Genomic DNA, 57,671 nt, shown 5'->3' on the forward strand with positions numbered 1-57,671 from the left:
TTACAAGCCGCATCGTTGGGACCTTTGCTTACGACACTCGGCAGCCAGCAGCAAACGGTATCGATACGGTCGGCGGAAGACAACTGTCGCTCTCGTTCGGTTTTGCAGGCCTTGGCGGAGACGTACGGACCTACCAGCCGAATGTTCAATATTCGCAGTTCATTCCGGTAAGGAACAAGAAGTCGAAAACTCCGGACGTGTTAGCTTTTCGCGTTCTGGCGGGAACGATCGGCACATGGTCAGTCAAGGACAAGATCCGTAACGCTAACTCGCTCTCGTTCGTGGGCGGTGTCCCGATCTATGAACGCTATTTCCTGGGCAGCGAGAATGATATTCGCGGATATGATTCCCGGTCGATCGGTCCGATCTCACCGTTCGACACCTATGTGACGAGCCGTAACGTGGTCGTAAGCGCGAACGCAGCCGGAACCGCAAACACTCAGACCGGCCTCGACGACCGCACGCGAGACGAGATCATAGCGATAGGTATGCTGACCGGTGCAGGCGGCACCAATCCCGCTCTCTACACACGCAACTTCCGATTCATCGGCGGTGACACCGAGTTCCTTGCGAATGTCGAATACCGTCGGCCGCTGTTCGGGCCCGCAACGATGGCGATCTTCGCGGACGTCGGCTCTGTATTCAACCTACGAAAGTCGGGAACGCAGATGATCAACAGCGAGTTCCTACCTGACGAGCAGTTGATCGGTGCCGGCCGCTTGACCGCGTTGGCATTGATCAATACGCCGGTTCTCGAGAGCAGCTTTGGCAGTCTTTTGTATTACCGCGACCGCGTGATGACAAAGACGGATTTCATCAATGAGTTTTGTCGAGGAAACCGCTTCGGCTGTCCGACAGCCCTTTCGCCGCAGGTTCAGCAACTGTTTCTTCGCGGCGAAGTTCAGCAGAACTCATTGTTGAGGGTAGACGACGCAAAGTTTGGCAAGCTCAATGATTTCAAGTCTAGTGTCGGTGTAGAGCTCCGCGTGCAAGTCCCAATTGTCAATGTGCCGTTTCGCCTGATCTACTATTTCAACCCTAATGGCAAGTTCGGCCTTACAGAAGAATTGCCCGGAATTTATCTCCCCGGAAAACGCAATGGATTCCGTTTCACGGTGGGAAGGACATTTTAGTATGAAGATTGACAATGAATACCCATTTAATTACCATTGCGTTTCTTTTTTCGAGACCGAAAGCAACATTAGCCAGTAAATAGGTTTCAAAGATTCAGACAGCACTGATTAAAGTGTTTCGTTTACGGAGTAAGGAGTTTTAAGAGAAGAATGAACAGGATAAAATATTTTGCTGCCGGCGGTGTCTTTACGGCCCTCTTCGCTGTTTCGGCGTTCGCTCAGGGTGGAAATACTACGACGACCAAGATCGGCTGGATAATCACGGCTGCGTTTGGCGATGATAAAGAAGGGATAACTAAGTATGTGAATGCGGAAAAGGCCCTTGACGCCGAGATGAAGCCTCGTTTGACGGAACTGCAGACCCTGCAGACGAGGATGCAGTCGCTGTCGGAGGAGATCAAGAAGATGAGCGGCAATCCTGCCGTTCCCGTTGACCAGAAGACGATCGCTGCTAAACAGGACGAGGGACAGCGGCTCCAGCGTGAGTATGAGTTCAAGCAAAAGGAAGCCCAAGCCGCCTACGGAAAGCGCAGGGAAGAGGTAATGGCCCCGATATCGACTAACATCTTTCAGGCACTCCAGGAGTATGCCAAAAAGAATGGCTACACGGCCGTTATCGATATCAGTACGCTTGGGGCGGCGGACCAGCCGAGCCCCTTATTGTTTCTTGAACCGGCGGCGGATATTACCAAGGCATTCATAGCCTATTACAACACGCGTCCCGCCACTACGGCATCGACGACGCCGGCCAGACAGCCATAAGGCACGATCAAGCTAGCTACGAACGAGCCGGTGAAATTGCCTTTTGCCGGCTTTTCGCATATATGTGGTTATTTATTCTGCCATGATCATTCTTGATTCGATCGCCATTCAGGAAATAATCCCGCATCGATACCCGTTTCTGCTGGTCGATCGCATCGTCGAGCTTGAAGCGCGCAAGCGCATAGTGGGAGTCAAGCAGGTCACGACGAACGAATATTTTTTCCAAGGCCACTTTCCGGGTGCTCCGGTCATGCCGGGGGTCCTGCAGATCGAGGCCCTTGCGCAGGTCGGAGCGATCCTGGTCCTGCGCGAGTTTGATGACCGTAACCAGAAGATACCGTTCTTCAGCGGCATTGAAAATGCCCGCTTTCGCCGTCCAGTAGTTCCCGGCGACACGCTGACGCTGACGGTAGAGGCCCTGAGAGTCGGAAGCAAGGTCCAGAAGATGCGAGGTGTAGCAAGCGTTGACGGCCAAGTGACCGCCGAGGCTGAGATAATGTGCATTGTGGCGAATCGAGGAGGCTAGGCCATGGATCCTGTACAAGCAAGAGAGTTCTTCGACAACTACTTCTATTACATCATTGCCGGGAGCCTAATCTTTGGGGCTTTGATTGGCTTGGTTCCGCTCCTGATCGGCCGTAGGCGAGGCCGTCGGAATCTGGGCATCCTCGGCTTTGTCGTAACGATTGTTGATTCCGGCATTTCACCGATACTCGGGTTCATAACCGCGGTTGTATTCACGTTGGTGCTAATTTTTGGCTCGAATACGAAAGGCGCCGACAATAAGGCCGGCCAGGAGTGATCTAACGGCCCCAATGGCTACTTTTATCCACGAGACCGCGATAGTTAGTGACACCGCGCAGGTCGGCCCGGACTGCGTTGTCGGTCCGTTTTGTACGGTTGGGCCTGAGGTGTCGCTCGGCAGAGGCGTACGGTTGGATTCGCACGTTGCGATTGACGGACAGACGGTCATTGGCGACGACACGCACATATATCCTTTTGTGTCGATAGGCTACGCTCCGCAGGACCTCAAATACTCGGGTGAACCGACCTCTACCAAGATCGGCAAGAGAAATCAGATACGCGAATTTGTGACTATCCATCGTGGGACCGCCGCGGGCGGTGGCGTTACCCGCATCGGCGACGACAACTTGCTAATGGCGCAGGCCCACGTCGCACACGATTGCCGGCTTGGCAACGAGATAATCATGGCGAACGCAGCTACGCTCGCCGGCCATGTCGACATCGCGGATCGGGCAAGCATCGGTGCCTATTCAGGCGTACATCAATTCTGCAGGATCGGGCTTGAAGCCTTTGTAGGAGGCTATTCCGTAGTTGTTAAAGACGCCATGCCGTATGCGATCATTCAAGGAAACCACGCCAAATGCTACGGCCTCAACCGACTGGGGATGAAGAGACGTTCCTATCCGCGTGAGACGATCGAGCATCTGAATCACGCTTTCCATCTCCTTCTTTCGTCAAAACTCAACACATCGCAGGCGCTCGAACAAATCCGCCGCGAGATCTCGAAATGCAACGAGGTCGACGTACTAACGAACTTTATTGAGACATCGAAGCGCGGGGTCGTTAAATAGTATGATTAGCGATCAATCGGTGATCATGCGTTTTGGTTCTCGTGTGCAGCGCTGCTACGGCTGCTTCGTTGCCTACCACCTTAAGGATATGTACTTGGGTGAGGACGTTACCTTCTTCTGCGAGCACTGTAGGGACGATTCAATGTTCCATTTTGACGATTTCTCTAAGCTAATTGATGTATCAAAGCTCGATGCTGCCGAGGATGAGCACCATCACTAGGCTTGCATTTTTCCATCCGACGGCTTTCTCGTAAAATTATCGCGTGGCCAAGAGACGAACTGGACCCAAACCGACGCTGACCGGCTTGGCTCGCAAGCTCGGCGAATTGACCGCAGAAAAAAAGCGGGTAGCGTTGGAGCAAAGTGCCTCCCTGGCGGCAGTGTCTTTAAAGGCGAGCCGTGCTTTTGTCGGGTCAGTACCAGAGGCCGCCGAGGTGATGTCGTCCGAGGATCTGCGCGGTTGGAGTGAATTCGGCCGCCGTGTGGCAATGGCTGATACGGGTTCGGCTATCCGTTTCTTCACGGAAAGCTATCAGAAGCTGCCGGAGATTCCTGACGAGTGCCGAAGCAAGGTATTCGCGATCTGTACTCGGCAGTTGGTGCTTTCGAGTTCGGCCGCGTTGGCATCGTACGACCGCATGCCCGAGATAGCAGGCTCATTTGCCGCTCCCGTCCTACTCGGCGATGTCCTTGACGTAGCCCTGGAAATTGCCGGTCGTTCAGCGCGGCACAGCGCCGAATTTCTCGAAAATGCACCGGCTGTTGGCCGTTCGCTCAGTGCGTTCAGAGATGAGAACGTGACCCAAGCGGTCCTGTCTCTTGCTGCTGACTTTGCCAAGCGAACCGGCGGCCTTACAGCCGAACTCTGGAAAGGCCTACCTGAGGCCCTGGACGGCCTTTCGGCGAACAATGCGGTTAGGCTGCTGCGAGCAACAAGAGCGTTCTTAGACCACGGCGGCAGCGTCACGCTTCACTTTCTGGCGTCAGGAAGTGTTGTGTTGAGGAGGTCTGAGCAGGCTTTTGATGAATGGGATGCTGCCGCCAAGGTGATGGCCCGAAATGGTAATGCGGTTGTGATTTCATTTCTTAGGGCAGCACCGCGATTTTTTTCGCATTTTACGTCCCCTGGCAGTAAGCTCACGATCCGGCGCGTGATGCATCTGACGTCCACAATTGCCGAAATTGACGCTGAGGGTGCTCTTGCCGCATTTAGGTCAAGTGGGTCGGCATTGCAGCGAGTGTCAATAGCGCAATTCGAAGACTGGGTCGCGAACGGCCTTTCCGCCCATGCAAAGGATTCAACAAAAGTACGCCGGAGCTACTTCGCCCTTGAAACGCGTGAGTCAAATGACCGGCTTCAGCGATCCCGTTCGGGCCTGCCTCTCGATAGGATCCAGCAGGTACTACGCCTGTATGTGGAAGGCCTTACGGGCAAGGAGATCGATATCCGGCCATCGAACGCAATGTCTCAGGAGGCACGTATCGGCGATGGTAAGACTATCTACCTGCCTTCGTCAGTTGCGGAATTCTCCGATGACGAGCAGGACTTTCGGCTTTACAAAGTGCTTGCAGCCCATGCCGCCGGACAGATCGAATTTGGCACGTTTGAGGTGGACACGAGAGAGCTACGGGCCGCCTATACGGACCTTTCAATACTCTATTCGATGACCGATGAAGATCGGGATGCTTTCTCTCTGGGTGGGTACCTGAATACGAGGAGATCTGAGATCGGGGATCTGAAGGAGGAAATTGGAGATCTGCCGACAGGTTCCGGTTATCGCGAAGTTCTGAAGGCATTTCCCGATCCGCACCTTGCTCGCAAGATCTTCACGACCATGGAGAATGCCCGTATCGACTACTGTCTGCGACGGACCTATCGCGGCCTCGTCAAAGATCTCGACTTGATGCGATCCCTACTTCGCTCCAACCGGCCATACATATTCGACCTTCCCATGTATCAGGTGCCATTCGAGTTGTTGTTCCAAATCACCCTATGTGGCGGGGCGACAGACGATGCGCGGAAGTTCTATGGCCAGATCGTGTCCGAGATCGAAGCGGTAATTGAGACATATTTAGCACCGCCGTCGGGAGCCCCAGCGTCAGCCCATAACCGTCTTGCCCGTAAGAACAGCACAACAGCAAGACGCGGAACGGCAGCTACCGACTTAGCCCCAACCTGTGCGGACGCTTCGGCCCTGCCTACCGTCGGCGATGCATTAATAGCGACGTCGCGTGTCTATACTCTGTTTCAAAACATCGCCCCCGAAAAGCAGCAGGAAGCTGAGTCGGACAACACGGAGGAAGAGGACCAGTTTGCCTATGAAGATAAACACTCTGTCGAATCTGTGGCCGAGGACCATGTGAAACGCGAATCGCAGGATCGGATGCAGGACGTTAGCGATCTGTTCAATGCCTGGAACAGCCTCGATAATGATGGGGAACCTGACGATCTGAGCGGCTCCGAGTCTTGGGGTCAAACCGAGTTGCCTGAACAACAGCTCGAGCCCGAGGAAATTGCCTTTGCCTATGATGAGTGGGACCGTGAACTCAACGACTACCGTGTTGGCTGGAGCCGCGTAATCGAGAAACGGGTAAAGCAAGGCGACCGCTCATTCGTCGAGATGACGCGAGCTCGATATCGCGGCGTGATCTCATCGATACGGCACCAGTTCCAGTTGATGAAGCCCGAGAACCTCACACGAGTCAACCGTGAGATCGATGGCGAGGATTATGATCTGAACGCGCTTGTGGATCTTGTGATAGATCGCAAGGCTGACGGCAGGCAGTCCGAGAATATCTACACCAAGCGACTGCGAAAGCAGCGCGATGTGGCCGTCTCGCTCCTGCTTGACCAATCGTCGTCAACGGCTCGCACCATTACGCGAAATCCGCTCCAGCCCTATACGCATCCCGGCCGGCGCATCATCGAGATAGAAAAAGAAGGCCTCGTCCTGATGAGTGAGGCTCTTGAGGCCGTTGGCGATGCATATTCGATCAGTGGGTTTACAAGCGAGGGGCGCAGGAATGTTAAGTTCTATGTTGTAAAAGATTTCGATGAGCAATATTCCGACGAGACAGAAAGACGCATTGGCGGGATAACATTCCAGAACAATACTCGCTTGGGCGCCGCCATCCGCCATGCGTCACACACGCTGCTCCGTCAGGACACCCGCACAAAGCTCCTCATCATCCTGACCGACGGCCGTCCATACGATCACGATTACGGCGACGCACGCTACGCCCGTGAAGATGTCCGCGAAGCTCTTATCGAAGCTAAAACTAATGGCGTCACGCCATTCTGTATCACCATCGACCGCGAATCCGAGGCCGAACTGAAAGATCTATACGGGGATGTCGGCTACACGATCATCGACGATGTTCTCTCGCTCCCGGAGCGGATGCCGAATATCTACCGACGGCTAACCAGTTGATCCCAGATCAACCGCTCTATTCCCATTACGGTCAAGAAAAAAAACCGCCTCGCACATTGGCGAGGCGGCATGTTCGATCTAACTGAACTATTCTCCTGTCTTACTGCGCTGAAAATACTTGCACCGTTCGGCGGCCGAATTTCCGGGCCTCACCACAGCCGGGCACCCAGATGTCGATCTTCTTGCCTTTGATCGCAGTGCCGGTGTCGGAGACGAGATACGTCCCGCTCCACTGCCCGGCGTTCACATAAACGCGGGAGCCGAGTCTGAGAACACGTGGGTCGGCCGCGATCAATCCACGGCGAACACCATGTCCCATAGCGGTCCGGCCCTTAAGGCAGTAGGCAGTGGCGGAAAATGAGCCACGGCTGCCACCGGCACCGGCGGCCTTTGTCGAGGCCGTCGTCTTAACCAGTTTCTTATCGTCAGTCGCGGGAGCGGTTTCGATCACGGAAGCACTATCACTAACTAAATTATTATTAAGTATATTATCTTCTGCGATTGTCGGTTGCGATTCCTTCGCTATAATGAGGTCGCCGACCGGCTTGCTCGTCTGCGCGTAGATAAAAGCCACGAGCAGGCTCGCAAGGACGGCTATTGAGCCTCCTCTAACGAGTTTCTTCATTATAAATTCTCCTGTCATAATTAATCGGAGTCCAAACGCAAAAATAGTGTCTGAGATTTGATTCTTCAGCCACTATTTGCCGGTAAAGGCGTCGCCTGGACTGTTTTCGGACGGCCATTCGCCGCCGAGTTTCAACCCATAGATGTTGAAACTGTGAACAACTTTACCACTTGCGACCAGATGTGTCCACCCGTCGACAGCCGCAAGTCCTTGTAATATATGCAATTGCTGTGTTTTCAGTGGTTTACAAGTGGCATTTTTTTTTGGATTTGTTAGACTTTTGGGGCGAGATTCTTCTTGGATTCTCGCCAGAAGCAGCCCATTTCTTGTGAGGAAACCTATGCGTGAGAGACGCGGCGGCGAACGCTTTGCCATCTCATTTCCGATCCGTGTCAGGTGGAAAGGCGAGGACGGAAAAGAAGTCGTTCAGGAAGGATTGACCGAGAACGTCGGCCCGCACGGCACTCTGATCTATCTGCCGCGAAATCTGCCGAGCGTCGGCGGCAGGGTTCGCATCACCGTCACCGAGAACCCGGACGACGAGGTAACCGCCGCAGCCGAGGTCATCCGCCTTGAACGCAATGCCGCCCACCCTCAGGCGGCGCTCATGCTGACCGACAACCTGCGCGAGTGGAAAAAGAAGGTATGGCAACTTGCCGCAACCACGATCGCCGAACAGGAACCGGAAGAGTTTGACGATTGGTAGAGCGAAATGAAAGTTCTGGTTCTCGGCGCCGGGCGTATGGGCCATGGTGCTGTTTTTGACCTCATCCACAACTCACCCGATGTCGAGACGGTCACCGTCGCTGACAACGATCTCAAGAAGGCCGAGGCCGTCGCCGACTCGGTCGGGACGTCACGTGTAGATCCGCATCACATCGACGTCTCGAATTATTCTGATGTCGTCTCGCTCCTGCGCGGGCACGATTCAGTGATCTCGTGCGTAAACTACTGGTACAACGTCGCTCTTTCAAAGGCCGCGATCGAAACGCGTGCCAACTTCTGCGACCTCGGTGGTAACAATTACGTAGTTGACGAGCAACTCAATCTCGATGACGAAGCAAAAGCCGCGGGCATTAATATCATTCCCGACTGCGGCCTTGCACCGGGAATGGTCTCGATCCTGGCGATGCACGGCACGACGCGGTTTGATCGCGTCGATGAGATACACATCCGCGTCGGCGGTCTCCCTCAAGACCCGCAGCCGCCCCTCGATTATCAGCTTGTGTTCTCGGTCGAAGGACTGATAAATGAATATATCGAGACCGCCCGCGTGATCCGCGACGGCAAGATCACCGAGGTCGCATCAATGACCGAGCTCGAGAACTTGTGGTTCGATGGTTTTCCTCGACTCGAGGCGTTTCAAACGAGCGGCGGCACGTCGACGTTGCCGGACACTTTTGCAGGCAAGGTCAAAGAGCTCGATTACAAAACGATCCGCTACGCAGGCCATTGTGACAAATTCAAGGCAATGATCGATCTCGGTCTCTGTTCGAGCGAGAAAACCGTGGTTGATTTTCAGGACGTCATACCGCGAAAAGTGTTTGGGAAACTCCTGCAGGAGAACCTCCCCGCTGTTGGCCCCGATTACGTTCTCATCCGATTGGACTTTATCGGAACCAATAATGGTGAGAACCGCAAGCTCCGCTACGACATTGTGGACCGCTTCGACACTACGACAGGAATGTCCGCGATGATGCGAACGACCGCCTTTCCGGCATCTATCATTGCCCAGATGATGGCCCGCGGTGATGTCAACCTACGCGGAGCTACACCACAAGAACTTGCCATCGATCCGGATACATTTGTCGTCGAGCTTAACCAACGCGGAATCACCATCAACTCTATTGACAGTCTCGTTTCACTAAGCTAGAATTCGTCCGTTCTAACGAAAGCTAACCGGCTCATTGCCGAGAGTTAAGTGAACCGTACGAGGGGAAGGTATGTGTCACGATGTTGGCGAATTCTGCCACCACGCGCTCCTTTCACATCAAAATCCAAAACAACCAAAGGAGATCTGTCATGTTAAATTGCTGGAGTATTGCCTGTGTCCACCGTTCCACTGCCTCGCGTTTCTTTCACATCGCCCTCTTTCTAACGATCCTCTCAATGTCCACACTGGCCGGCCTCGCCGGTACAAGGGGTAAGAGCGGAGATCAACTCTGGTCTCAAGTCGATGAAGCGACCGCATCGATCCGCGGACAGCGGTCGATAACACCAGACAGATATCTTGTTTATCGTGTAAACATCTCAGAGCTAAAACGGATCCTCGCTTCGGCACCGCTTGAATTCACGGTCGCTGCACGGGCCAGGCAGATAATCCTTGAAGTTCCGACACCCGATGGCCGGATGGAACGATTCAGGCTTGAGGAATCGCCTGTCCTCGCTGCAAATGTCGCCAGCCAGTTTCCGACCTGGAAGACATTTAGCGGTCAAGGTATCGACGATCCGACGGCAACGGCTCGGTTTGACATCAACATCAACGGCTTTCACGGATACGTATCGGGCATCAACGGCACCTACCTGGTCGATCCTTATTCCACTGATGACCGTGCCCACTACATCGTATATTACAAAGGAAGTGTGCGATCCGATGACCCGTTCTCCTGCGGTGTGGACGACAGCAGCATCGATGGATCGGATATTGGCTCAGGGAGCACTCCCGAGTACAGCAACGGCGAAAACTTGCGAACGCTGCGGATCGCTTTTTCGGCGACAAAGGAATACACCACCTTTCACGGGAATAATACGACCACCGCCTTCGCAGCGATCACAACCACGACCAACCGCATGATCCTGATCTATCGACGCGAGCTTGCGGTAACATTTACGATCGTTTCGAACTTAAGCACGGTATTCAGCGTCGGCAATGACGGCGGGTTTCCTGATGCATCGAACCCGAACGTCGCGGACCTATCTGTTACTCGCAATCAAGTCGTGCTCGACACCGCCTACGGTGATGCGAATTACGATATCGGCCACGCCCTGTCACGAACTGGCAATCCTAACGGCTTGGCCGCCAGCCCGAGCATCTGCTCTACGGGCAATAAGGCCCAGGGGTTCACGGGCGCGCCCGTTCCACAGGGCGATGGATATGATGTGGATTATGTGGCACACGAGATCGGACATCAGTTCGGTATGAGCCATACCTTCAACAACAGCGTCGACGGCAGTTGCACTACTCGCTCGACAAACTCTGCTTACGAGCCGGCAAGCGGCGTAACGATCATGGGCTACGCTGGCATCTGCGCCCCACGGAATCTGTCTTCGAACTCGATAGATGTATTCCATGCCCGGAGCCTCGAGCAAAGTCTGGCCGAGATGGGGACGAATCCGCCTAGCCCTGGCGGCACGTGCGGCACAACGGCGGCTACGGCCAACGTAGCACCCGTCCCAAATGCGGGGGCGAATTTTACGATTCCCAAGCTTACGCCGTTCATGCTAACCGGCAGTGCCACCGACGCTACCAATAATGGACTTACATACTCGTGGGAGGAGTATGACCTGGGTAATCCGACCGGCTCAACCGGTGACCCTGACACGGATGCAAATGGGCCACGTCCGATCTTCCGGTCATTCAACCCGTCAGCGTCGCCTTCGCGAACATTCCCGAGCCTGACCTATATTCTCAATAACGCAAACAATCCGCCGGCAACATACACAACAATGCTCCCAAACGCCCCGACCTCAGGTTCGACCAATGGCTACAATTGCGCCGCGGGCGAGAACTGCATTACGGGTGAATCGCTGCCATCAATAGCCAGAACAATGAACTTTCGACTGACCGTGCGTGATAATTTTGCGGCAGGCGGCGGTGTAGCGGATGCGACGATGCAGGTAACTGTAGCTGGGACGGGTCCGTTTGCGGTCACGTCGCCGAACACGAATGTGACTTATGCGGGAAACTCGACGCAGACGGTGACGTGGGATGTCGGCGGATCGTCAGGTGCTCCTGTCAACACCGCAAACGTGAAGATATCGTTCTCGTCCGACGGCGGAAATACGTTTCCAAATGTGCTGCTGGCAAACACGGCAAACGACGGCTCCGAGAGCGTGACTATTCCGAATGTCGCGACGACCACGGCGAGGATCAAGGTCGAGGCAGTCGGCAATATCTTTTTCGATATTTCGGACGTGAATTTTACGACGACTGGGGCCGCGGTTCCGGTCCGCTCAAGAGCTGATTTTGACGGGGACGGCAGGACCGATCTTTCGGTATTTCGGCCGGCTGAGGGAAATTGGTATCTGAACCGTTCGACTGCCGGCCTGTCAACTCAAGCTTTTGGCTCAAACGGCGACATACCGGTTCCCGGGGATTTTGATAACGACGGCAAAACGGACCTTGCTGTTTTTCGTCCGGCAAACGACCCGCTCGAAGTGGACTTCTATGTCCTGCAGAGCGCGACCAGCACCTTCACTTCTGCCTCGTGGGGCCTCCCCGCTGACATACCGCAACCGGGTGATTACGACGGGGATGGAAAGGCGGACTATGCAGTTTATCGCCCGGCAAACAATTTCTGGTACGTGCTAAAGAGCACCGGCGGGTTCTCGGCCGACCAATTTGGAACCGCAGGCGATGTCCCGATCGCGATGGACTTTGAAGGTGATGCTAAGACAAACTTTTCCGTCTTCAGGCCATCCGAAGGCCAATGGTATATCGCGAAACCGACGGGCGTTCCGGCGCAAAACTTTGACGCTATACCGTTCGGGACGGCCGGCGACTTGCCCGTCGCGGCGGATTATGACAACGATAATAAGGACGATGTTGCTGTATTTCGACCCGGCACCGGGATCTGGTATGTGCTCCGCAGTACTAACGGATCGGTAACGACAACATCGTTTGGAGTAACCGGAGATATTCCTGTCCCGGGTGACTATGATGGCGACGGAGCCGACGACATCGCGGTATACCGCGACGGAACTTGGCATCTGAACCGTTCGACTGCCGGCCTCGTTCAGTCGCAGTTTGGCATCGCGACCGACATACCGATCCCTGCGAAATATCTCCCCTAAAGCAAGGGTCGGATCAACACTGTAAGGCAAGAAATAGCCGGTTGTCTCTCGACAACCGGCTATTCTGTTGCTTGCGTTCTCTCGACTGCGGCTAGCCGATGAACATTTCCTCTTCCTCGTAAACGCGGTCGATCTGTTTGGGTGCGGGGGCAAACAGGACCTCGAGGCCTTTTTTAACGCCGGCCATGATGGCGGCGATCTCGCGGGCGGGCACGACGATCTTTTGTTGGACAAATTGCGTTGTATCGAGCACCTCGGCGTGCGTGCGGTCGATCGAGCGGCTGACCATAGCGACCTTGTCCTTGGCGGTGACGGCGGTGTCGCTGACGAGCATTTTTAATTCGGCGACCTCTTCTTTAATAAGCTGGGTCGACTCGGCGAGGTGTTTGGTCGCCGTAGAGAGGTTGGCCGAGACCTCGGTAAAGTGCACCGACATCTCGCGTCCCTGCGCGCTTATCAGATCGATCTTATAGAGCAGCGGTTCGACGCGTTCCTCGACATTCTTGACGGTCGCGACGACCTTTCGCACCGTGAGCGCGATCCACAGCAACGCGATTGCCATGAAGATAAAGCACACGGCAATCACGATCGACGAGACCATTTGCCAGGATTGTGGGTCGCTGGTATTCACGTTAAGACTTGTCTTCCTTGGCGTCCTCGACGGTGTAGGTCGGGCGGCCGTCGGTGATGCCTTTCGACTCGTTCTTACGCTTTTCGGCGGTGTAGGCATCCTTGCCGGCCTCGATAGCGGCAGTGAAAGGATTTGCCGTGCGGGCCGCGGCAGCCTTTGCCTTGTCGGCTATCTCCTCGGCCTTGTCACCGGCAGCAGCGTAAAGCTCGCCGGCCTTTTCCTTTGATACCTCGTAGTATTCGCCGGCTTTCTCGCCGATCTGAGCGGCAGCCTCTTTGCCCTTCTCGATGCCCTTGCGCGTTGCGTCGGCTATGTCTCCCCGAAGCTCCTCGCCCGATTTCGGTGCAAAAAGTAGCGCGAGGATCGCGCCGATGCCGCCGCCAATCAGCAAATACGTTAACTTCGTCGAAGCCCCTGATTCTTCCCTGTCGTAATTTCGTCCCATAGTTTCCTCCCGCACAAATTCGTGTGCGAATGAGCGTAAAACATCACTCGGCTATAGGTTCACTATAGCAAATGCGCTGTGAGCGCAGCAAAGGATTATTTAATCGATGGCGATTTGTTACAATCACAGTTTGTCTTTTTGGCTATGAACCGCGACCGCATCAGGAATTTTTCGATCATTGCCCACATCGATCATGGCAAATCGACGCTGGCCGACCGCATATTGCAGTTGACAGGTGCGGTATCCGAACGTGAGATGGAGGATCAGTTACTCGACGACATGGACCTCGAACGCGAGCGCGGTATCACCATCAAGGCCCACGCCGTCAGGCTCGATTACAAGGCAAAGGACGGCAAGGATTACGTTCTCAACCTGATCGATACGCCGGGGCATGTGGATTTTTCGTATGAGGTTTCGCGTTCGCTGTCGGCGTGCGAGGGTGCTTTGTTGGTGGTCGATGCCTCGCAGGGCGTCGAGGCACAGACGCTGGCGAATACGTATCTCGCCATCGAGAACGACCTTGAGTTGGTCCCTGTATTAAATAAGATCGACCTGCCGTCTGCCGAGCCAGACCGCATCAAGGAACAGATCGAGACGATCATCGGCCTCGATACGACGCACACAGTGCTCGCCTCCGCCAAGACTGGCGAAGGCGTCGGTGACATTATCGAGGAGCTGATCAAGGACATCCCGCCGCCTGAGGGCGACGCTACGGCGCCGCTGAAGGCGTTGATATTCGACAGTTGGTACGATTCGTATCGCGGCGTGATCGTGCTGTTTCGCGTGATCGACGGTGTGATAAAGAAGGGCATGAAGCTGCGCTTCTTTAATACCGGCCGCGAGTATCTGGTTGAAACGATTGGAGTTAACCGTCCAAAGGCGACGCCGATCACCGAGCTTGGACCCGGCGAGGTGGGCTTTCTTACCGCGTCGATCAAGACCGTTGCAGACGTTCAGATCGGCGACACGATCACGGACGCCGCAAGGCCCGCGAGCGAACCGCTGCCCGGATTCCAGGAAGTCAAGCCGATGGTGTTTGCCGGGCTGTACCCGACCGATTCGGCGCAATACGAGGATCTGCGCGACGCGATGGACAAGCTCCGGCTTAACGACGCGTCGTTCTTTTACGAGCCGGAATCGTCGACGGCGTTGGGCTTCGGGTTCCGCTGCGGCTTTCTCGGGCTGCTCCATATGGAGATCATTCAGGAGCGGCTTGAGCGAGAGTTCAATCTGGAATTGATCACGACGGCGCCGGGCGTTCGTTACCGCGTGACGACGACCGACAACGCCGTTCACGAGATCGACAGTCCGTCGCAGATGCCCGAGCCGGGCCGCATTTTGAAGATCGAGGAACCGTATATCGAGGCGACGATCCTGACGAATGACGAGTTTCTCGGCGGTATTCTGCCGTTGCTCGATGAGAAGCGCGGTGTGCAGAAGAGGTTTGAGTACGTGACCAAGGACCGCGTGATGCTAGTCTATGAGCTGCCGTTGAACGAGATCGTGCTAGATTTTTACGACCGGTTAAAGAGCGTCTCGCGCGGCTACGCGTCACTCGATTATCACCTGTCCGGCTACAGTGAATCGAAGCTCGTCAAGCTCGACATTCTCGTATCGGGCGAGCCGGTGGACGCCTTATCCCTTATTCTGCATACAGATACGGCCGCGGCAAAAGGCCGCCTACTAACCGCGAAGATGAAAGAACTCATCCCGAGGCAGCTATTCGAAGTTCCCATCCAGGCAGCGATCGGCAACAAGGTCATCGCCCGCGAGACCGTCAAGGCCATGGGCAAAAACGTCATCGCTAAATGCTACGGCGGCGACATCTCGCGCAAACGCAAGCTGCTCGAAAAGCAAAAAGAAGGCAAAAAGCGAATGAAAAAGGTCGGACGTGTGGAGATACCGCAGGAGGCATTCCTCGCGGTGCTAAAGGTGAATGAAGGATCATGACGCGCTCGCGTAAACCGAGGCGTCGATCTCGCTGAAGATGTTGTCTCGTGATTCGATCTCGGTAAGAAGTTCATCATCAACCTGACCTGAGTCCAGCATCTTCGCCAGCATATCGAACCGCTGAATGTGCGATTGGAATCGGCGTGACGAGTATTGCACGGTGGTGCCTTGATATATCTGGAATGCCCAGTCCGACGATTGGGCGAGCAGGAGTTCGCGGGCGGCCTGATTCAAAAGCCGAGTTCCAGATTCCAAGTCCCAGATTCCAGATTCTTTGTTCGAAATTTGAAATCTGGAATCTGAAATTTGAAATTGCTTCGCGAGTTCGGTCATTCGCCGTTCCGCGTCGTGCTGATACGGGTACATCCACGAATTTCCTTCGTTTATCCAAACTTTGTAATAGCCGCTCTCGCCCCAGCTTGAGGCGGTCGGGCGTTGTTCCTGGATCGATAGGCCGGCGTCGAGAAAATCGCCGGGCGTGACGCACGCGATCTCGTCCTGGTCGAAGTGCATCTTCTTGAAGAAGAAGTCGAGAAACTGTGGCCCCTCATACCACCAATGGCCGTAAAGCTCTGCATCATAGGGGCTTATGACTAGCGGCGGATGGCCTTCAAACGTCTCACGTAGCTGGTGTGCCTGCTTGATGCGCTCATTGATAAAGTTCGATGCGTTTTCAGCCGCCTTGTCGCGCGCAAGCGCGGGAATGTACGGCTCCTTGCGGTTTTGCGGCACGTCGCGGCCTGTGATGCGGTGGTATTTCAGGCCGAGGTGGCGGCGTTCGCCGGACGAGTGCAGGTGCGGTTTGACGTATTCGTAATCCGCGTCCCAGCCGATGTCACGGTAGAACTCGCGATACAGGGCGTTGCCCGGATAGCCGATCTCGGCCGACCAGACCTGCTGGCTCGTCTCGACGTCGCGGGCAAATACGGCGACGCCGTTCGGAGTGACAACCGGAGCGTGAACGCCATAACGCGGCCTCGGATCGCCGTAAAGGATCGCGTGCGTGTCGGAGATGAAGTATTCGATGCCGGCATCTTTTAACAGGTCCTCGACGCCCGGCTCGTACGCACACTCGGCGAGCCAGATGCCGCGGGGCTGGCGGCCGAAGTGCTTTTTGTAATTCGTGACCGCGATCTCGACCTGCGCACGCCGCGATTCGCGGGTCGAGATGAGCGGCAAAAAGCCGTGCGTCGCGCAGCAGGTGATGACCTCGACGACGCCCTCGTCCTGCAGTTCGCGGAATGCGTTGACGAGATTGCGTTTGTAGCGGTTGTTCCACAGCTCGAGCGAGGCGGTCAGGTTATCGACGTACATCTTTGCGACGTCGTGAAAGTTGGCGGCCTCGTTTCGCGTGCGGTGTTCCTCTTTGTGGGCGAGATCGATGAGGTTTTCGAGGTGGCGTGTGTAACGTTCCTGCAGCAGCGGGTCGGCGAGCATTTCACACAGCGGCGGCGAGACGTTCATGGCAAGCCGCGGCGACGCACCGGCCTCGTGCAGCGATTGAAAAATGAAAATTAGCGGAAGATAGACCTCGGTTATCGCCTCGTAGAGCCAGTCTTCCTCAAGGAATTCGGGATATTCGGGATGCCGGACAAACGGCAGATGGGCGTGGAGGATGAGGCTGAAATAACCGAGCGGCATTGCAGGTATATTAAAACAGGATGGCGAGGATAGACAGGATAAACTATTAAATCCTGTCTATCCTGTCTAATCTGTTTGAAGAAACTAGCCGACCGAGTGTGAACTGACCGGATTATATCGTGCCGACGTTACTCGTCGCGTTTTCAGCGTTTTGGGGAAATGCACGAGGCTCACGCCGTAGACCGCGGCTGAGAATTCCTCCTCGGTCCATTCGGCCTCGTCGATGTCGAAATGTTCCTTAAGTGCGACCTGCGCTTTGGCAGCTGTCAGCTTACCAACATTTGCCTGTAGAATCGCGAATAACGCAGGGCCGACGCGCCATCGAATCTCCTCCAGCGTAAAGCCGCTTGCGAGGGCAAGCATCGCGTAGCGAATGTCATCGGCGGCGATGCCGTCGAGGGCATATTCACTCGTGCCGATGAATTTTGAGAACGCGATCTGCGAAGCGTTATCGGCCGTGATCGGATCGTCACCTGCCATAGCAACATCAAAGGCGTCGCGCGAAAATCCCGACACATCAAGCACCTCGGCAAATTTCGTGGCCGAAACTGTCCACCGCGAATCTGTAGAAGGCCGCGGACTTGGGCTGCGGCGCGGCGTCGCGATCGAGTTGGAGTACATGACTCTAAAATAAGGTCGATTCACCGCATAGAACCCGATCTCGGCCCGGTATTCGCCATCAGGCTCGACTGCGAACCACCAGTTACCCGTGCTGTCACAAGGGTTGATCTCTTCAGTCTCGCGCTTGAGGTCAACCAGTTTTACAACCAGGGCGTAACTGCCGAGATCATCACCGAATATTCGTTTCAGCTGATGCCATGGGTTGTCCTTCAGCGACCAATAAAAATAGAGCCGCGTTGGCGACTGCATTAGCAGCCGTGCACGATTCTCGCGATCAAGTTCAGGAAGGGAAACGTCTGAAAGGGCCTTAAACGCCGGTGAAAGTTCAACTTCCGGTTCCACCGAAACAAGCTCGGATGTGAGTTCGAGATCAGCCTTTGCTCGCTTCGCCGCTTTCTTCCGGACCGGTTTTGTACTGGCCATCTTAGGGCCATCCGCAGTCGATTGGCCCGTCCCTTCCGCCTTTTTCCTCCTCGACGCTTTTTTTACCTGCGATGTCGCAACGGCAACCTCTGCGAAGGCGTCTGCCGAAGGCTCAGTCGTCTTCTTCGAGGAGCGAGTGTTCCGCTTCCTAACGACTTTCGGCGGCATCGCTGATCCGACAACACGTGGATCGACAACGTCTGCGAACGGATCGGTTACGGTCGTTCTCTGCTTAGGTACCTTCCTTTTTGTAACTCCCTCTTTTGCCACGTCATTAAAAAGCGGTCAAAACCGCAAACAATTAGTATGCGGCTTTTCTGACCGGCTGACAAGGTGAGCACGTTGGCAGAGGTGGGCAGATGTGGCGAGGTTCAATCTTTCTTGTATGACTCGAGCTTAATGTTTACCTTGCCGAACTGAGTGGTGACCTCAGCTCGGACAGGAACATGCCGTGGATCATCCGTCAACCAAATGACCATTTTGCCCTTTTGCTCGATCAGGCGTCCGGGGCCGAATATGTCAGGCTCGACACGTAGGCAGGTGACCTTGCCGAATGTCGCAGTTGGTTGGCGCTCACGCTTTGTCACGGCAAATGGGACGCTGTATACAAGGCCCGAATCACTGACGTCAAACCTGCCTCGCGTACCGACATCGAGCGGCATCAAGCGCACTGCGTAGATAGCGGAGACCATGTCCAGAACGTCGGGAGCGATCTCTGACGCAATTCGGCGTGGCGGCCGCGTCGCATCCTTAGGGTCGGTCTCGACATACGTGACGCTGCGAGCCCCGTAGTCGAATACCGCCTCGCTGTCGCGGACCCGCTGTTTCTGGACGTCGTGTTTTGTCGTTTTCAGTATTCGGAAATCACCCATCGACAACAGCGATTCGTACTCCTGAACAAAGCTGAAACGGAGCAATTTCAAGAGGGTGCCCTGCGAAACAGCCTCGCCGCGAATGACCAGCCGCCCGGTATCGGGTTGCGCGGTCGTCTTGAACACAAGGTCAGCGATAGACCAGCCGATCTTGAGTCGGCTGAGTTTCCCATCATATGTCAGTGTCTCGCCAACAAACATCTGCCCCGACCCACGACCCGTTTGGGCCAAGGGCTGAGCATGTGCATCCACACCGGCAATAATCAGGAGCGCGGCAAGGACAAAACCCAAGCGAAGCACTTTCGGAACCGGTTTACGACAAGACATATGCCTTAACAGCGAGCAAGGCGAAAGCGAGGGCCGCACCAATAGCCGCCTCATACTCGCGATGCTTCAAGTATAGACCACTTTCCCATTCGATGCTCTTACGACGCCAGGGCGTGAAGCGGGGAATGAACATCGGCACATGATTTGAGTACTCGTTGTATTCGGAACCGAACATCTCACGCATATCGTCTGCTTCGATTCTCATTACGGGCAAATAGAGGCCTAGAAACAGCGCGGCAAATACAACGGCGAGCCACCATACACCGGTCGCTATTGAAAATCCGGCACCTATCAGGAAGCTGCCTACATAGAGTGGATTTCTTGTATATGCATAAGGTCCCGTCGAGGCTAATTCCCGCGCCTTGCGGATATGACCTGATGCCCATGCCCGAATGGCTAGCCCGATGGCCGTTATGCCGCCGCCGATCACGATGCTCATCGTCGTCGGATCGGCAAATACCATAAACACGACAGCAAAGATCAGACCGAGCGGAACGCGGATCCGTTGGAGGGTGCGTTTATTCATCGAAGACTCGTGTTAGTAGCAAGGCTCTTGCCGACCGCATCAAGCACAACATCGACCCCGATGTCCATACATATCCATTTGCCGCATGTGCGGCGATGGCAATCGACGCGGCAGGCTATGTCATTACGTTCGATGCAGATGTCGTCGGGGTTCAGACTGCCATTCCGCCACCATTCTGTGGGGCCGAACAGACCTACAACGGGCGTCCCGGCGGCGACCGCCAAGTGGGTCGGGCCCGTGTCGCCGCCGACATATAGCTTCGCAAGCTTCGCCAATTCATAAAAGCCCTTGAGGCTTAGTTTTGCATTGACCAGCTTGCCCGACGTGCTCTTCTCAGTAGCCCTCTCTGCCAAACCGTCCTCGTTCGGCCCTGTCGTGACGACAGAGGTCAACCTGTGTTCGAGCCACAGCCTATCGGCCAAAGTCCCGAAATTCTCCGCAGGCCATAGTTTCGTAACCCAGCCTCCGCCGGGATTGAGTATCGCAAAGTCGCCGTCTGTTTGTCGCGCGACGGCATCTGCTTCGGCCCTGTTCTCGTCATTTGTTGCGATCGGAAAGTCCAGATCCGTATCCGCCATTTCAATCCCAAGAGCACCAGCCAGGAGGGCGAGATTCTTGCGGATTACGTGGACGTGCTTCGGGACCGCAACGGTATCGGTCAGAAAATAGCGACCCGCGGGCTCGCGTAAGCTCTCGCGAGCAAAGCCCCATCGCCGCGGCGCACCGGACAGCCGAGCAATTACTGCGGACTTGAGTAGGCCCTGAAAGTCGATCGCTACATCGAACGTATATTCGCGCAGCTTTCTGATCTGCCTGCCGGTATCAAGGAATATCTCTTCGATGATCTTGCCGCCCCGCAATGATCGCGTGTCGACCTCGATCAGGTTATCAATCAACGGATTGCCGCGAAGTATCTCGGCCGATCTCTCCTCAACGACCCAAGATATCTCGGCATTCGGCAATGCCCGCCGCATCGCCGACAACGACGGTAGCGTGTGGATTATATCGCCTATCGAGCCAAGTTTTACGATCAGAACTCGCACAAGGCTATATGTTAATTGCCCGACAACTTTTTTACACGCCGTGGCGCATTTCTGAGCCATTTCCTGTCTCATTTTCGCCTTGTAGACTGAATGAGAAAGGTCTACTCTGCCCGAAGAGGATCTTGCTCGCTTTCAGGAGGTTGATGAGGTATGAAAGGCATTGTCAAGGCAACGTTCAAAAACAGCTATGGGGTCGCCGCAATTGCCCTGTTTACAGTGCTTTCGGCATCAGCCCTTGCCGCTTCAACAAACACCATGCCGAGCGCCATGTCGCTCGAGGCGATCACCTCATTCCTCGGCCTCACCGCGCCCGATCTCTCGTCCGAAGCCCCATCTGCATGCACGACCCCCAGCTTTGGGACCGCGACGGTCTATGGTCCGGCTCCGAACGCGATCGGCGAGGTCGTAGCGGATTTCAACAACGACGGGAATCCTGACGTTGCCGCATCGTTGCTCAATGCGAGCTCCGTCGCTCTTTTTCTCGGGAACGGGAGTGGCGAGCTCGGATCGCCCACCACGTTTGCGGTTGCGAGCCAGGCGCGTTCTATGGTCACGGGTGACTTTAATCAGGACGGCAATGCGGACATAGCAACGGCAAACAACCATCCCTCGAATAGTGTTTCCGTCATATTGGGGAACGGAACCGGAGGTTTTGGGGCGGCGGCAAACTTTACCGCGGTCAACCCCGATTCTATCACCGTGGTGGATCTTAACCTTGACGGCAAGGCCGATCTGGCCACCTTCGGCTCTAATACCATAAGTATACTGCTGGGAACTGGTACCGGAAGTTTTACGGTACAGTCTCCGTTCTTCCTGGGCGGTGGGATTGGTGGCATTGCATCGGGCGACATTAACCTGGACGGCAAGCCCGATCTGGTCACCGCAAATCAGGGATCTTCGGTCTCTCTGCTTTTGGGCAATGGCATGGGCGGATTCGGTGCGCCATCGCACACTTCGGTAGGTATCCCACTGACATCCGTCGCCATTGGTGACGTAAATCTCGACAACAAACCGGACTTGGTCGCGGGCAGCATAGGAAATAATCTGTTCGTCCTGATCGGCAACGGCGTCGGTGGATTCACGGCCGGCCCTAATGTACAGGTGGGATTCGCGCAGACGTCAGTAACCCTAAACGACTTCAACGGCGACGGAAAACTCGATCTGGCTGCGACCGGGAACCTTGATGACGCCATTGCTGTAGCGTTCGGCAATGGGAATGGCAGTTTCGGTACATCAGCCAGTTTCGGGACCGGCAGAGACAATCCGCTGACCGTCGTTGCAGGCGACCTCAACGGTGACCGTAGGCCGGACCTCGCGGCGACGAATTATACATCTGGGAACATTTCCGTTTTGCTCAATACGTGTGCCGCCGCTACGCCGACGCCGACGCCATCGCCAAGCTGCCCGCCGGCCGGTTCGCTTGATACGACGTTTGACGGTGATGGCAAGGTCACTACGTCATTTGGCAACATTGACCGCGGAGCAGGGCTCGCTCTTCAAGGTGACAGCCGCATCGTGACCGTTGGCTCAACCTGGAACGGGACCGACTATGATTTTGGACTGACACGTCATAATCCTGACGGCAGCCTCGACACGTCATTCGACTCTGACGGTAGGGTCGTCACTCAATTTAGTGGTGGCGCCGATCATGGAGATGCGGTAGCAATCCAGTCGGACGGCCGAATCGTTGTAGTGGGCATCGCGTCGTCGCCGGGATTTCATTTTGGCATAGCTCGTTACAATACTGACGGTAGCCTTGATACGTCCTTCAACGGGTCTGGGAAGGTCATCACGGTGATCGGCAGCACGGATATCGCTTCATCTGTCGCCATTCAAGCTGACGGGAAGATAGTCGTCGGTGGTGGCTGTACCGATACAAACTACGATTTTTGCGTTGTACGCTACAACACGGATGGCTCGCTCGACACGACCTTTAACGGAACGGGAATCGTCCGGACACCGATAGGGCCCGCAGGCGAACTCATCCAATCCATCGCGGTACAGTCCGATGGCAAGATAGTTGCGGCGGGTTACGTGCCGCGGACCCTGGCTGCCGGCGGCCCGATCGATTTTGGGGTTGTTCGATACAACACGAACGGAACACTCGACACGACGTTTGGCGGAACTGGAAAAGTCGTTACGCCTATCGGCTTTTCCGCCGAGGCATATGGGCTCGGCATTCAGTCTGATGGGAAGATCGTCGTCGGTGGGTCGAGCTCGAGCGGCTTAGGCATCGGTTCGGATTTTGCACTTGCACGCTATCACACCGATGGATCGTTGGACACGACACTCAACGGAACCGGTACTGTGGTGACGCCGATAGGTCCGGGCTCGGAACGGGACATTGCGTACGATCTGGCCATCCAGCCCGACGGTAAGATAGTTCTGGTCGGTGACGTCTCTGACATCGTGTCAGCGTCAGACTTTGCTGTTGCGAGATATCTGCCGAACGGTTCCCTGGATACGTCGTTTAATGGAACCGGAAAAGTCATAACACCGATCCAGACCGTCAACGACATCGCGTACGGTGTCGCCATCCAATCCGACGGCCGGATCGTTGTCAGCGGGATGACATCGACCGGACTGGATGACGATTTCGCGTTGGTCAGGTACAACGGTTCGTCGTCTTGCGCGTCGCCGACACCGACGCAAACACCGACCCCAACGCCAAGTCCGAGCCCGACGTGCCAGCCTGCCCCGAGCGGCATGTTCGCTTGGTATAAGGGCGAAGGGAATGCGAATGACAGCGCTGGAGCGAGTCACGGTACTCTCCAGAACGGGACGGCATTTACCGCGGGGCAAGTTGGACAGGCGTTTAGTTTTGACGGTGTGGACGACCAGGTGGTCGTGCCTCATGCGGCAAATCAAAATGCCGGGAGCAATATCTCGATCGCGGCGTGGATCAAGCAAGACACACTCGGGCACGGACGTTCGATCGCGCAAAAGCGCACTTCCGGCAACGTCGGAGGGTACGTGTTCGAAACGGTGCATTCACCGTTCGGCGCTGACGGATCACTACAGTGGGTGATCATGATCGGCGGGGTTTACCAGCACCTTCAAACGCCGGCGAATGTCCTGCAAACGGGTGTGTGGCAGCACGTTGCTGCGACCTACGACGGCTCGTTCATGAAGGTATATGTTGACGGCGTAGAGGTTGCGAGCCGCGCCCAAACCGGTACTGTTGACAATTCGACCGAGCCGATCGTTTTGGGCCGGAATGTTGTGTTTCCCGTCAACGCATTTGACGGCAATATCGACGAGCTGCAGTTCTATAACCGCGGTTTGACGGCGGGCGAGGTTGCGGGGATCCACGCTTCGGGTACCAGTGGAGTATGCGGCAGCAACTGCCTGCCGGGCTCGGCGACGTACAACGATACTTTTACTAATGGCCTCGATCCGGCGTATTGGTCGGTCATCCAGACTACGCCGGGATTGTTCTCGGTCGATACTACGCAGGGCGACGTGCGGCTTGCCAAGACTGCGATGAACAGCCCAGGCGGGCAGCAGAATGTAGCCGTGCAGTTGAATCTGGCGGCATTGGGCGGACAGATCAGCGGCGATTTTTCAACACAGGTCGATTTTCGTAATGCCGTGATCGGCCCCGCGATCGACCAGGTCGAACTGCACACGACATTTGCCAACAACTCATTTATGTTCGACGTGTATGACAATGCCTGCGCAAATCCGAACGTCCACGTCTGGAACGGCTCATTGCAGGGCTGCACGCCGACGGCCGCTACGGGCGGGACATTCAAGATCTCGCGCGTCGGATCGACGCTCAGCGGCTATTTCAACAACAACCTGATATTCTCGCAAAGCAGCTCATCACCGCTAACGCGGCTCGAATTCCTGCTCCAGCTTCAGCCCGGGTCGAACGACATGACCTCGGTAGCGTTCGATAATTTCTCGCTCACCGGCGGTTCGTGCGGATGCCCGATCACCTCGCCCGACAACAAGATCAGCTGGTGGCGCGGTGAGGGCAACCCCAGCGACAGCGTAGGTACGAACAACGGAACTCTTGTCGGCGGAACGACATATACCACTGGAAAAGTCGGGCAGGCATTCAACCTCAACGGAACGAATGCCGGTGTCACGATACCGCACAACACAGATCTCAACATCAACCCCGGTGGATTCTCAGCCGAGTTCTGGATGAAGTCGAACGGCCCACAGGGCGGACAAGCTCTGGTAATGGATAAATCTCACGGTTTTGTCGATTCCGCAGGCTGGGCGTTTCAATCGACGAGTGGAGCATCGGATCGCATAGCGTTCTTCATCGGCGCGGGCGGCGGCGGTGCAAGCAACTTTATCGGCGTTGGTTCGAATGTAAATCCCTTCGACGGCAATTTTCACCACGTCGCCGGAACGTGGGACGGCTCGGCTGTTCGACTATACATTGACGGCATACTGCAGGGAACGACCCCGTTCGCGTCGCCCGTGAATAACACACGGGCCGTCAATATCGGATACGCGTGGGGAGGCGGTTCAAACACCCGATGGTTCAACGGGATCGTTGACGAAGCCGCGATCTACGGCCGCGCGTTAACCCAAGCTGAAATATTTGCTGCGGCTGGCGTGTGCCCGACGGGACAGTGTGCCGGTGGGTGGCCCCTTGGCGAATGGCAGCAGGGGACCAATGGCCATTACTACTCCGTTCAGGAGATCACGGGGGGCACCTATAGCTGGCTCGCCGCTCGCAGCCAGGCTCGGACTCTAACTGCCCCTAACGGTGCCCGCGTTGATCTGGCGGCTCTCACGACAGAGGCTGAAAATACCTTCGTATTCAATGGGATCAACTGCCCAACCTACTGGGCGATAGACACGGCGAACAATAATGAAGGCCCGAATACAGGCGGCTATCAGTATGACAAGCTCTCTGAACCGGGTGGACATTGGGCCTGGGTAACCGGTGAGCCGTTCACCTACACAGCCTGGTCGCCCGGTGAGCCAAATAACTCTGGTGGAACCGAGGACATATCCTCCTTCTTCGCTCCGGGCAATAACCGGGCTGCTACCTGGAATGACATCGGCTTAGGGTCACCTTCGATCGTCCATTACTACATTGCTGAGTCCGTCGCACCGCAAACGTGCGCGACCCCGCCGCCGTCCATGGTCTCGTGGTGGCCCGGGAACGGGAACGCGAACGACGTTCAGGGTGGCCACACCGGCACGCTTCAAAACGGAGCGACATTTGCCGCGGGCTTTGTAAGTCAGGCTTTCTCTCTCGACGGGGCCGACGATCATGTGAGCGTGCCGGATGATCCTGCGTGGGCATTTGGGAGTAATGCCTTCACGATCGATGCGTGGGTGAAACTCGACGCGGTGAACGATTCGAATCCGATCCTCGCCAGCAACACAGGCAGCGGCCCACTGAACAAATGGATATTCGGCCTTACGAGCAACCGCCTGAACTTTCACATCAACAGTCCGTCGATCGGGGATCCGGGCATTAACGTTCAGTCATCTGAGTTGCTCATCGCTCCGAACACTTGGTATCACGTTGCGGTAACGAGGTCCGGTGCGACGTATATCTTCTACGTCGACGGAGTGCCTATCTCATCCGCCACGCAAGGAGCAAACATTCCTGATGCTGCGGCACCGCTTACGATCGGTTATAACGGCGAGACGACGGGTGGCGGTTCAGCCAGATACCTTGATGGCCTGATCGATGAGGTGGAGATCTTCAACCGAGCCATCTCTCCGCAGGAGCTAGCGTCGATCGTCATTGCCGGCCCCTCGGGCAAGTGCCTGCCCGCCGGCCCGACACCCACACCGACACCTTCAGCGACACCGACGCCAACACCGACGCCAACTCCTACGCCGATGCCGACGCCAACACCAACACCGACACCAACGCCTACTCCGACGCCGACTCCTACGCCGACTCCTACGCCGACACCTTCACCGACGCCGACTCCAACGCCGACTCCTACGCCGACTCCTACGCCGACACCTTCACCGACGCCGGAGCATCGTGTGGCATTCGATTACGACGGCGACGGGCGTGCGGACGTGTCGGTATTCAGGCCATCGGAGACGTTCTGGTATCTGGAGCAATCGGCGGCGGGATTCAAGGCAATGCAATGGGGACTTGCTACCGACAAGATCGCCCCCGCCGATTATGACGGCGACGGTAAGACCGACGTTGCAGTTTATCGCCCCGATGAAGGTATCTGGTACGTGCTCCGCAGTTCTGACGGCACATTCCAGATCGTGAAGTTTGGCCTGCCCGACGACCTGCCGACTCCGGCTGACTTCAACGGCGACGGCGTCGCTGATATTGCGGTGTTCCGCGCGGCCGATGGGATCTGGTGGATCGAGTACAGCAGTTCTAACAACGATGGCCGCAGTGAGGGCGCGATCGAATTCGGACAACCCGGCGACGTGCCGGCCGTTGCAGATTACGACGGCGACGGAACAGCCGACATAGGGATATTCCGTCCGTCAGACGGCGTCTGGTACATGTTGCAGTCGACCGAAGGCCTGCTCGGCCTCAAATTCGGCCAGGATGGCGACCTGCCGACCCAAGGCGATTACAACGGGGACCGCCGTGCTGATGTAGCGGTCTATCGGCCATCAACGACGTATTGGTATATCGATGATCCGGTGATCGATTATTACTTCTTTAAGTGGGGCCTCCCGGGCGATATCCCCGTCCCCGCAGACTACGATGGCGACACGGTGAACGATATATCTGTGTTCCGGCCCGATGGCGGCATCTGGTTCATCCGTAGCAGCATCGACGGCTCATTCACGATCACGCGGTTCGGTAAGGACGGCGATATTCCGACGCCGAGTGCATTCATCCGATAAGCAGAAACGGCGGCCCTAAAACGACCGCCGTTCTTTGCTCTTTAATAACCTTAGGGTTATTCGCTCTAGTCGGGAATGATCTGCACGTTCGCGGTGAAGTGCCCTGAGTTGTCTTCAAGGTTCCCTTCGTTTATTCCGAGAAAAAGAGCCCCGTCGCGGGTTGCGACAAACTCACGCTCGGCTCCGATGTAGATAAAATCGTTATTGTCGTCCCCGATCACGGCTACAAGAGCGCCGGTCGCAACATTCTTGAGCAGCTTTTGCTCGTCGGCTATCGAAGGCACACCCGCGGGCGGCGACGACTTGCCTTTGCCCAGCGACACCTTGCCATCACCGCTGATGCGGATCCGCTGGCCCTTCTTTACGACCCAGCCTGTGTTAGTCCAGCCATTCGCCGTATTATCGGCCAACACTTTGACGCGCCATTCGATAGGCTTCATCTTTTCGACGGAGGATGACGACGTTCTGACAGGCGGATTTAACACAACCTTTGCGGGCGGCTCGGAATCCTGCCGGTACGAGGCGTTCTGGTTGACGGTCGAGCCGGACGTTGACCCGGATTGTGTGTCAAATTGGATCGATTCGATCTCGCTCGCCAGGAACGTCAACTCTCGCCGACGCGAGCCCTCGCCCATCACGACGATGAACTTGCCGCCGCCGAAACTGACGATACTTCCTTTAATGATGCTGCCGTCCTTAAGTCTGATCGTGTCCGCAAACGCAAACGCCGACATGGCAAGAACGACCACCGAAACAGCGAGAAAGCGGGCTGCCATTCTGAAAAACAACATATTTCCTCCGTACGGGCACCGGCGATAGCCGTCCATGCCGACAGACCTTCATCAGGCACAAACTACGGCCTGAGGATTGATGTTACCGATATTGGTTGAGTTGCAAAATTTGCTGTGAAGGGCAAATTCAATTGCGATGATACACAATAGGCTGTTCGATGTAAATCAGTTTATTTGCAGCCTGTAGTTAGCACATCATATGTCCGGATGTAGTAGCAGGTGATATGTCCGCTTTCGGCGGCGAGGGGTGAGGAGAGAATAGCTTCTTGGAAAGAGAAGCTATGACAGAACACGCTGGAGCCGCCTTGGAGAAGGCGATGACAAGACAGGAGATCATATTGAGGGCATACGCGAAGAAGGTCAGTTGGATAGAGGCGGCAGAGATACTTGGGATGAGCTGCCGGAACCTGAGACGGCTCAGAAACGGTTATGAGAAGCACGGATATGGAGCATTGTTCGACAAGCGAGTGGGCAAGGCATCTCCGAAGCGGATAAGCGTGGAGATAGTTGAGCAGGTATTGGGCTGTATCGGGAGAAGTACTTTGACCTTAACGTGAGGCATTACCACGAGAAGCTGCGAGAAGAGCACTCGATAGAGGTGAGCTATACATGGGTAAAAGGGCTGCTGCAGGGGGCCGGCCTTGTGGCCAAGGAGAAAGCCCGCCGCAAGCACCGGCGAAAGCGGGAGAGAAAGCCGTTAAAGGGGATGATGCTGCACATAGACGGCAGCAAGCACCAGTGGTTCGGCGACGAGAGGTGGCATGACCTGATAGTGATACTCGACGATGCGACAAGCGAGATCTATCACGCCTCTCTGGTCGAAGCCGAATCGACGGCCAGCGTTATGAGGGCAATAAGGCAAGTGGTTGAAAGAGAAGGTGTTTTCTGCAGTTTGTATTCTGACCGGGCGAGCCATTTCTGGACGACGCCAAAGGCCGGCGAGCCGGTTGACCGCCAGGCATTGACGCAGGTGGGACGCTCACTTCGGAACCTCGGCATAAGGCTTATCCCGGCCTACAGCCCACAGGCACGCGGCCGCAGCGAACGCAGCTTCCGCACCTGGCAGGGACGGCTCCCGCAGGAGATCAGGCTCAGAGGCATATCGACCCTCGAAGAGGCCAATCGATTCTTAAAGCGATATATCAGGGAGTTCAACCGCAAGTTTACCGTCGATGCGGCTGAATCGGAGGCGAGTGCTTTTGTCCCCTGCACCCGCACCGACCTCGATCGCGTCTTCTCGGTCCAGACCGAACGCACCGTCAACCGCGACAATACCATCAGATACAACAATCTTACCCTCCAGATCGACCGCCAGAGCTGGCGACGCTCGATGGACGGCTGCCGCGTCACCGTCTATCAGCACCTCGACCGCACAATCTCCATCGGCTTCGGCCCCCAGGAGATCGGCAGTTATAACCCGGACGGCAGGCCCCTTAAGCCTTCCGTCACCAAACGACGTGGTTTGGGACCGGAGCGGCTCGCCGCTCCGCTCCCAAACCTCCAAACCGGACATTTGATGTGCTAACAAAACCGGACATCTTCATTTGCTATTAACATCAGTTTATTTGCAGCCGGATCACGAGCTTGGCAGGCCTTTGGTGCGATGCCAGCCGATCAACCTGACACCTAGAACAAACAGGAATATAGCGAATGCGGGCGAGAGAGTAAGCAATGGCGACCCGGCAAGCTGCGTAAGGTCGCCTGCCGCCACGAGCATGTTGCCAAGGCTCGGCTCAGGCTCTTGCAGGCCGACACCCAGGAAAGACAGAGCAACCTCGGCAAGCAGAAACGCCGGCAGGATCAATGTTGCCTGTATCACGAGCGGCATAGCGATATTTGGCAGGATGTGCCGGCGCAAAATTGCCGCCTCGCTTGCCCCGATCGATCTGGCCGCCGTAACATACTCCCGTTCCTTTACCGCAAGAACGAGTCCCCTTGTAAGTCGTGCGACCTCGGCCCAGCCTGTCAGCGCAAAAATGCCGACCAGCAATAAACCGGCGGTGAACGGTGGTAATTCGAGCGGAAAGGCCGCCCTCACGGCCAGGATCATGATCAGCGTAGGCAGTGATATCATCGTGTCCGTAACCGCCATCAAGAGGGCATCGATGCGCCGGCCGGCATAACCCGACATGCAGCCGACGAGAATACCGATCATACATGCCAGCAGCATCCCCAAGGGACTAACGATGAGGGAGAATCGGACGGCGTATAGAAGGCGTGAGAACCGGTCGCGGCCAAGTTGGTCGGTGCCTAGGAGCCGGATCTTTGGCCCGTCTGCACCTGTTCCAAAAAGGTGGATGTTCGAATCCGCCAGGCCAAACAGTGAGTAGCTGCTGCCGCGTGTAAAAAACTCGATCGGGAAAGGATGTTGATCATCCTCCTTGTACTCCATGTCGCGCGTGTCGACCAGACGGCGCGCATAAATAAATGGCCTAATATGGAACGAACTCGTCCTGTCAAAAAAGCGCACTGCGGTCGGTGGTGCTGATGGTTCAAGCCTGGCCTGTTCGCGATGGTCGTACGGCGACAGGAACCCTGCTAAAACTGCCACAATGCCAAAGGCAAACAGGAGCGCCATGCCGGCCGTCATCGCCTTGCTCATATTTGGTCGATACGGTCCGGCGGCAGTCCTCATTTGGTTCGATGCGGCTGAATACGTGGATCATTGACGACCTGCAACACCTCTGCGAGAGTATTGCCAACCCAGACTGCGGCGCTGGCAACTACCACGATCCCCATTACAAGCGGAACATCCCGGCCGCGCACCGCTGACACCATAAGTGCACCGATGCCCGGCCAGCTTAGGACCGTCTCGACAATGACGGATCCGCCAAGCAAAGCGCCGAATGCAAGACCAAAGAGTGTCAGGAATGGATTGAGCGCGACGCGCATGGCATGCTTTGCGATGACGGTCCATTCGCTCAGCCCCTTAGCACGTGCAAGACGGACAAAATCCTCGTTCATCGCTTCTTTCAGACCGTCATGGGCCTGTGCGAGAAACAAAGATATCAGTGGTATCGCCAGCACTATCGCGCCTGAAAAGAGCAAAAAAGGGCTGGTCTCGCCCGCCACCGGTGCAGCGATCGACAGCCGGAGTGATATTACGAGCACGATGAATGAGAGCACGACCCGCGGCGTTGACGCCGCAACGAGGATCATGATATCGATCGCTCCTTCCAGCAGACGACTGCGATAGCGAGCGGATATGAGGGCCAGGCCAAGAGAAACCACAACGCTGATCGCCAAGCCTAATAGGCCGATCATCAGCGTGTTCTTTAGTCTGGCCCAGACAAGTGCGCTTACAGGCAGTTTGAACATGAACGACTCGCCCAGATCGCCCTGCGCGGCCGACCCCAGCCACGAACCGTAGCGGACAATGAATGGGCGATCAAGCCCGTAAACTTGGCGCAGTTTGTCGATGGTCTGCTCCGATATCTGAGGATTCTCTCGAAGGCCGGAGAGAGCATCTCCGCCGGCCGCCGACAAAAGAGCAAACGTAATGATCGACACGCCAATGATCATGAACAGGCCGTGAAGCAGTTTCTTGATGAAAAATCGAAGCATCGGTCGCGGACGCGAACTCTCGAACATTTTTTACCATCGCTCGCGGAATTGCAAAAACACAGGCTCAAAACCCGGCATCCATTCAAACGATCAAAAAAAAGGGGGCGAGGTGGTGAGCCTCGCCCTCTTCAGTCATGTCCGCTTGTTGCGGAGCGTGTCTAGTTGTTCGTGGCCCCCGTGTCGATCGCGACAAAGTCGAGATCGGCGACGTTATCGGTCAGCGACAACACCTGTGTCGGAACAGCAAAGATGTACCGCCTCGAATTGACCGTCACCATGTAGGTCTGGCCGGTCTGCAGGCCTTCGAAGTTGTAGTATCCAAAGCTGCCCGTCTGGACCCTCATCGGCTCCGTCAGAGTGCCGCCAGAGATCACCACCTCAGCATTCCGGATGCCGTGGCCTCCGGCCGTTAGGACGCGACCTGAAACGGACGCGTTCGCTGCCGTCGATGCCAGGAACTCGATGCCCCAGCCGCCGTTGAGGCAGCCTGTCACGACCTCAGGATTACCCAAAGGTGTTCCCGCATCGTCACGAACATAGAGGTTCCATACACCGTTGGCATTCGTCAGGCCAAAGTTGCCGAAGAACGTCTGTGTTCCCGTTCCGCCAACCGTGCTGCCGGGCTCGTTATACGGCCCTGCCGGAGCGGCACCCGGGAAGTTGGTCACAGGCGTCTCCCAGTTCGTCGGCTCGAAGTTGCCCGTTGTGAGCGGCCCTGAGTTGGGCAGCACACCAGGCCCTGCGTCACGGAGGCTAAGCGTTACAGTGTTATTGCTCGGTATCGCTATTGCTCCGCCCGCATCGCCCATCAGCACATACTTCTGGCCTCCCGGGCCGACCAATAGTACATCGAGATTGTCGGGCAGTACGTGCTCCAGATCATAGAGTGTCACACGCATATTGCCGATCTGGACAGGCCCACCGGCGACGGGGATCGGTGCCGGATAAACATCAGCCGCACCGCCGAGGTTGCTGCATATGGCCCCTGTGAAGCGGAACGCAGTTGCCGTGTCATTAATATTAAGCACGGCATTCTGCACCTCAGGTGCCAGCGTCCCCCATCCTGTAAGGGTGAGGTTAACCGTCTCCGTCGGTTCCGACAAGAGATCGGCGAAGATCGGCACATTGACCGTCTTCAGCGTCTCGTTCGGGTTGAATGTGACGTTAGTGGTTACATTCTGATAGTCGAGGCCCGGTCCGGGAGCGGCCCCGCCCGTCGCAGTCCCATTCGACGTGGTGAACGTCACCGTGTTAGTACCAGAAAGGTCACCGCTACGTGCTATACCGATCACAGCCGTCTGTGACTCGTCTTCAGTATACGGGTTCTGGACGAACGTGATACTGAATGGAGCCGGCGTCGGCGTTACCGACGGTGTTGGTGTCGGTATCGGCGACGGTGTTGGAGTTGGCGTCGGTGTCGGAGTCGGTGTCGGTGTCGGAGTCGCCGGCGGAGGTGTCGGCGTCGGCGACGCGGTCGGGCATGGGCCCGACAACAGTTCGACCGTACTGAGAGCCGTCGTCGACGTGGTTAGACCGTCAACAACCATCACTCGGCCATCCGGCAAGGTGCCTTGTGCGTGTCCCGCACGGGCAGCGCCCAGGGTCGGCCCCACAGCAAACGTACCGCTGCTAATCGTGAAGATGTGCGTGGTAGCACTCGGAGCGAAGCTGCCGTTCGCTCCATCTGTGATCAGCAGTTGTCCCGAGCCCAGAGGCGAAATGCCGCCGTAATTGCCACGGGCCCCGACAGTGCCGGCCGAACCTAGATTGGTCCACGAGTTCGCGACCGGGTCGTAACGAAGCAGCGTATCGGTCGCAGTGTTGAACGCGGGTCCTAGCAAGCCGCCGTAAACATAGACGAACCCGCCCGAGGCCGTGGCATAGAGGTTAGTTCGCAGGTCAGGCAACGTTGCTCCGGTACTCCACGAGTCGGTGGCAATGTCATAGATTAATGTTGTATTCACCGCATTGTTGAAGTCATCGCCGCCTATGACATAAAACTTGCCCCCGACGACCGCCCCTGCAGCTGCCTCCCTGAAAGCAGGAAGATTCGCGCCGCTCGACCATGTGTCGGTAGCAATGTCGTATATCCTAAGCGTATTGACCACGCCCGCGGCGGTCGTGCCGCCCAGCCAACCGCCCGCGACATATATCTTGCCGCCGGCCGCTCCCAAAGCCGTCTGGCTAAGGCCAACCGGCAACGGAGCGACATTGCTCCAGGTGTTCGTTACCGGGTCAAAGCGCGAGACCTGATTATATATGGTCAGATTATCGCCACTCGATCCACCAACCACATACAGCTTGTTGTCCGTGCCGAGCGCGGACTGGAGAGCATAGCGTGCCGGAGTCTGAGCCGGGCCTGCCTGCCATACGCCGGGCGTACAACTCGGTGAAGGTGAAGGCGGCGGTGTCGGCGTCGGTGTCGGTGTTGCCGGTGGAGGTGTCGGCGTCGGTGTCGGCGATGGCCCGCCGATCGGCGCGGCTACCGCACGAACAAACATCGACCGATAAGCCGTGAATGACGACTGTATCGTTCCCCAGGCAGCCGGGCCTGACGAGGTATCGAACCGTGCATAGCCGCCCGCAAACCCGACAGGATTTCCTGTAGATTCATCCGAGGCTACAAACACGTTCGTCGTCATCGGTACATACCGCACTCCGAGATACACGCTTCCCGAACCAATATTCAGGTTCATCGGAGCAATATTCACAGTCTGCCAGACCGGCACGCCGAGACCGCCCGGGATGCCCGTGGCCGTCGCGGCTATCGTGCCCAGCTGCGTTCCCGGTGCTCCGCCCGCTCCGTCGTCGTCGTATGCAATCACGTTGAAGTTCAGCGTCGTCGGCGTGCCGGCGATCGTGATGAAGGCCACGCAAACTGACGTGAATGTCGACGGGTAACTTGATGGTGTAAACTTGTCCACCGCGTTGAACATCGTAATAGTCGATGGGTTGGCGCTGTAGCCATTCTCCATAGTTCCGTCATCGTGAATGATGATACCGGGCTGCGTGTTGCAATTTACTCCCGGTCCCGGTGTTGGCGTCGGGCTCGGCGTCGAAGGCGGTGTCGGAGTCGGCGTAGGCCCACCGGCACCCGCCACGAGGCAGAGGTTCACGGCCGATACCGTTCCCGTATCGCCACCGGCGTTGTCGCTGATGTTCAGCGTCCAGTTGCCGTTTGCAGCCTCAGGCGACATGCCGTCGAAGATATCCATTCCGCGTTCCTCGCCGCCCGGCCGAACCGGCCCGCCGAATACCGTGTTAAGGAATACCTGCTCGCCCGGCGTCGATACGCACTGGCTGGCAGCATAGTCTCCCGCAGGTACCGGATTGCCCGCTACCGTGTGGAACGTGTTCGGGAACCCGTCGCCAAAGTTGTACGGCCCGACAAGATCATTCGATGACCCAAATCCAGTCGGCGGACACACCGTATTGCCGCGCCGCTCGACGATCGTCGCCGTCGGTCCGCCGCTCGGTGCCTGCAGCGTCATCTTGATGTCGCCGCCCCATGAGTGCGCCGGATTCCACACCCAGTTCCTCACCTGAGCCGAGGTTAATGTGCCCGTAAGTCCGGATACCGGAATAGTCAGGCTCACGCCGCCCGGCGAATTGTCAGGTATAACGGCCGGCAGACCGCCCGACGGGACAAATGTCTGCCCCGCACATCCCGGAGGAGGCGTGGGCGTCGGTGTCGGCGTTGCCGGTGGTGGTGTCGGACTCGGCGTCGGCGTCGGCACGGGGCCGCTCGTCAACGTAAAGTTCGTGTTCGAAATGTCGAAATAGATATTACCGACCGCCTCGACCTTGATCCTCGCGGTAGTCGTCGGCGTTCCCGGCATGGTAACCGTTTCGGAACCGTCATTAGCCGTACCCGCCGCAAGAACGGTCGGGAACGTATTTCCGCCATCCGAAGAATACAGAATATTCACAGTCGCCGTATTGATCGGTGCCCCGGTAGTGCCGGCAACGTCCCAAGTGATCGCCTGCGAACTTCCGGTTCCCCAAATGACCGGTGAATTCGGCGATGTGACCTGAAACGGCCCAGCCGCATTGCTGACCGTAACGACCATGTCCTGAAACTGTGTCTGACCGATGGTCGAACCCGGGACATACGGTTTGTTGTCTTTAGCCGTAAATCTAAAATTCAAGGTCCTTGATACAGAGCTAAGCGCTTCGGTATTTACATTCCCGCCAGGGTTCGGCCCCGTAACAGCCAGTCCCGCAAGGATGGTCGAGAGCTTTGGCATGAAGCGAGTCGGCGACGTGGAATTCGGCTGCGTGAGCCAATTCGGGCCGCTCGCTTTTGTCGGAAATGCCGGGCTGTTAGCTCCCGTTGTCCCCGAGTTAGCACTATCGTTCTGCTCCCAGTTATAGGTCAGCGGATCGCTCTCAGGATCCGTCGCCGAGCCGGTCAGAGCAAAAGGTGTCGTGATCGGGATAGTGTAGTTGGTCAACGGAGCGACGACCGGTGGCGTGTTTAGCGTCATCGTGGTCGTTCCGGCGGCCGGACACGGCCTCAACGGCAGATTCGTCTGGATCTGCTGGATCGAGCGTTGGTGCCATACATCGATCGAGTGATCATCGACATCGAAGCTCGTGATGCCTGCGTAACCCATTATCGTTACGCCCGACCCGACCTCAACGTTGTTGACTCCCCCGGCCTCAAGGCCGTGTGAGAACGTGTGATTTCCGCCCATTTGGTGGCCAACCTCGTGTGCGACATAGTCGATATCGAAGTTATCACCCTGCGGAATGCCATCGGCCGGTGAAGTGATTCCGCGGCCCTTGGTATTGTCGGCACTGCAAACGCAGCCGATGCAGCCGGCGTTGCCGCCGCCGCCCGAAGCTCCAAACAGATGGCCGATATCGTAGTTAGCCGCCCCGATCACCGAGCCGAGCGTATTCATCAACTCGTTGTTCCAGTTGCCGAGAGTGGTGTAAGGATCGGTCGTTGGATTGTAATAGAAAACATCCGTCGTGTTCGCGATCAGATTCAGGTGAACCGCAAGATCCTTCTCATAGGTTCCGTTCGTTCTCGTCAGCGTCGCATTGACAGCAGCAAGGACTAGCGCAACCTGAGCCGGAGCGGTCGCCCCAAAGAAGTTGGAGTATTCACCATTGACGGACTGGGCAAGCCGCATCGTCCTGATGGTTCCGGTATTCGCTTCCGGCAGCCTGAGGCTCGACACCTGAGAGTGAATGCTCGACATCAGGTTTCGCTCTTCGGTCGTGCATGCCCACGGCATTTCGCCGCGTCGCTGACTCCGCTCGAATACCGCGTACACCATCCGATCTTGTGAGTAAGGCTCGATGTATTCGTTGACCCTTCCCACACGAAAGACCGTTGTTTGGATCCCCTGCGGCGACAGGCTCAACTTGAGCACCGCGTAGCGGTCGTCAAGACCGCGGCCTGAAAAGGCCCTGATGTTCGGGAATTCCTCCTGCAATGCCGGCTCGAAGTTAGAGGCCTCGAAAACCTCAAACCTCTCGAGCACGCCGTCGGCGTTCGGCAGCAGGATCACAGTCGACGCCGGGCTGTTGCCCGTAAGGGCAACAGGTTGATCCGTGATCGACATTAACTGAGCTTTCAGCGGTTCAACATTAAGGTTGAACAGCTTGAACTCGGTGGGAAATGACTGCCGCGCAACAGCCTTGTCTTTGACGATGCTGTCCGTGCTGTCGTTATTTGCACTCCAAATATTCTCCTGCGCCGTTACCGTCAGCGTCGACAATGCGATCGCGGCAATAACGAAGAGAACCAATCTACGGCTCAACTTGGTAAACATAATCTCGCTCCTTGTTTGGGTCAATTGCATTCGCTTGCCCCGCGACACCCGGGGGCAAAAGCGTAGAAAACTCACACTCAGGTCCTTTCTTCTTCTTCAAACTGCAAAGTTTAGAATGTTAATCCGTATCTTAAGACAAAAAACAAGCACTTGTCTATGCTTGCGCTAAAAAAATCCTAATACGGCGGGCGGCTTGCTTTGAACCAACCAATCACTGACAATCGGTGTCTAATCCTCAGATAGTTGTTTGTAGGCGTTTTTGGCTTCCTTTGTTATGCGATCCAGTATCATCCAATTTGTGGCCGTCAGCGGCATTCTCCTTTTTGGCCTGTCACCTGCGACACCACAATCAAAGCCGCAAAAAACGGCGACTCCGGCCGGCAATGAAAAGAAGAATACCCGCCCTGATCCCAAGGTCGAGGAGGAGCGTCGCCGCGCCGAAGAGGAAAAGAACGCCATCGCTGACGATATCGTCGAGAAGGTCGAGGCGAAGATAGTTAATATCGAGACCGTTGTTTACAACAAGAAGACCGGCCAAATAGTAACGGGCCTGACCAAGAATAATTTCACGATCCTTGAAAATGGTGTCAAACAGCCGATCTCAGGCTTTGCAGCGCCGGAATCGCCCATCACCGTAACGCTCGTAGTCGAATACAGCCGGTGGACCGAGATCTTCGGTTCCGCCGCCGGCGGCTATTTTGAACCGGGGTTTTACGAGGTCGTTCGGCCCGTAGCCTACTTTCTGTCGAGGTTCATCAAACCGCCCGACGACTATGCGTCGGTGATAGCCTTCGATATGCGGCCTACGCCTATCACCGATTTCACCAATGACCCGCGCCAGTTGAACGAAACGGTAAACGTACTTCTCAAAAACAGACCGGCGTTTACCGATAACAATCTCTTCGACGCTCTCAAGTTCGCTCTCATCGGCGGCCGCGGCGATGCGGTAGTGCTGGATGATTCCAAGAGCAAGACTGCGATCTACGGCGGCATGGCAGATGTCAAGGCCAAGCGGCGGGCAATAATTCTGGTTGCCTCCGGCATCGACACCTTCAGTAAAACGGGCTATGACGAAGTTCGGCGAATAATTATGGAATCGGGAGTGCCTATCTACGCCATTAGCACGGCAAACCTGTTCTGCAAGAGGTACTGTGATTATCTAGACCCGTCGCGGGTGATGCCCGGCACACCGGACAGGCTGACCTTCCTTCAGGCCCAGAATGCGATGAATACCTTCGCCAAGGAATCAGGCGGCGTGCACTATCCGATGACGTTTGAGGGTGAGATACCGGGATATCTGAACTCGATCAACGGTTTTCTTCGCAATCAATATGCTATCTCATATGACCTTACGGACGGTCATCAGCCCGGGAAACGCTATAAATTAGAGGTCAAGGTTGATGTCGATGGCGATGGCCAAAGTGACGATAAGACGTATGTCGTCCAGCACAGGCCTTACTACACGATGCCCTCGCAGGCCCCTGCGAAAAAATGAGATGATATCCTTGGCGCATTTTGACGCGTGAGCAGGCTCCCGGTAGCCTGCTTTTTCGTTTGTTGCCCCGAGGCCCGTCTGATAGCCTTGATAGTTTGTTTCGATGAGCAAGAAGATCGTCGATAGCTACAGAAAGAAACTCGCCACTGAGCGCGGTTATGTAACCTCGCACGGTGCCGATCTGCACATCGCATTGTGCTACCCGAATACTCACGCCATCGGCATGGCCAATCTCGGCATGCACACGATGTATGAGCTGTTCAATTCGATACCGGGCGTAGCGTGCGAGCGTGTCTTTCTCCCGGATCCTGGCGAATTGCGCGAATATGAACGAACCGGTACGCCGCTGCTCTCGCTCGAAACACAATCACGGGTAAAGGACTTTGACATCGTGGCTTTCTCGATCTCATTCGAGACCGATTACCTGAATATGGCCCGTATGCTGCAGCTTTCGGGCATTCCGGTTTGGGCAGAGAAGAGAACGCACTTTGATCCGCTCGTCATTATGGGCGGAGCCGCCTCATTCCTCAATCCTGAACCTATCGCGGAGTTTACAGACGCGATTGCCGTAGGAGAAGGCGAGATACTTGTCTATCAACTCATCGACGCCGTATTTGAGAACGAAACAAAGGGCGACATCCTGCTCGCCCTGGCATGCATCGGCCGTGGCTTTTATGTTCCGTCGCTCTATGACGTGCTCTACAACGACGACGGAACAGTTTTTGATTATTTGCCTAACCAGCCCGGCGTTCCGCAACGCGTCGGCCGAGCCCTCGCGGCCATCAATCCAAAAGAAGGCACGCTGCGGAGGGCCCTGAAGCGTGGCGAGGCGGAACTTGCCGATTTTCTTGTCAATCAGGACACATTCTGCCCGTCAACGTCCGTCTGGTCGCCCGAGGCCGAGATGGGGGACCGTCTGCTGGTCGAGATATCGCGCGGCTGTTCGCAGGGCTGCCGCTTTTGTTGGGCAGGATACAATTACTATCCGCCGCGGGTCGTGCCTGCTAAAGACATCCTTGCAAAGGCCCGCGAATGGCGTGACCGAACAAACAAGATCGGCCTTGTCTCGACTGCTGTCTGCGATCACCCCGAGATATCGACGATCCTCCGCGAGCTTCGGGCCATGGATTACCGGATTTCGGTCTCGAGCCTGAGGCTCGATCAGATATCGGACGAACTGCTCGATGCTCTTGTTGAATCACGCGACCAGCAGATCGCCGTTGCACCAGAGACCGGCTCAGATCGTCTGCGTTGCGTGATCAACAAGAACCTGACAAACGATGAGATCGTCGATATCTGCGGTGCGGTATTCGACCGGGGAATGCTTACGGTCAAGCTCTACGTCATGGTCGGCCTGCCTACTGAGACACAAGATGACCTCGATGAGATATTTGTCCTTGCCGAACGCATCAAAGACCGCATGCTCGAGTCCGGAAAACGGATTGGCCGCGCGGGTAAGATCATCGTCTCGCTCAACGGATTTGTGCCAAAACCGAATACGCCGCTACAATGGGACGCAATTTGCGATGAGCGCGAGCTAAAGCGGCGAATTAAATACGTCTGCAAATGCCTCAGCCGGATCCCGAACGTCGAGGTCCGCTTCATGTCCGCAAAGATCGCTCATGAACAGGCATTGTTCTCGTCGGGCGACCGCACCGTGGCCACTGTGATCGACGCGGCGGCCCGTTACGGCGGCGATATCGACAAGGCACTTAGGGAAACCGGCATCGACGCCGCCTTTCATACCTCACGGGATCGCTCATATGACGAATTCCTGCCGTGGTCGATCGTTGACAGCGGCCTCTCGTTCGAATTCCTCAAGACCGAACATGAAAAAGCCCGAGAGTCGCTCTCGAGCCTTCCGTGTCCTGCGGTTGAAAAATGTACGACCTGCGGGGTTTGCCCTTCGACGTGGCTTGCCGATGCCCCCGAAGCTCTTGTTCAGATCCAGCCAGCAAAGGTCCGTGCGGCACTCGCGGCCGTCTAGTTCTTTGTCGAATCCAGCAAAAATCCGGTCGGTGTCGCCGTGTGGTCAAACCGGTAAGTGTAGGTATAGAGACCAAACGGCAGGATGTTCACGGTTTTTGCATAAACAACATGCGCGGTCAGTGCGTTGCCGTTCTGCCTCACATCGATCAGTGCGTCGGCCGGCACGTCGTTCCGCTGGGCGGATTGGTGTATTCGAGCCTTTACGTTCTCGACCGGGCTGACCTTGCCGGGCAGCGCAAGCCCCTGAACGACCGCTGTCATCATATCGGTCCTGAGGCTCTCGGCTGCGTAGGCAACGGGAACGTAGTTATACCCTGCATGAGCTACGAGTGCTATCACAACGGCTGCGATAACGAGCTTCACGCCGGCGCTTCCGCGTTCGGATTCGCGGCCTTTCAGAATCTGGTTCATATTTCGGGCTCCGTTAAATCGGCGTTATGCCCATTTCTTAAGGCATCTTGTGAGAACGCTCAAGAGCATTTTCGGTGGGATATCCTTGCCGGTAAGGACCACCGGCTTACCGATACCGCGAAGTAGTACAATCTGTCGCGAACCGGCAATATTCTTCTTGTCAAGATCGAACGCCTCGATGATCGCTCTGGTATCGATGCCGGCCAGCGACGGCAGAGAGCCGACGCGATGCACAACATCGTATAACAAGTTTACATCCTTTTCGCCGCACAGCGCAAGAGTTTTTGACAACTCTGCGGCGAACAAAATACCGTAACCGACTGCCTCACCATGCCGCAGATACTTGTAATCTGTGACCATTTCGAGCGCGTGGGCCAGAGTATGGCCGAGATTCAGGACCTTGCGCGAACGGCTGTCGGTCCTGCCCGCATCTTCCATACTGTCGCCGGCGACGATCCGCGATTTGAATTCAATATTCGCCAATATCAAATTTGAGATCTCAGATCTAAAATCCTTGTCCGTGAAATGGTCCGAAAACTGATCGAGTGAATACTTCGCCAGCAACTCGCCCGTTTGCTCGACCTGGCCCCGCCCGGCCAGCGCTGAATGTTTGATCACCTCACAGAAGCCTGCAGCAAGCTCCCTTGGCGTGAGCGTTCGGAGAACCGCTGGGTCGATCAAAACACCAGCCGGATCGTGAAACGCCCCGATCAGGTTCTTTCCAAATGCAGTATTAACGCCCGTTTTTCCGCCGACTGATGAATCGACCATCGCAAGCAGCGTTGTAGGGATCTGCAGACAACGGACACCGCGAAGATATACTCCCGCAGCAAAGCCCGCGAGGTCGCCGACCACGCCGCCGCCCAATGCGACGACCGCATCGCTTCGCGTCAGGCCTGCATCTGAAAATATTCTCAGCGCAGATCCAGCCGTTACTAGCGTCTTATAAGCCTCGCCGTCGCGCATCAGGAACCGCGAGACGTGAAAACCCGCAGCCTTCAGCGACGATTCGACAACTTCGCCGTAGAGCTTATGAACCGTCGGATTAGAGACAACTGCGACCTTCCCGTCGCCACGTCTTAGCTCAGACGAAGCCCAATGTCCGACCGACGCAAGCAGCCCACCACCAACGGTGACGCGATAGCTCACCACCCGCCGTTCAAGCTTGACCTTAATGATCCGCTTCTTCACTTTTGAGAAGGAATTGCTGCCGCTATCACATCTGCCAGCCTGTTTGCCTGAACTTCGATCATCGCCTGATCCTTGCCTTCGATCATTACGCGGGCGAGATTTTCCGTGCCCGAATAGCGAAGCAGGAGCCGGCCATTTCCGTCGAGCTCTTTTTCAAGCTCGGCCGCGGCAGCAGCGACCTCGGGCACCGCGTCAAACGGCCGCTTTTCGCCGACCTTCACATTGACCAGTATCTGCGGATACTTCGTAAATCCGGCGACTGCCTCCGACAGCGTCAAATCGCGTTCGGTGACGGCCTTTAGCAGCATCAATGCGGTCATCATGCCGTCGCCGACCAAGCTGATCTCAGGCAGGATGATATGTCCCGATTGCTCGCCGCCGATTGCCGAGCCCGAATTTAGTAGTTCTTCAAGCACGTATTTGTCGCCGACGTTTGTCCGGTCTAGCCGAATGCCGATCGAGTCAAATGCTATTTCAAGCCCGATATTGCTCATCACCGTGGCAACGACGGTCGAATTGGTAAGATTTCCGTGCTCTTTTAGAAAACGCCCCATCACCCACATCGTTGCGTCACCATCAACGATGTCGCCATGCTCGTCAACGAACAGCGCTCGATCCGCGTCGCCATCAAATGCGATACCGGCGTCGGCCCTTTCGACGACGACCCTTGCCTGCAAGCCCTCGAGATGCAGCGAGCCGCAGTCGAGGTTGATGTTGCGTCCGTCAGGCTCATCATTGATCGGCACGACATCTGCACCCAGCCGGCGGAATAGATCAGGAGCCAAACCTGATGCGGCACCGTTTGCGCAATCGATAACGATCCTTTTCCCGGCCAGATCCAACCCATGAACCTCAACGATCAAATGCTGCAAATAATCGACGCGAAATCGCTCGTCGGACCGCAGGCTGCCAGCCTGCGTGTGCGTGGCTCCACCCCCGGCCTCGCAGGCCGCGTAAATATCCGCCTCGATCGCTCGCTCAACCGCACCCTCGATCTTCTTTCCCGTGGGCAGGAATATCTTGATGCCATTGTCCTGATAGGGGTTATGCGACGCGCTCACGACCACGCCCGCATCGTATTCAAATCTGCGAGTGATATACGCCACGCCCGGTGTCGTTATCACGTCGCCCGACACACACTCGGCTCCCGACGACCTTGCCCCGGCGTGGAATGCGGCCTCGATTTGCGGCCCAGACTCGCGCGTGTCGCGTCCTGTGACGATCCGTGCCGTTCGTCCTAGGCGATCACTCAACTGCCGCGCAAGCGACGCGCCGATCGCAAAAACAGACCTGTCATCGAGCGGAAATTCGCCCGCGTGCCCGCGAATACCGTCAGTCCCAAAAAGAGCTTTCATAGGGATGGCTGGCCGTTACGGCCCGTGCGAACAAGTTATACCGCACCGCAGGCCTCGCAAACAAATCGAAGTATCCATAACGATTTGTTGTATATGTTATAAAAATATCGAAAAGTGCTTGACAACCGCTATGCTGATGGGCGAATCTTAGACCTGCAGACGACTCGCAGCCCCGGCAGTAGTTTCCAGACGCTCTCTCCGCAACAAACATGAAGCTAACAGGTATCGTTGTAATTGTATTTTCGCTCGCATCAGCATCCGCATTCGCGCAGTCCGGCCAGCCGCAGCCGCCCGGCTCGCAGCGAGTGATCGTGACCAGCACGCTGCCGCCGATAAAGCCGGCTGTAAAGCCCGTGGCCACACCGACGCCTGCTCCGCGGCCCTTCGCGACGCCCGTTATCGTCGTTCCGTCGGCTCCGCCGGCCGCCACGGCACCGGTCAGCCAGGCAAGCAACCTGAATTATAAGGGGTTGAGCTTTGCACAGATCAAATCAAAGCTCGCCGAGGCCAAGCGTTATCTAGCGACGCGGCCGATGGCGATCGGATCGACCGAATCAATCGTGCCGACGAGCATCATCCGCGTTGCATTTTACGACGACAGGACGCGGCAGATCGATTCTTATGTACTGACCAAGGACCAGTTCCTCGCGCACGGAGCCTCTACGATGGTCATCTCTGCCGCCGGCAAGCAACTCGTTTCGCGCACGATCCGCGGCAACGGCGTGAACACGCCGGTAGTGGTCACAGACCAGAGCGGCCACGAACATATGCCGCTGATGGTCCAATATCCGCGAGAGAAGCGAGGCATGCTTCAGGAAATGGCATATTATGTGTCGAGCCATCCTCAGATGATCACGCCCGAGGTCGTCAATGCCGGCCGCTTTTATGTCCGCAATGTGATCGATATGGCCCGCGAACAGCTTAAGCGAAAGGGCTTTCAGGTGCAGCCCAAGGTCGCAGATATCGCCGAGCGGCTCTCGACCGTAGAGCACGTGGATCATTCGCGCTTTCGCACCGAACCGCACGCTAATATCTATAACGACATCTTTACGCTTTACGCCCTCAATGAAGGCCAGACCTATCGCTATTCGGTCAGCTCGGCCGGGGCCGGCGGCATGGTGCAGATGATACCGTCCACCTATCGCATGGTCCGCGCACGCCACCCGAATGCCGCCCTCATGCCCGATTTTGTAGAGGGAATGCGCAATCACGTAAACGCCGCACAGGCAATGCTGCTCTATATGCAGATGACCTGGAACGACCTCATCGCAAGCCCGACCGTTTACAACGCGTTACAGACGAAGATCGCCACACAAGAGCAGCTAATGGCCGCCGGCTATAACTCGAACCCGGCAAAGCTCGCCGGCTACATCAACCGCGGCGGTGCCGCGTGGACGATCCTTATCCCTCGCGAAACAAAAGTTTACCTCCAGATCTGGGACTCCCTGGAACGCAACGTCCCCCTGTCGCCTAGGAAGATGTAGGAAGACTGGTTCTTGCTCAAGCAGCTTTGCGCTCGACCGCTTCTTCCACGCGTAGAACGTCGTCTCGTGAACGCCAAGAACTCACGGACCGTGATGGCAAAAGAGGTGGTGATATTCGCCGGCCGCGAAGCGGGCTCATCGTTTGGCGAACTTTGCGACATCACCGGCCTCGACAGCTCAAGCGTCAGCCGGCGCTTCGATGCCGCTAAGCAAAATATCGAGACGGACGCCAGACTTGCCTATGCCAGAGAGCTGGTCGAAAGGAAATACCGCGAGAGAATCGCATCTCTAAAGACGGTGTTGTAGTCAAGGCGGAGCTTCGCTGTTCGGCGCGGGGGCCGGTGGTGAAGTGGGTAGTCGGTTGACGAAGAAGTTCTGATCTTCATTTATTTGTTCGTAGCTGTCCGAAGCGTGGCATCGGACTTGTCGAGTAAGAGCTGGTGGCTCACTCATTCATCTCTTCGGGTCTGCTTGTGTTAGCGAGGCAGTGTTTCTCACTGCCTCAATACCCATGATGTTTCGTTTCGCACTTTGCCGGCGGTCAAGCAAGGCAAGGTTGGCTTGGCTCTATCAGGTCACGGTCATTTCCGGACCATGCGATTCTTTCGAGCATTGCCAACTGTGCGTCCACGCAGGTCGAACTCTTCTGCCGTGATCGAGTCACGAAGCATTATCGAGAGTTTGACCAGAAGTTTGCGGGCAGTGGCCGTTTTGGCCACAGCCCTGGGTTTCCTCTTTGAGAGCCGTTTGTAGAATGCGTTCAGTCTCGCATCCGAGCGAACGGCTATCTGAGAGGCTTGGCCCAGATGAAAGCGAAGCAGTCTCGGCCCTGCCTTGCTGATCCGCCCGAAGCGTATCTTCTCGGCACTGGAACGTTCGACGGGATCGTAACCTGCAAAGCGTGTTACTGCTTTGGTTCCTTTGTCGAAGCGTGTGACATCGCCGACCGTGTGAACGAATATCAGGGCCGTGAGATATCCGACGCCCCTCTGGGTCATCAGCAGCTGTGCCTTGGTGTCTGCCGTTGCTTTCTGCTTTAGCCAAGACTCGACCTCGAGTATTCGCGCTTTGAGGTGCTCAAGCGTAGAGAAAAGCTGGTCACGGCACAGTGCCGAAGCCTCGCACATATCCACCTCCTTGATCACCTTCTGGGCGGCGACGGTTCTCATCAGCGACTTCGGCATTCCGATGTCCCGGGCAACGGCACTCAGACGGTTGTAGATCTGTGTCCGGCGCCCAACCAGGCTCGATCTCAGCTTGATCACGTCGAGTATCTCCGTGCTCTGTATTGGTCGCCGCCAGATCGCCGGAAACTCATTCCGCATCAGCAGCCAAAGCATGTGCTCGGCGTCGATCCGGTCGTTCTTGTGCCGGGAAAGTGCGGTCTTCCTTATCGAAACCGGATTGCCGACGAGCAGCGTATGACCGGCCTCGGCGACTATCCTCTCGAACCACCCGCATCGACTCGATGCCTCGATCCCGATCACGGCCTGTTTCCCAAGCGACGAGTAATACTCGCGTACCTTCTCAATGTCGTGAAACAGCTTTAAAGCCCCTGTCTCACCCGTCTCCTCATCACACCAACAAAGCGTTTGCTGGTATGGATGAAAGTCAACTCCAATGTAAAATGTCATAGCGGTTTCTCCTGTCAAAGAGCAGATTTCTTCGTCAAAAAGATACTACTCCACCGACCAGGAGAAACCGTCTTTATAACATCAAGTCTGACCCCGTCCGCTTTCCGTCCGCTTTTACACCTGTGCGTGCCACCTGGCTGGAGTCACAAAGGTCATGCTCAACGAAATTCCAGTCGACTGGGTGATTTTGTTGGGGCCACATCTAAAACGACACGATATGGATTCCAAAGGGTCTTTCCATGCCAATCTAAGTACCCAATCCTTCCTCCTTCCATAAACTCGAGGAGACCACTTTCGAGGGGTCGGGTAGATTCGTACTTCGCCTCGATTATTAATTTCCCTGTCTTTTCGATAACCCCCCACTTACCGGCTATCTTAACGCCCGCTCGACCCGAAACGAAAGATGTTGCATCGTCAAACCGAGGAAGGATCGCGAGTGCTCCCTCAGTGTCAATGAATCCATATTTATCTCGAATTCGAACTAGGGCCATTCCATCCGAGAATCTATGAGCATCATCAAAGGAAAATGGGCCGACAGGGTTTAACGCCTTGTCAACGTACTGAAATTTTCCATTTTTAAAAACCGCCGCTCGCCCTTCGGAGAATGCCGTCTGCGAGAGAAGGTTGCCAGTTGACGGAGGAACCTCAAACTCCGGTTTGACAACGAAGTGTCCCGTCGGATCGATGTATCCCATACGTCTATCGAGCACGGCGGGCGCAAGCCCTTCATTGAAATGTCCAACGAGCTTGAACCGTGGCGAGATGACGGTTTCGCCATTCAAGCCTAAGAATCCCCATAGCCCGCTCCTCCGATAAGGCGCGTAGCCACTACGAAAATTAAAAACCTCATCCACCTCTGGAGTCGAGACAATTTCCCCGGTCCGGTCGATAAACTTCCAATGAGAATTAACTTTTACCTTGGCTCGTCCGTTTGAAAAAGGGAACGCCCTATCGAAAATCGCAGGAATTACGAGTTCTCCTGTCCGGTCAATGTACCCTTCTTTTCCATCCCTGGCGAGCTGCACTGCCGCTAGTCCTTCACTAAACTCATGCACATAATAGAAACTAAACCCGATCACGACTTCGCCGTTCGAATCAATGAAGCCCATCCGCTCGCCCGCAAATATATCAACCGAACCCTGTCTAACAACAGGATGTAACGACTGGCCCACGAGAAGTGAATTCAGAGCGACAGTCAACAGCCCGATACTTATGACAATGACTAGTCTATATTTATGCATTTGGTAGACTCCTATTCGTTTGGCTTTTTGGGCGGTTTAACCGGAGGGATGAGCGGTCTGAGTGTGATATCCGTTTGGATCGGTTGAGGCCGGTACTCGATTGGGGAAACAGCCGAGCTGTCCGTAACTGTAATGGGATTACGCGGGTCTGGATGATCGCTTCCACTTCTCAGAGGCAGCCCGTTTTCTCTTCGCACGTTGTTTTCGACTTCGATTGCATTCAGCCCAAATGGGTGAGCAATTTCATGATTGAAAATGGTCATCTCGGTGGTCGGGACCGACTTGTTTTCATTCTCATCCGCCGCCATCGAACCACCACCTTCGGGGATTAGGACGTCCCAAGTTCCGTCAGTTCTGGGTACCGCCGTGCCACCTCGACCGACGAGATTAGCGAAATCCATTGTCAAGTTTCCCACCAAATCACCTGATATTACCGAGTTCGGCAACGACGTCGCCTCTCCCGCCCCCAATAGGCTGACACGAACAATGGTGTCCGAGTCTACGGCATATTGTACCATTGCAAAAGATGCGGATTGGGGAGTGTCGGGCCCGCACATTTCTGACGGAGTGATGCTCACCCTCCCCGCTGAGTCGACCTGGACCCGTTCCCTCTCCTCCTGTGACATGCCCGAGAACAGTCGGTTCGCGCCATCCCTCGCTTTCTGGTTAGCTAGGATCAGCTCTAGGCCTAACGAATCGACAAATTTGAGTGGGTTGTTTCCAACATAGGCATATGAATTCCATACCTGCGGATTGGTCAGCCTCGTGATTGAGATTATCAAAGGGTCCCGGGAATGAAATCGCCCGAGATTCTTTGAGTAGTATCGCGCCTCCGCAAAATCCAATCCACTTTCCCCATCCCGCTCATACCCCGTAAACTGCTTCCTCACCGAGTCGGGCGTGTATTCGGCGTGGGAGGTGCGTTGGGCGGTGATGATCTCTTCGCCGTAGGGGTGATAGTCGTGGCGGGCGGTAACCCTGCCGTCGCGGTCGGTGTTGATGCGGGGGCTGCCGAGGTGGTCCGCCGTCAGGTACGCGACCTTTGCGTCTTCGACAGATTCCACGACAGTCGAATATTCGGCGATCTGTTTGCCAGCGGCGTCGTAAACGAAAATGGTCACCTCGCCGGTCGAAGGAACCACTTTCTTTACTCTCTTGCCGTCGCCGTCGTACCAGTATTGGCCGAGCGTAACACTCGACGAGTTTTTGACCTCAACCTGTTTGTTCTCCGCGTCGTAGGTAAATGTCTGGTAATTGCCGTCTCGCGTCGTATTTCCAGCGTTATCGTAAAGCCATCCCGTCGAGGTTAGACGATTATTAGACGTGCTGATCGTCGGATCAGTCACCGCAGGGTTTGAAAAGGATGCCGGCACGGTCGTGTTTGTCCGGTTGAAATTTCGGTTGCCATACCGGTCGAATGTAAAATCCTGCCGCCACGTCTGCGACCCGATCTCCTCGGTCGAATCGTCTATGCGGTTCAAAGAATCGTAATAGTACTTTTGCGTTGCGTTAAAGGCGTCACTATTGCCCGGCGAGTTCGGGACCGTGATGACCTGCTGGACAATATTGCCGTTGTTCTTTGTGGCATCTATAGAGCTGCCATTCCAGTCGCCGTAACTGTAATCGAGTTTCAGGAGATTCGTCGTCCCTTGCGTGGCTCCAAGCGCAATTTGGGTTGGCTGAAGCCTCGAATTAAATGTCGTGCTCGCCCAGCGGCCGTTCCCGAGTTGCATCGCAGTCACGGCTCCGGCGGCGTTATAGGTAAATGCGTCAGCGTAGTTCCAGTAACCTGCGGCAGAGTTCTTCTTGCTCTGGACAATCGAAAGATCACCGGTGTTGTCGAGGACGCTCTTAACGACACGCCCCGATGGATACGTTTCCTCGATCAATGCACCGGCGAGATTGTAGGTGTAGCTCGTGGTGTAGTCAGTGCCGTCGGTTGTCTGCTTATGCCCTGTCACACGTCCTAAGATGTCAAACTGAGGCAGGGTCGTTCTTTTGTCACTCAAACTCACGCCTACTGCCCATCACAACCGATGCCAGTACCCGTGCGCTTGACGTAGAGGTTAACTTCATAGATGACCCCGTCCTCTCGTCGTCTCGTCAGGACTATTGCCATACCTATTCAGAGCAAGAAACCTTAGCGGAATCCAGAATCCTGTTCGCAATATCCTTGTTCTTTAAGTCCGCGAAAAGCACCATGAAAGAAATGCTCTCAGCCGACCATTTGCAGTCGATACTCAACAATCGAACATACGGCTTATTCGGATCTTCGAAGTTAGTCCTGGCTTTTTGAAACTCAAATTCAGCCTCCATTCCCTTCATGCCAGCTCTTGTAGCAGGTTTTTGAACAAAATTAATCACCCGATCTTCCTGCCTTAAGCCATCCAGCTTGTCGATTCCCGCCCCGGACTCGATCGAAAGCGTCATTTCGGAACTTGAATACCTAGCCGCATAGCCATCGAAGCCCGTCTTATCTTCTTTCACTAGAGTTTCTGGAATCCGTATTCGAAAGTTCTCTTCGCTGATCTCCGTCCATTCGGATGAAGGAGCGAGAGCGTTTCCCTCGACCGGGAAATGGGAAAGGCAAGCGCAAGTAGTCATAATCATGACGCATAGAACGAACCCTGTCGTATTCATAACCCCTCCGTTGAAAAATATTCATCGTCGCGGACGGACATGAGCCGCGCGCGCAGTTTCAGTCCAAAACTTCTTGACGCCCTGGTTGGGCGAAGCAACGATCGCCTTGCTCCTATTTACGGCATCCAAATACTGGGGAAATATCTTGTTAAAATCCTGTGGCTTAAGTCTTCCGAACTGACTAGAGACAGTATTCATTAGGCCATGCACCTCATCTTGATGCCCCCCATTCAGTAAGTGGCCAAATTCGTGAGCGTATGTGAAATTGGCGGCCGTCTTTTCCGTGGCAACCCGCATACGGTCGAAATTCTCCCCCTCATATCGAAATGCTTGGCCATTCACGCGCCTGCCTGCAACCGCGGTTTGCCCCTGAACTAGTCCAACAATATTGTCGATTTTTCCTTTATCCCCTTCTCCTTTAGCATCAGACTCCGACTTGAATTGCTTTACGGTAATATTAGTCTTCAGGTCAAATTTGAAATTACCGTTACTAAAATGGTCGTTATAAGCACGGCTGATCTGTTCCTTTAACAATGCTACCTGTTTATTGATTTCATTCTGACTCAACTTACCCGACTCAACGTATACTCCAAATGAAGCGCTTACCGTAATCAGATATTTCTTATTTTTTTCGTCATATGTGACTGTAATCTCGGCTTTCTCACCTGTAGGATCGATAAACGCGAGTGGGTTATTCCGAACATAACCATACTTGTTTAGACTCTGTGGATCGGCCGTGTCTGTATCCCGTGCAAAATCATCCGGACTTGTAAATCGTCCGGTTGAACTGTGATAGAACCTTGTTTGGGCAAAATCCAGCCCCGTCTCTCCATCGCGTTCATACCCCGTAAACTGCTTCCTCACCGAGTCCAGCGTGTATTCGGCGTGGGAGGTGCGTTGTGATGTGATGATCTCTTCACCGTAGGGGTGATAGTCGTGGCGGGCGGTGACCTTGCCGTCGCGGTCGGTGTGTATTCTTGGAGAACCTAAATGATCCGCTGTGAGATACGCAACCTTTGCGTCTTCGACGGATTCCACGACGGTTGAATATTCGGCGATCTGCTTACCAGCGGCGTCGTAAACGAAGATGGTCACCTCGCCGGTCGAAGGAACTACCTTCGTGACCCGTTTCCCGTCCCCGTCGTAGAAATATTCTCCAAGTGTGCCGCCGCCATTCGAGGCCTTTACCTGCTTGTTCTCTCCGTCGTAAACATAGCTCTGACCGTTAGCATCCGTCAACGTATTCCCGGCTGCATCATACGTCCAGCCGCTGGACGTGATTCGATTGTTGATCGTCGAGAGCGTCGGACACGCCGACTGATCATCGCCACCGATGCCAGCTCCCATGCGCTTGACTTACGGCTTAACTTAATAGATGACCCCGTCCTCCCTTATTCGCGCGCTTCTTCACATTGAGGTTTTGACTGGCCATTGAATGCAGCATACGAGCCATATTCGCGATAGTTTTTCACACGCTTGATAATCTCGGCTTTATTTTTGTCATTCTTCAATTGCTCATTCACATAAGCGACGACATCTTCCAACCTGTCTCCTTTGCCTTTGCAATTAATTGACTTAAAGATTTTCAGCCTGCCATCTTCGAGAACGGCAATGTGGCTAAAAGAGAAGGGCAAATCAATAAACGCGAAATGATAGATGTGCTTATTTTTGAACTCAACACGCTCAAGCAAGGAGGCTTGCTTATTGGTTGGCTCGGTTAAGTCCCAAACGAAAAACCCGTTACCTCTGGATTCTTCGACTAAAAATCGCCAAGAAAGTTGCTCTCTCACCTTTTTGGACACGGAACCGCGAAGCACATCCGAAAGTTGACCAAGGATTTTCCCTCGAGTGTAGAGTTTGTCTGAGTTTTCGGGTATTTCTTTATCGTAATTACAAACAACTCTAGTTTCATCCGTTGCTCTATAAAAGCCGTATCTACGATAATTTCTAAGTCTGATTAACACTCCCTTCCTATTCGTTTCATTCTTTAGCATGTTTTCTACGTATTTGACCACCTCGCTGAAATCACCGCCACTGTCTACGCAGTTAACGGATTTGAATACTTTCAAACGGCCATTTTCCAAAACTGCGAGAAAGCTATTCGAGAAGGGATAAAATACAGCAGAAAAATGATAAACGTGATTGTTAACGAAGTTTATGCAATCTCTGAAACCTTCACTGTACTTGTTAGTAGTGAACCTATTCGTGGGATCAGATAGATCATAAATAAAAAACCCGCTAAACAGGTCAGAATAGCCCAGTTCCTCCTCACGTTTTTTATATCCAGGAATCGACTCCCAAAGAAAGCCTTTAAACTGCTCAAGAATGTTCTCTCGATCATACTGGCTATCCGAGTTCTTTGGACATTGGCAAAGCCCCGAGGTCGCGAGAGCTAAAACGCAGAACATCACAAAAACAAGTCTTTTCATTCTCTGTTCTCCTATCTCTAGAAACACATATGACCGCGAGGGCATTTAGGCCGGTTTCTAAACTCTCGAATCTCCCTGATTGTGTCATTTTGTAATTTGTAGAGTTTTTCAGGATGCCAAGACCTGTGATCACCTTTTCCAGTCTTTGCCATTTGAACCTGATTCGGATCTAAATCGTGTTCGGCTTCATGAACAAATATTCCAACCATTTGGGTTTCCAGTTCATTACGGTCATTTTTGACAGCGTTTGAGAGTTCTCCTTCGAAAAGTGTAATGGTCGCCTCTGCATAAACTTCGTTTCCGTTTGCGTCCTTAGCAATATCTGGCGTTCCCTCAAATTTGTCTGTATCTGGATTGTACGTTAACGCGCCTTTTGAACCGTCTGGTCGTGTCCCGTGAGGTTGATGTAACCCGTATAAGAATGTGTTGTTTCGCTTCGGATCAATCGTAAGATTGACCATCGTCTTATGCGCGTTTAGCTTGTTAAACTGGGACAGGGCCGTGCTGCTTCCCGACGTGTTGATGAGGCCAACTAACTTGATAATGTCCTTCGTCGCATTTGCACTCAAAATAACGATTTGTCCGTCCTTCTCCTCAAACAGTACCTTTTTGCCATCCGTCCCCTTAAATTCTTCTCCGCTGGGATCGATGTACTTCAACGGATTGTTTCTCGTATAGACGTAAAGATTTATCGACTGCGGGTCTAACAGCCTTTTCTTTGTCATCATTATCGGGTCAACAGATGTAAATCGCCCGTGGTTGTATCCGTAATAGCGTGCCTCGGCGAAGTCTAAAGAAGCTTCATAATCCCGTTCATAACCGGTAAACTGCTTCCTCACCGAGTCTGGCGTGTATTCGGTGTGAGAGGTGCGTTGGGTGGTGATGATCTCTTCGCCGAAGGGGTGATAGTCGTGGCGGGAGGTAACTTTACCGTCGCGGTCGGTGTTGACGCGCGGCGAGCCGAGGTGATCGGCGGTGAGATATGCTACCTTGGCGTCTTCCACAGACTCGACGACAGTTGAGTATTCGGCGATCTGCTTACCAGCGGCGTCGTAAACGAAGATGGTCACCTCGCCGGTCGAAGGGACGACCTTCTTAACTCGTTTGCCGTCGCCGTCGTACCAGTATTGGCCGAGCGTAACACTCGACGAGTTTTTGACCTCGACCTGTTTGTTTTCCGCATCGTAGGTAAAGGTCTGATAGTTTCCGTCTCGTGTCGTGTTTCCGGTGTTATCGTAAAGCCATCCCGTCGAAGTCAGACGATTATTAGATGTGCTGATCGTTGGATTGCAGATCGCCTCGGTGCAGCTCGATGCGGGGACGGTGGTATTTCCGCTCGTAAAATCAAAGCGTCGGTTTCCGTATCGGTCGAAGGTGAATGTCTGCTTCCACGATTGCGTTTGCGACCCGCCGTTAGGGGTGAGATTCTCGGTTGCGTCTTTCAATCGATTTAGCGAATCGTACGAATAGGTTTGCACAGCCGTGAAGCCTGTGTTTGTCCCAACTGTCGGAACGCTGATGGTCTGCGAAAGAACATTGCCATTGTTTGCCGTCGTTCCGTAGGCGAATTCGAGTTTGAGCTTGTCGTGCGTCCCCGGAGTCGTTCCCAATTTAATCTCTGTCGGCTGCAAACGGGAATTAAAGGCGGTTGATTCCCAGCGACCGTTTCCCAACTGCATCGACGTGACAGCACCTGCGGCGTTATAGGTAAATGCGTCAGCGTAATTCCAGTAACCTGCGGCAGAGTTCTTCTTGCTCTGGACAATCGAAAGATCGCCGGTGTTGTCGAGGACGTTCTTAACGACACGCCCCGATGGATACATTTCCTCGATCAACGCTCCCGCGAGGTTGTAGGTGTAGCCCGTCGTGTAATTAGTTCCGTCGGTTGTCTGCTTATGCCCCGTCACACGTCCTAAGATGTCAAACTGAGACAGGGTCGTTCTTTGCCACTCAAACTCACGCCTACTGATCATCACCACCGATGCCAGCTCCCGTGCGCTTGACTAACGGCTTAACTTCACAGATGACCCCATCCGCTTCCCTGTCAAATGTGAAATCCTGCCGATAAGTTTCCTGGTTTAGAGCTCCGACGACTCCGATCCCTTTTCTGGTAAGTCATAAGAACTAAAGAAGACGTAGTGTACAGGTTCGGAAGCAGGGGCGATTCTAAAGTCATCTTCCCAGTCAAAGCTAAACTTGACTCGTAGCGAAAACCCGGTTGGCAAGATATCCGAGGGAACCGCGAAAAGAACCCCCTTACCGGGCTTGACGATATTGGACGAACATACGTGGCAGCGCTTCTTTTCGACAATCGCTTCTTCCGCATTGAGGATATCGTAATACAGGCGGACATCGCCCAGACTTTTACTTCGGCCCCCGGACATTTGCACTCGAATCCCCCAGCGCGAGTTGTTTCGCAGCCGCAGCCAGACGAGTCCATCCTCAGGATCGATTACCTCTAACCTGCGATTGTTAACAACCTCAAAATAGACTGACGGCTTTCGTCTATCCACTACTGGATGAACAGCTTGGACGCGCAAATCAGCATTCTTCTGCGCTAGTCCCGGACATTCCAATAACACGATCGCCAAGATTAAAAAGCTAATACTTCTCATAGTGATGCTAAATGCCCCTTTACAAAAGCCTGGGCCTTGCCAGCCAGATTAGTAGGGGTCAGCTTGTAATCCTTATCGTATTGGAGGTGATGATCGATCGCTGACTTTCGCAGGGTGTCAACATCTGCAGCTGCCCAACTCGAATTCCATATTACCGCCTCGTAAGGCCAGGCAGCGAATCGATCTAATCCCTTCATTTTGGAAAAGTCCACGTTTGTTTGCACAACACTTAGCGTACTTCCTTGCGCCTCAGCTAATAGGCCTTGCACTGTATACCCTTTGAGTTCGGTTTCATATTCGGTCGGATTATGGGAGTCCTTAAAGCCGCTACTCACCCAGTCAGAACCATCCGCGGCGTGCGACCCCTCATGTCCAATCAAGTTGGAAAAGTTTGAATGGTCACCTGCAGCGATGTCAAAGCCTATCATAATTTTTTGGCCATTCGGATTCGTAGCGGTTTTTGCTACGCGAACGCCCTGTACGTCCGTGCGGCCAGCGCCTACACCATCCTTGCCGACCACGAAAACGCCGTTGTTTACCCCTTTCTCGCCGTATACACCCAGTGCCCGCGACGCTTTCTCATACTGCTTGGAATCTTTCCCATATTTCTCTTCGATTTTCGCGAGGTTGCCACGAGCCTTGTCCAAGGCCGCATCAAATTTACCGCAGAAGTTCTTGTCCTTCGACCTGCATACATATAGTCCGAGCGGATCGAAATTTGACGCTGGATTATTTGTCGTATACGCATACCGATTCCACGTCTGCGGCATTGGCGACTTACCAGACGAAAGCAAAGGATCAGCAGTCGTAAATCGAGCGAGTGACGAAGCATACGTTCTCGCCTTTGCGAAATCGAGCATTGTTTCCCCATCCCGCTCGTAACCAGTAAACTGCTTCCTCACCGAGTCCGGCGTGTATTCGGCGTGGGAGGTGCGTTGGGTGGTGATGATCTCTTCGCCGTAGGGGTGGTAGTCGTGGCGGGCGGTGACGATGCCGGCGGCGTCCGTGTTTATCCTGGGTGAGCCTAGATGGTCATTTGTGAGGTAGGCGACTTTTGCGTCTTCGACGGATGCGACTATCGTGGAATACTCCGCAATTGAGTTGCCCGTTGCATCATAGACGAAGATCGTGGTTTCGCCTGTTGCCGGGACCACCTTTTTAACCCTTTTGCCGTCGCCGTCGTACCAATACTGGC

40 protein-coding genes and 1 pseudogene (2 of these 41 only partly in view) are annotated in these 57,671 nt (G+C 55.1%); 17 read left to right on the forward strand and 24 right to left on the reverse strand.

From position 1 onward, the window contains the following. The 7 genes from bamA to IPM59_01450 all read left to right on the forward strand — a co-directional run. A protein-coding gene (bamA, locus tag IPM59_01420) for an outer membrane protein assembly factor BamA (protein MBK9214253.1) crosses the window boundary here: on the forward strand, positions 1–1,133 show its final stretch. The gene continues 1,945 nt to the left of window position 1, outside the view; only the last 1,133 of its 3,078 coding nucleotides appear in the window; the start codon falls outside the window, past its left edge; it ends in the stop codon at positions 1,131–1,133. Between the two features lie 150 nt (positions 1,134–1,283). Then, entirely contained in the window at positions 1,284–1,895 is a 612-nt protein-coding gene (locus IPM59_01425) for an OmpH family outer membrane protein (protein MBK9214254.1), read from the forward strand. A gap of 82 nt (positions 1,896–1,977) precedes the next feature. Then, positions 1,978–2,421, forward strand: coding sequence for a 3-hydroxyacyl-ACP dehydratase FabZ (gene fabZ / locus IPM59_01430; GenBank protein MBK9214255.1), 444 nt, complete (start codon positions 1,978–1,980; stop codon positions 2,419–2,421). Positions 2,422–2,424: 3 nt separating this feature from the next. Next, positions 2,425–2,697, forward strand: coding sequence for a hypothetical protein (locus IPM59_01435; GenBank protein ID MBK9214256.1), 273 nt, complete (start codon positions 2,425–2,427; stop codon positions 2,695–2,697). Between the two features lie 13 nt (positions 2,698–2,710). Further along, positions 2,711–3,490, forward strand: coding sequence for an acyl-ACP--UDP-N-acetylglucosamine O-acyltransferase (gene lpxA, locus IPM59_01440; GenBank protein ID MBK9214257.1), 780 nt, complete (start codon positions 2,711–2,713; stop codon positions 3,488–3,490). A gap of 43 nt (positions 3,491–3,533) precedes the next feature. Continuing rightward, entirely contained in the window at positions 3,534–3,710 is a 177-nt protein-coding gene (locus IPM59_01445; GenBank protein MBK9214258.1) for a hypothetical protein, read from the forward strand. 43 nt (positions 3,711–3,753) lie between these two features. Next, a complete protein-coding gene (locus tag IPM59_01450; protein MBK9214259.1) occupies positions 3,754–6,921 on the forward strand; it encodes a VWA domain-containing protein in 3,168 nt (1,055 codons plus the stop codon). 100 nt (positions 6,922–7,021) lie between these two features. On the opposite strand, the gene IPM59_01455 is transcribed toward IPM59_01450, so the two are convergent. After that, positions 7,022–7,546 (reverse strand): 3D domain-containing protein, encoded by a 525-nt coding sequence (locus IPM59_01455; GenBank protein MBK9214260.1) that lies wholly within the window; start codon positions 7,544–7,546, stop codon positions 7,022–7,024. Positions 7,547–7,886: 340 nt separating this feature from the next. Between IPM59_01455 and IPM59_01460 the strand changes: the two genes are divergently transcribed. The 3 genes from IPM59_01460 (at position 7,887) to IPM59_01470 (ending at position 12,559) form a co-directional block, all read left to right on the forward strand. Beyond that, positions 7,887–8,252 carry a PilZ domain-containing protein gene (locus IPM59_01460; GenBank protein MBK9214261.1) on the forward strand — a complete coding sequence of 122 codons (366 nt, stop codon included), beginning with the start codon at positions 7,887–7,889 and terminating at the stop codon, positions 8,250–8,252. A 6-nt stretch (positions 8,253–8,258) separates the two neighbouring features. Next, positions 8,259–9,419 carry a saccharopine dehydrogenase NADP-binding domain-containing protein gene (locus IPM59_01465; GenBank protein MBK9214262.1) on the forward strand — a complete coding sequence of 387 codons (1,161 nt, stop codon included), beginning with the start codon at positions 8,259–8,261 and terminating at the stop codon, positions 9,417–9,419. Positions 9,420–9,568: 149 nt separating this feature from the next. Continuing rightward, on the forward strand, positions 9,569–12,559 hold the full coding sequence (locus IPM59_01470) for a VCBS repeat-containing protein (protein ID MBK9214263.1): 2,991 nt from the start codon (positions 9,569–9,571) through the stop codon (positions 12,557–12,559). A 91-nt stretch (positions 12,560–12,650) separates the two neighbouring features. Here IPM59_01470 and IPM59_01475 read toward each other — a convergent pair whose 3' ends face one another. Together IPM59_01475 and IPM59_01480 are read right to left on the reverse strand one after the other, a co-directional pair. After that, positions 12,651–13,190 (reverse strand): hypothetical protein, encoded by a 540-nt coding sequence (locus IPM59_01475; GenBank protein MBK9214264.1) that lies wholly within the window; start codon positions 13,188–13,190, stop codon positions 12,651–12,653. Between the two features lies 1 nt (position 13,191). After that, positions 13,192–13,635, reverse strand: a complete 444-nt coding sequence (locus tag IPM59_01480) for a YtxH domain-containing protein (protein MBK9214265.1) — start codon at positions 13,633–13,635, stop codon at positions 13,192–13,194. Between the two features lie 144 nt (positions 13,636–13,779). Here IPM59_01480 and lepA point away from each other — a divergent pair, with 144 nt between their 5' ends. Then, positions 13,780–15,585, forward strand: coding sequence for an elongation factor 4 (lepA, locus tag IPM59_01485; GenBank protein MBK9214266.1), 1,806 nt, complete (start codon positions 13,780–13,782; stop codon positions 15,583–15,585). On the opposite strand, the gene IPM59_01490 is transcribed toward lepA, so the two are convergent. From IPM59_01490 to waaC, 5 genes are all read right to left on the reverse strand, one after another. Further along, positions 15,580–17,226, reverse strand: a complete 1,647-nt coding sequence (locus IPM59_01490; protein MBK9214267.1) for a DUF1957 domain-containing protein — start codon at positions 17,224–17,226, stop codon at positions 15,580–15,582. The two genes, lepA and IPM59_01490, sit on opposite strands and share 6 nt — an antisense overlap. An 84-nt stretch (positions 17,227–17,310) precedes the next feature. Further along, on the reverse strand, positions 17,311–18,270 hold the full coding sequence (locus tag IPM59_01495) for a DUF4912 domain-containing protein (GenBank protein MBK9214268.1): 960 nt from the start codon (positions 18,268–18,270) through the stop codon (positions 17,311–17,313). Positions 18,271–18,641: 371 nt separating this feature from the next. Next, positions 18,642–19,442 carry a DUF3108 domain-containing protein gene (locus IPM59_01500; GenBank protein MBK9214269.1) on the reverse strand — a complete coding sequence of 267 codons (801 nt, stop codon included), beginning with the start codon at positions 19,440–19,442 and terminating at the stop codon, positions 18,642–18,644. A gap of 13 nt (positions 19,443–19,455) precedes the next feature. Beyond that, positions 19,456–19,995 carry an isoprenylcysteine carboxylmethyltransferase family protein gene (locus tag IPM59_01505; GenBank protein MBK9214270.1) on the reverse strand — a complete coding sequence of 180 codons (540 nt, stop codon included), beginning with the start codon at positions 19,993–19,995 and terminating at the stop codon, positions 19,456–19,458. Then, on the reverse strand, positions 19,992–21,038 hold the full coding sequence (waaC, locus tag IPM59_01510) for a lipopolysaccharide heptosyltransferase I (GenBank protein MBK9214271.1): 1,047 nt from the start codon (positions 21,036–21,038) through the stop codon (positions 19,992–19,994). The genes IPM59_01505 and waaC overlap by 4 nt, the downstream gene beginning before the upstream one ends. 150 nt (positions 21,039–21,188) lie before the next feature. Between waaC and IPM59_01515 the strand changes: the two genes are divergently transcribed. Continuing rightward, positions 21,189–27,851, forward strand: a complete 6,663-nt coding sequence (locus tag IPM59_01515) for a VCBS repeat-containing protein (protein ID MBK9214272.1) — start codon at positions 21,189–21,191, stop codon at positions 27,849–27,851. Positions 27,852–27,916: 65 nt separating this feature from the next. On the opposite strand, the gene IPM59_01520 is transcribed toward IPM59_01515, so the two are convergent. After that, complete coding sequence (locus IPM59_01520) at positions 27,917–28,642, reverse strand: hypothetical protein (protein MBK9214273.1); 726 nt, start codon at positions 28,640–28,642, stop codon at positions 27,917–27,919. Positions 28,643–28,923: 281 nt separating this feature from the next. Between IPM59_01520 and IPM59_01525 the strand changes: the two are divergent. Next, positions 28,924–30,080 (forward strand): annotated as a pseudogene (locus IPM59_01525) (ISNCY family transposase). A 138-nt stretch (positions 30,081–30,218) separates the two neighbouring features. Here the strand turns inward: IPM59_01525 and IPM59_01530 are convergent. From IPM59_01530 to IPM59_01540, 3 genes are all read right to left on the reverse strand, one after another. Further along, positions 30,219–31,244, reverse strand: a complete 1,026-nt coding sequence (locus IPM59_01530) for an ABC transporter permease (protein MBK9214274.1) — start codon at positions 31,242–31,244, stop codon at positions 30,219–30,221. A gap of 29 nt (positions 31,245–31,273) precedes the next feature. After that, complete coding sequence (locus IPM59_01535; protein ID MBK9214275.1) at positions 31,274–32,206, reverse strand: ABC transporter permease; 933 nt, start codon at positions 32,204–32,206, stop codon at positions 31,274–31,276. Positions 32,207–32,364: 158 nt separating this feature from the next. After that, positions 32,365–37,992, reverse strand: coding sequence for a hypothetical protein (locus IPM59_01540; GenBank protein ID MBK9214276.1), 5,628 nt, complete (start codon positions 37,990–37,992; stop codon positions 32,365–32,367). Positions 37,993–38,266: 274 nt separating this feature from the next. Between IPM59_01540 and IPM59_01545 the strand changes: the two genes are divergently transcribed. Both IPM59_01545 and IPM59_01550 read left to right on the forward strand, forming a co-directional pair. Continuing rightward, positions 38,267–39,487: a hypothetical protein gene (locus IPM59_01545; protein MBK9214277.1), complete on the forward strand. Its 1,221-nt coding sequence runs from the start codon at positions 38,267–38,269 to the stop codon at positions 39,485–39,487. A gap of 103 nt (positions 39,488–39,590) precedes the next feature. Then, on the forward strand, positions 39,591–41,474 hold the full coding sequence (locus tag IPM59_01550; GenBank protein ID MBK9214278.1) for a radical SAM protein: 1,884 nt from the start codon (positions 39,591–39,593) through the stop codon (positions 41,472–41,474). Here the strand turns inward: IPM59_01550 and IPM59_01555 are convergent. Genes IPM59_01555 through glmM form a run of 3 tightly spaced genes read right to left on the reverse strand, consistent with a single transcriptional unit; the run spans position 41,471 to position 44,433 of the window. After that, positions 41,471–41,887: a hypothetical protein gene (locus IPM59_01555; GenBank protein MBK9214279.1), complete on the reverse strand. Its 417-nt coding sequence runs from the start codon at positions 41,885–41,887 to the stop codon at positions 41,471–41,473. The genes IPM59_01550 and IPM59_01555 overlap by 4 nt on opposite strands. A 24-nt stretch (positions 41,888–41,911) precedes the next feature. Beyond that, a complete protein-coding gene (aroB, locus tag IPM59_01560; GenBank protein MBK9214280.1) occupies positions 41,912–43,078 on the reverse strand; it encodes a 3-dehydroquinate synthase in 1,167 nt (388 codons plus the stop codon). Further along, positions 43,075–44,433 carry a phosphoglucosamine mutase gene (glmM, locus tag IPM59_01565; protein ID MBK9214281.1) on the reverse strand — a complete coding sequence of 453 codons (1,359 nt, stop codon included), beginning with the start codon at positions 44,431–44,433 and terminating at the stop codon, positions 43,075–43,077. The genes aroB and glmM overlap by 4 nt, the downstream gene beginning before the upstream one ends. 209 nt (positions 44,434–44,642) lie before the next feature. Between glmM and IPM59_01570 the strand changes: the two genes are divergently transcribed. Together IPM59_01570 and IPM59_01575 are read left to right on the forward strand one after the other, a co-directional pair. Continuing rightward, on the forward strand, positions 44,643–45,917 hold the full coding sequence (locus IPM59_01570; GenBank protein MBK9214282.1) for a hypothetical protein: 1,275 nt from the start codon (positions 44,643–44,645) through the stop codon (positions 45,915–45,917). Between the two features lie 66 nt (positions 45,918–45,983). Beyond that, complete coding sequence (locus IPM59_01575) at positions 45,984–46,223, forward strand: hypothetical protein (protein ID MBK9214283.1); 240 nt, start codon at positions 45,984–45,986, stop codon at positions 46,221–46,223. Between the two features lie 275 nt (positions 46,224–46,498). Here IPM59_01575 and IPM59_01580 read toward each other — a convergent pair whose 3' ends face one another. The 9 genes from IPM59_01580 to IPM59_01620 form a co-directional block, all read right to left on the reverse strand. Further along, a complete protein-coding gene (locus IPM59_01580) occupies positions 46,499–47,551 on the reverse strand; it encodes an IS110 family transposase (GenBank protein ID MBK9214284.1) in 1,053 nt (350 codons plus the stop codon). Positions 47,552–47,709: 158 nt separating this feature from the next. Beyond that, positions 47,710–48,792 (reverse strand): WG repeat-containing protein, encoded by a 1,083-nt coding sequence (locus tag IPM59_01585; GenBank protein ID MBK9214285.1) that lies wholly within the window; start codon positions 48,790–48,792, stop codon positions 47,710–47,712. An 11-nt stretch (positions 48,793–48,803) separates the two neighbouring features. After that, on the reverse strand, positions 48,804–50,801 hold the full coding sequence (locus IPM59_01590) for an RHS repeat-associated core domain-containing protein (protein ID MBK9214286.1): 1,998 nt from the start codon (positions 50,799–50,801) through the stop codon (positions 48,804–48,806). Positions 50,802–50,913: 112 nt separating this feature from the next. Continuing rightward, positions 50,914–51,279, reverse strand: coding sequence for a hypothetical protein (locus IPM59_01595; protein ID MBK9214287.1), 366 nt, complete (start codon positions 51,277–51,279; stop codon positions 50,914–50,916). Between the two features lie 174 nt (positions 51,280–51,453). Beyond that, positions 51,454–52,671, reverse strand: coding sequence for an RHS repeat-associated core domain-containing protein (locus tag IPM59_01600; GenBank protein ID MBK9214288.1), 1,218 nt, complete (start codon positions 52,669–52,671; stop codon positions 51,454–51,456). Positions 52,672–52,823: 152 nt separating this feature from the next. After that, positions 52,824–53,861 (reverse strand): hypothetical protein, encoded by a 1,038-nt coding sequence (locus IPM59_01605; GenBank protein ID MBK9214289.1) that lies wholly within the window; start codon positions 53,859–53,861, stop codon positions 52,824–52,826. Positions 53,862–53,878: 17 nt separating this feature from the next. Continuing rightward, a complete protein-coding gene (locus IPM59_01610; GenBank protein ID MBK9214290.1) occupies positions 53,879–55,834 on the reverse strand; it encodes an RHS repeat-associated core domain-containing protein in 1,956 nt (651 codons plus the stop codon). A gap of 105 nt (positions 55,835–55,939) precedes the next feature. Beyond that, positions 55,940–56,476 carry a hypothetical protein gene (locus tag IPM59_01615; GenBank protein ID MBK9214291.1) on the reverse strand — a complete coding sequence of 179 codons (537 nt, stop codon included), beginning with the start codon at positions 56,474–56,476 and terminating at the stop codon, positions 55,940–55,942. Then, positions 56,473–57,671: the 3' portion of an RHS repeat-associated core domain-containing protein gene (locus IPM59_01620; GenBank protein MBK9214292.1), read on the reverse strand. It continues 808 nt past the right edge of the window; only the last 1,199 of its 2,007 coding nucleotides appear in the window; its start codon lies beyond the right edge, outside the window — the gene reads right to left on this strand; its stop codon occupies positions 56,473–56,475. Before IPM59_01620 ends, IPM59_01615 begins: the two co-directional genes overlap by 4 nt.

Source organism: Chloracidobacterium sp., from assembly GCA_016715795.1.
In the GTDB taxonomy this organism is placed as follows: domain Bacteria; phylum Acidobacteriota; class Blastocatellia; order Pyrinomonadales; family Pyrinomonadaceae; genus OLB17.

What these genes read in the sequence shown, in the direction of transcription:
- IPM59_01425 (MBK9214254.1), top strand. Translation starts at nt 1,284, where the DNA reads ATGAACAGGATAAAATATTTTGCTGCCGGCGGTGTCTTTACGGCCCTC.
- fabZ (MBK9214255.1), top strand. Translation starts at nt 1,978, where the DNA reads ATGATCATTCTTGATTCGATCGCCATTCAGGAAATAATCCCGCATCGA.
- IPM59_01435 (MBK9214256.1), top strand. Translation starts at nt 2,425, where the DNA reads ATGGATCCTGTACAAGCAAGAGAGTTCTTCGACAACTACTTCTATTAC.
- lpxA (MBK9214257.1), top strand. Translation starts at nt 2,711, where the DNA reads ATGGCTACTTTTATCCACGAGACCGCGATAGTTAGTGACACCGCGCAG.
- IPM59_01455 (MBK9214260.1), bottom strand. Translation starts at nt 7,546, where the DNA reads ATGAAGAAACTCGTTAGAGGAGGCTCAATAGCCGTCCTTGCGAGCCTG.
- IPM59_01460 (MBK9214261.1), top strand. Translation starts at nt 7,887, where the DNA reads ATGCGTGAGAGACGCGGCGGCGAACGCTTTGCCATCTCATTTCCGATC.
- IPM59_01465 (MBK9214262.1), top strand. Translation starts at nt 8,259, where the DNA reads ATGAAAGTTCTGGTTCTCGGCGCCGGGCGTATGGGCCATGGTGCTGTT.
- IPM59_01470 (MBK9214263.1), top strand. Translation starts at nt 9,569, where the DNA reads ATGTTAAATTGCTGGAGTATTGCCTGTGTCCACCGTTCCACTGCCTCG.
- IPM59_01480 (MBK9214265.1), bottom strand. Translation starts at nt 13,635, where the DNA reads ATGGGACGAAATTACGACAGGGAAGAATCAGGGGCTTCGACGAAGTTA.
- lepA (MBK9214266.1), top strand. Translation starts at nt 13,780, where the DNA reads ATGAACCGCGACCGCATCAGGAATTTTTCGATCATTGCCCACATCGAT.
- IPM59_01490 (MBK9214267.1), bottom strand. Translation starts at nt 17,226, where the DNA reads ATGCCGCTCGGTTATTTCAGCCTCATCCTCCACGCCCATCTGCCGTTT.
- IPM59_01495 (MBK9214268.1), bottom strand. Translation starts at nt 18,270, where the DNA reads ATGGCCAGTACAAAACCGGTCCGGAAGAAAGCGGCGAAGCGAGCAAAG.
- IPM59_01505 (MBK9214270.1), bottom strand. Translation starts at nt 19,995, where the DNA reads ATGAATAAACGCACCCTCCAACGGATCCGCGTTCCGCTCGGTCTGATC.
- IPM59_01515 (MBK9214272.1), top strand. Translation starts at nt 21,189, where the DNA reads ATGAAAGGCATTGTCAAGGCAACGTTCAAAAACAGCTATGGGGTCGCC.
- IPM59_01520 (MBK9214273.1), bottom strand. Translation starts at nt 28,642, where the DNA reads ATGTTGTTTTTCAGAATGGCAGCCCGCTTTCTCGCTGTTTCGGTGGTC.
- IPM59_01530 (MBK9214274.1), bottom strand. Translation starts at nt 31,244, where the DNA reads ATGAGCAAGGCGATGACGGCCGGCATGGCGCTCCTGTTTGCCTTTGGC.
- IPM59_01535 (MBK9214275.1), bottom strand. Translation starts at nt 32,206, where the DNA reads ATGCTTCGATTTTTCATCAAGAAACTGCTTCACGGCCTGTTCATGATC.
- IPM59_01540 (MBK9214276.1), bottom strand. Translation starts at nt 37,992, where the DNA reads ATGTTTACCAAGTTGAGCCGTAGATTGGTTCTCTTCGTTATTGCCGCG.
- IPM59_01545 (MBK9214277.1), top strand. Translation starts at nt 38,267, where the DNA reads ATGCGATCCAGTATCATCCAATTTGTGGCCGTCAGCGGCATTCTCCTT.
- IPM59_01550 (MBK9214278.1), top strand. Translation starts at nt 39,591, where the DNA reads ATGAGCAAGAAGATCGTCGATAGCTACAGAAAGAAACTCGCCACTGAG.
- IPM59_01555 (MBK9214279.1), bottom strand. Translation starts at nt 41,887, where the DNA reads ATGAACCAGATTCTGAAAGGCCGCGAATCCGAACGCGGAAGCGCCGGC.
- glmM (MBK9214281.1), bottom strand. Translation starts at nt 44,433, where the DNA reads ATGAAAGCTCTTTTTGGGACTGACGGTATTCGCGGGCACGCGGGCGAA.
- IPM59_01570 (MBK9214282.1), top strand. Translation starts at nt 44,643, where the DNA reads ATGAAGCTAACAGGTATCGTTGTAATTGTATTTTCGCTCGCATCAGCA.
- IPM59_01580 (MBK9214284.1), bottom strand. Translation starts at nt 47,551, where the DNA reads ATGACATTTTACATTGGAGTTGACTTTCATCCATACCAGCAAACGCTT.
- IPM59_01585 (MBK9214285.1), bottom strand. Translation starts at nt 48,792, where the DNA reads ATGCATAAATATAGACTAGTCATTGTCATAAGTATCGGGCTGTTGACT.
- IPM59_01605 (MBK9214289.1), bottom strand. Translation starts at nt 53,861, where the DNA reads ATGAAAAGACTTGTTTTTGTGATGTTCTGCGTTTTAGCTCTCGCGACC.
- IPM59_01610 (MBK9214290.1), bottom strand. Translation starts at nt 55,834, where the DNA reads ATGATCAGTAGGCGTGAGTTTGAGTGGCAAAGAACGACCCTGTCTCAG.
- IPM59_01615 (MBK9214291.1), bottom strand. Translation starts at nt 56,476, where the DNA reads ATGAGAAGTATTAGCTTTTTAATCTTGGCGATCGTGTTATTGGAATGT.